The sequence below is a fragment of the Mycoplasma yeatsii GM274B genome (genome assembly GCF_000875755.1).
In the GTDB taxonomy this organism is placed as follows: Bacteria; Bacillota_I; Bacilli_A; order Mycoplasmatales; family Mycoplasmataceae; genus Mycoplasma; species Mycoplasma yeatsii.
Genome location: NZ_CP007520.1, coordinates 288,358 through 346,028, shown reverse-complemented (window position 1 = coordinate 346,028; position 57,671 = coordinate 288,358). Strand labels below are relative to the sequence as shown.

General features: G+C 24.7%; 61 protein-coding genes and 1 tRNA gene (2 of these 62 only partly in view). 21 read left to right on the top strand and 41 right to left on the bottom strand.

Going from position 1 to position 57,671, the window contains the following annotated elements; all coding sequences use genetic code 4:
* From MYE_RS01495 to MYE_RS01430, 14 genes are all read right to left on the bottom strand, one after another.
* Positions 1–550 carry the 5' portion of an MFS transporter gene (locus MYE_RS01495; protein WP_236681623.1) on the bottom strand. The gene continues 872 nt to the left of window position 1, outside the view, so the window shows 550 of its 1,422 coding nt (coding positions 1–550); it begins with the start codon at positions 548–550; its stop codon lies off the left edge, out of view.
* Positions 550–1,509 carry a DHH family phosphoesterase gene (locus MYE_RS01490; RefSeq protein WP_004427068.1) on the bottom strand — a complete coding sequence of 320 codons (960 nt, stop codon included), beginning with the start codon at positions 1,507–1,509 and terminating at the stop codon, positions 550–552. The genes MYE_RS01495 and MYE_RS01490 overlap by 1 nt, the downstream gene beginning before the upstream one ends.
* Positions 1,510–1,641: 132 nt before the next feature.
* Entirely contained in the window at positions 1,642–2,772 is a 1,131-nt protein-coding gene (gene dnaJ, locus MYE_RS01485) for a molecular chaperone DnaJ (RefSeq protein WP_042733243.1), read from the bottom strand.
* Between the two features lie 72 nt (positions 2,773–2,844).
* A complete protein-coding gene (gene dnaK / locus MYE_RS01480) occupies positions 2,845–4,614 on the bottom strand; it encodes a molecular chaperone DnaK (RefSeq protein ID WP_042733242.1) in 1,770 nt (589 codons plus the stop codon).
* A gap of 56 nt (positions 4,615–4,670) precedes the next feature.
* Positions 4,671–5,234 carry a nucleotide exchange factor GrpE gene (locus MYE_RS01475; RefSeq protein WP_004427080.1) on the bottom strand — a complete coding sequence of 188 codons (564 nt, stop codon included), beginning with the start codon at positions 5,232–5,234 and terminating at the stop codon, positions 4,671–4,673.
* Complete coding sequence (gene hrcA, locus MYE_RS01470; protein ID WP_042733241.1) at positions 5,221–6,258, bottom strand: heat-inducible transcriptional repressor HrcA; 1,038 nt, start codon at positions 6,256–6,258, stop codon at positions 5,221–5,223. Before hrcA ends, MYE_RS01475 begins: the two co-directional genes overlap by 14 nt.
* Positions 6,259–6,270: 12 nt before the next feature.
* Complete coding sequence (locus tag MYE_RS01465; RefSeq protein WP_052491394.1) at positions 6,271–8,409, bottom strand: ATP-dependent Clp protease ATP-binding subunit; 2,139 nt, start codon at positions 8,407–8,409, stop codon at positions 6,271–6,273.
* Between the two features lie 147 nt (positions 8,410–8,556).
* Positions 8,557–9,222 carry a LemA family protein gene (locus tag MYE_RS01460; protein ID WP_042733240.1) on the bottom strand — a complete coding sequence of 222 codons (666 nt, stop codon included), beginning with the start codon at positions 9,220–9,222 and terminating at the stop codon, positions 8,557–8,559.
* A gap of 42 nt (positions 9,223–9,264) precedes the next feature.
* Positions 9,265–11,001 (bottom strand): MAG1210 family protein, encoded by a 1,737-nt coding sequence (locus MYE_RS01455; RefSeq protein ID WP_042733239.1) that lies wholly within the window; start codon positions 10,999–11,001, stop codon positions 9,265–9,267.
* Positions 11,002–11,016: 15 nt separating this feature from the next.
* A complete protein-coding gene (locus MYE_RS01450; protein WP_042733238.1) occupies positions 11,017–11,868 on the bottom strand; it encodes a Cof-type HAD-IIB family hydrolase in 852 nt (283 codons plus the stop codon).
* A complete protein-coding gene (locus MYE_RS01445) occupies positions 11,868–12,416 on the bottom strand; it encodes a tRNA (cytidine(34)-2'-O)-methyltransferase (protein WP_042733237.1) in 549 nt (182 codons plus the stop codon). Before MYE_RS01445 ends, MYE_RS01450 begins: the two co-directional genes overlap by 1 nt.
* A 9-nt stretch (positions 12,417–12,425) precedes the next feature.
* Positions 12,426–13,025 (bottom strand): RdgB/HAM1 family non-canonical purine NTP pyrophosphatase, encoded by a 600-nt coding sequence (gene rdgB / locus MYE_RS01440; protein WP_042733236.1) that lies wholly within the window; start codon positions 13,023–13,025, stop codon positions 12,426–12,428.
* 153 nt (positions 13,026–13,178) lie between these two features.
* On the bottom strand, positions 13,179–14,462 hold the full coding sequence (locus MYE_RS01435; protein ID WP_042733235.1) for an ATP-binding protein: 1,284 nt from the start codon (positions 14,460–14,462) through the stop codon (positions 13,179–13,181).
* Between the two features lie 212 nt (positions 14,463–14,674).
* Positions 14,675–15,619, bottom strand: coding sequence for an ECF transporter S component (locus MYE_RS01430; protein WP_042733234.1), 945 nt, complete (start codon positions 15,617–15,619; stop codon positions 14,675–14,677).
* 163 nt (positions 15,620–15,782) lie between these two features.
* On the opposite strand from MYE_RS01430, the gene MYE_RS01425 reads away from it, so the two are divergent.
* The 10 genes from MYE_RS01425 to MYE_RS01380 all read left to right on the top strand — a co-directional run bounded on the left by MYE_RS01425 (position 15,783) and on the right by MYE_RS01380 (position 24,065).
* Complete coding sequence (locus MYE_RS01425; RefSeq protein ID WP_004427103.1) at positions 15,783–16,346, top strand: inorganic diphosphatase; 564 nt, start codon at positions 15,783–15,785, stop codon at positions 16,344–16,346.
* 108 nt (positions 16,347–16,454) lie between these two features.
* A complete protein-coding gene (locus MYE_RS01420) occupies positions 16,455–17,972 on the top strand; it encodes an MFS cation transporter (RefSeq protein WP_042733233.1) in 1,518 nt (505 codons plus the stop codon).
* A gap of 1 nt (position 17,973) precedes the next feature.
* On the top strand, positions 17,974–18,543 hold the full coding sequence (locus MYE_RS01415; protein ID WP_042733232.1) for a hypothetical protein: 570 nt from the start codon (positions 17,974–17,976) through the stop codon (positions 18,541–18,543).
* Positions 18,544–18,555: 12 nt separating this feature from the next.
* On the top strand, positions 18,556–19,395 hold the full coding sequence (locus MYE_RS01410) for a hypothetical protein (RefSeq protein WP_042733231.1): 840 nt from the start codon (positions 18,556–18,558) through the stop codon (positions 19,393–19,395).
* 13 nt (positions 19,396–19,408) lie between these two features.
* Positions 19,409–20,251 carry a segregation and condensation protein A gene (locus tag MYE_RS01405; protein WP_042733230.1) on the top strand — a complete coding sequence of 281 codons (843 nt, stop codon included), beginning with the start codon at positions 19,409–19,411 and terminating at the stop codon, positions 20,249–20,251.
* The gene (gene scpB / locus MYE_RS01400) at positions 20,241–20,855 is read left to right on the top strand and encodes an SMC-Scp complex subunit ScpB (RefSeq protein WP_042733229.1); all 615 of its coding nucleotides are present in this window, start codon (positions 20,241–20,243) and stop codon (positions 20,853–20,855) included. The genes MYE_RS01405 and scpB overlap by 11 nt, the downstream gene beginning before the upstream one ends.
* A gap of 78 nt (positions 20,856–20,933) precedes the next feature.
* Entirely contained in the window at positions 20,934–21,686 is a 753-nt protein-coding gene (locus MYE_RS01395; protein ID WP_004427112.1) for a pseudouridine synthase, read from the top strand.
* A 44-nt stretch (positions 21,687–21,730) separates the two neighbouring features.
* Positions 21,731–22,366, top strand: coding sequence for a deoxynucleoside kinase (locus tag MYE_RS01390; protein WP_042733228.1), 636 nt, complete (start codon positions 21,731–21,733; stop codon positions 22,364–22,366).
* A 2-nt stretch (positions 22,367–22,368) separates the two neighbouring features.
* Complete coding sequence (locus MYE_RS01385; protein ID WP_004427117.1) at positions 22,369–23,082, top strand: YebC/PmpR family DNA-binding transcriptional regulator; 714 nt, start codon at positions 22,369–22,371, stop codon at positions 23,080–23,082.
* A 155-nt stretch (positions 23,083–23,237) separates the two neighbouring features.
* Complete coding sequence (locus tag MYE_RS01380) at positions 23,238–24,065, top strand: hypothetical protein (protein WP_042733227.1); 828 nt, start codon at positions 23,238–23,240, stop codon at positions 24,063–24,065.
* A 26-nt stretch (positions 24,066–24,091) separates the two neighbouring features.
* Here MYE_RS01380 and udk read toward each other — a convergent pair whose 3' ends face one another.
* The 3 genes from udk to nagA all read right to left on the bottom strand — a co-directional run bounded on the left by udk (position 24,092) and on the right by nagA (position 26,677).
* Entirely contained in the window at positions 24,092–24,724 is a 633-nt protein-coding gene (udk, locus tag MYE_RS01375) for a uridine kinase (protein ID WP_004427120.1), read from the bottom strand.
* 128 nt (positions 24,725–24,852) lie between these two features.
* Positions 24,853–25,341: a hypothetical protein gene (locus MYE_RS01370; protein WP_042733226.1), complete on the bottom strand. Its 489-nt coding sequence runs from the start codon at positions 25,339–25,341 to the stop codon at positions 24,853–24,855.
* A 199-nt stretch (positions 25,342–25,540) separates the two neighbouring features.
* Positions 25,541–26,677, bottom strand: a complete 1,137-nt coding sequence (nagA, locus tag MYE_RS01365; protein ID WP_042733225.1) for an N-acetylglucosamine-6-phosphate deacetylase — start codon at positions 26,675–26,677, stop codon at positions 25,541–25,543.
* Between the two features lie 228 nt (positions 26,678–26,905).
* Here nagA and MYE_RS04245 point away from each other — a divergent pair, with 228 nt between their 5' ends.
* Complete coding sequence (locus MYE_RS04245; RefSeq protein ID WP_042733224.1) at positions 26,906–27,208, top strand: lipoprotein; 303 nt, start codon at positions 26,906–26,908, stop codon at positions 27,206–27,208.
* A gap of 361 nt (positions 27,209–27,569) precedes the next feature.
* Here the strand turns inward: MYE_RS04245 and MYE_RS01355 are convergent, their stop codons facing one another.
* From MYE_RS01355 to MYE_RS04355, 10 genes are all read right to left on the bottom strand, one after another.
* Positions 27,570–28,289, bottom strand: coding sequence for an SDR family oxidoreductase (locus MYE_RS01355; RefSeq protein ID WP_042733223.1), 720 nt, complete (start codon positions 28,287–28,289; stop codon positions 27,570–27,572).
* Positions 28,290–28,303: 14 nt separating this feature from the next.
* Positions 28,304–28,864 carry a nucleotidyl transferase family protein gene (locus tag MYE_RS01350; protein ID WP_042733222.1) on the bottom strand — a complete coding sequence of 187 codons (561 nt, stop codon included), beginning with the start codon at positions 28,862–28,864 and terminating at the stop codon, positions 28,304–28,306.
* Positions 28,864–29,733: a tRNA pseudouridine(55) synthase TruB gene (gene truB, locus MYE_RS01345; protein WP_042733221.1), complete on the bottom strand. Its 870-nt coding sequence runs from the start codon at positions 29,731–29,733 to the stop codon at positions 28,864–28,866. The genes MYE_RS01350 and truB overlap by 1 nt, the downstream gene beginning before the upstream one ends.
* A 53-nt stretch (positions 29,734–29,786) precedes the next feature.
* Positions 29,787–30,140 (bottom strand): 30S ribosome-binding factor RbfA, encoded by a 354-nt coding sequence (rbfA, locus tag MYE_RS01340; protein ID WP_004427559.1) that lies wholly within the window; start codon positions 30,138–30,140, stop codon positions 29,787–29,789.
* 180 nt (positions 30,141–30,320) lie between these two features.
* Positions 30,321–31,616, bottom strand: a complete 1,296-nt coding sequence (locus MYE_RS01335) for an ATP-binding protein (RefSeq protein ID WP_042733220.1) — start codon at positions 31,614–31,616, stop codon at positions 30,321–30,323.
* 250 nt (positions 31,617–31,866) lie between these two features.
* Entirely contained in the window at positions 31,867–33,669 is a 1,803-nt protein-coding gene (locus tag MYE_RS01330; RefSeq protein WP_052491393.1) for a DUF262 domain-containing protein, read from the bottom strand.
* 21 nt (positions 33,670–33,690) lie between these two features.
* Positions 33,691–34,293: a hypothetical protein gene (locus MYE_RS01325; RefSeq protein WP_144402411.1), complete on the bottom strand. Its 603-nt coding sequence runs from the start codon at positions 34,291–34,293 to the stop codon at positions 33,691–33,693.
* Between the two features lie 16 nt (positions 34,294–34,309).
* Entirely contained in the window at positions 34,310–34,813 is a 504-nt protein-coding gene (locus MYE_RS01320; RefSeq protein ID WP_407937418.1) for a cytosine methyltransferase, read from the bottom strand.
* A gap of 337 nt (positions 34,814–35,150) precedes the next feature.
* Positions 35,151–36,164, bottom strand: coding sequence for a BspA family leucine-rich repeat surface protein (locus MYE_RS04115; protein WP_082028300.1), 1,014 nt, complete (start codon positions 36,162–36,164; stop codon positions 35,151–35,153).
* Between the two features lie 406 nt (positions 36,165–36,570).
* Positions 36,571–37,815, bottom strand: coding sequence for a BspA family leucine-rich repeat surface protein (locus tag MYE_RS04355; RefSeq protein ID WP_082028299.1), 1,245 nt, complete (start codon positions 37,813–37,815; stop codon positions 36,571–36,573).
* Positions 37,816–38,044: 229 nt separating this feature from the next.
* Between MYE_RS04355 and MYE_RS01305 the strand changes: the two genes are divergently transcribed.
* The gene (locus MYE_RS01305) at positions 38,045–40,111 is read left to right on the top strand and encodes a ComEC/Rec2 family competence protein (RefSeq protein ID WP_042733218.1); all 2,067 of its coding nucleotides are present in this window, start codon (positions 38,045–38,047) and stop codon (positions 40,109–40,111) included.
* Between the two features lie 51 nt (positions 40,112–40,162).
* Here MYE_RS01305 and rpsT read toward each other — a convergent pair whose 3' ends face one another.
* Complete coding sequence (gene rpsT, locus MYE_RS01300) at positions 40,163–40,408, bottom strand: 30S ribosomal protein S20 (RefSeq protein ID WP_042733217.1); 246 nt, start codon at positions 40,406–40,408, stop codon at positions 40,163–40,165.
* 194 nt (positions 40,409–40,602) lie between these two features.
* On the opposite strand from rpsT, the gene holA reads away from it, so the two are divergent.
* The 5 genes from holA (at position 40,603) to coaE (ending at position 44,553) form a co-directional block, all read left to right on the top strand.
* On the top strand, positions 40,603–41,553 hold the full coding sequence (gene holA, locus MYE_RS01295; protein ID WP_042733216.1) for a DNA polymerase III subunit delta: 951 nt from the start codon (positions 40,603–40,605) through the stop codon (positions 41,551–41,553).
* A gap of 1 nt (position 41,554) precedes the next feature.
* Positions 41,555–43,000, top strand: coding sequence for a hypothetical protein (locus tag MYE_RS01290; RefSeq protein WP_042733215.1), 1,446 nt, complete (start codon positions 41,555–41,557; stop codon positions 42,998–43,000).
* Positions 43,001–43,082: 82 nt separating this feature from the next.
* On the top strand, positions 43,083–43,667 hold the full coding sequence (locus tag MYE_RS01285) for a hypothetical protein (protein ID WP_042733214.1): 585 nt from the start codon (positions 43,083–43,085) through the stop codon (positions 43,665–43,667).
* 44 nt (positions 43,668–43,711) lie between these two features.
* Entirely contained in the window at positions 43,712–43,996 is a 285-nt protein-coding gene (locus MYE_RS01280; protein WP_004427569.1) for a hypothetical protein, read from the top strand.
* Positions 43,990–44,553: a dephospho-CoA kinase gene (gene coaE / locus MYE_RS01275; RefSeq protein ID WP_042733213.1), complete on the top strand. Its 564-nt coding sequence runs from the start codon at positions 43,990–43,992 to the stop codon at positions 44,551–44,553. Before MYE_RS01280 ends, coaE begins: the two co-directional genes overlap by 7 nt.
* A gap of 63 nt (positions 44,554–44,616) precedes the next feature.
* On the opposite strand, the gene xseB is transcribed toward coaE, so the two are convergent.
* From xseB to MYE_RS01230, 9 genes are all read right to left on the bottom strand, one after another.
* On the bottom strand, positions 44,617–44,832 hold the full coding sequence (xseB, locus tag MYE_RS01270; RefSeq protein ID WP_004427571.1) for an exodeoxyribonuclease VII small subunit: 216 nt from the start codon (positions 44,830–44,832) through the stop codon (positions 44,617–44,619).
* A complete protein-coding gene (gene xseA / locus MYE_RS01265) occupies positions 44,825–46,231 on the bottom strand; it encodes an exodeoxyribonuclease VII large subunit (RefSeq protein WP_042733212.1) in 1,407 nt (468 codons plus the stop codon). The genes xseB and xseA overlap by 8 nt, the downstream gene beginning before the upstream one ends.
* A 1-nt stretch (position 46,232) precedes the next feature.
* A complete protein-coding gene (gene nusB, locus MYE_RS01260) occupies positions 46,233–46,634 on the bottom strand; it encodes a transcription antitermination factor NusB (RefSeq protein WP_042733211.1) in 402 nt (133 codons plus the stop codon).
* 26 nt (positions 46,635–46,660) lie between these two features.
* Positions 46,661–47,698 (bottom strand): hypothetical protein, encoded by a 1,038-nt coding sequence (locus MYE_RS01255; RefSeq protein WP_042733210.1) that lies wholly within the window; start codon positions 47,696–47,698, stop codon positions 46,661–46,663.
* Between the two features lie 50 nt (positions 47,699–47,748).
* Complete coding sequence (locus tag MYE_RS01250) at positions 47,749–48,621, bottom strand: deoxyribonuclease IV (RefSeq protein ID WP_042733209.1); 873 nt, start codon at positions 48,619–48,621, stop codon at positions 47,749–47,751.
* Entirely contained in the window at positions 48,614–49,363 is a 750-nt protein-coding gene (locus MYE_RS01245) for a riboflavin kinase (RefSeq protein WP_042733208.1), read from the bottom strand. The genes MYE_RS01250 and MYE_RS01245 overlap by 8 nt, the downstream gene beginning before the upstream one ends.
* A gap of 75 nt (positions 49,364–49,438) precedes the next feature.
* Positions 49,439–49,514, bottom strand: a tRNA-Lys gene (locus MYE_RS01240).
* A 54-nt stretch (positions 49,515–49,568) separates the two neighbouring features.
* Positions 49,569–49,871 (bottom strand): membrane protein, encoded by a 303-nt coding sequence (locus MYE_RS01235; RefSeq protein WP_042733207.1) that lies wholly within the window; start codon positions 49,869–49,871, stop codon positions 49,569–49,571.
* Positions 49,872–49,891: 20 nt separating this feature from the next.
* On the bottom strand, positions 49,892–50,563 hold the full coding sequence (locus MYE_RS01230; protein WP_042733206.1) for a hypothetical protein: 672 nt from the start codon (positions 50,561–50,563) through the stop codon (positions 49,892–49,894).
* 73 nt (positions 50,564–50,636) lie between these two features.
* Between MYE_RS01230 and plsY the strand changes: the two genes are divergently transcribed.
* The 3 genes from plsY (at position 50,637) to MYE_RS01215 (ending at position 52,170) form a co-directional block, all read left to right on the top strand.
* The gene (plsY, locus tag MYE_RS01225) at positions 50,637–51,395 is read left to right on the top strand and encodes a glycerol-3-phosphate 1-O-acyltransferase PlsY (protein WP_042733205.1); all 759 of its coding nucleotides are present in this window, start codon (positions 50,637–50,639) and stop codon (positions 51,393–51,395) included.
* Positions 51,396–51,678: 283 nt separating this feature from the next.
* On the top strand, positions 51,679–51,873 hold the full coding sequence (locus MYE_RS01220) for a hypothetical protein (protein ID WP_042733204.1): 195 nt from the start codon (positions 51,679–51,681) through the stop codon (positions 51,871–51,873).
* 30 nt (positions 51,874–51,903) lie between these two features.
* Positions 51,904–52,170, top strand: a complete 267-nt coding sequence (locus MYE_RS01215) for a hypothetical protein (protein WP_042733203.1) — start codon at positions 51,904–51,906, stop codon at positions 52,168–52,170.
* A gap of 374 nt (positions 52,171–52,544) precedes the next feature.
* On the opposite strand, the gene MYE_RS01210 is transcribed toward MYE_RS01215, so the two are convergent.
* Positions 52,545–53,042, bottom strand: coding sequence for a hypothetical protein (locus MYE_RS01210; protein WP_042733202.1), 498 nt, complete (start codon positions 53,040–53,042; stop codon positions 52,545–52,547).
* 69 nt (positions 53,043–53,111) lie between these two features.
* Positions 53,112–54,464, bottom strand: coding sequence for a head-tail connector protein (locus MYE_RS01205; protein WP_144402410.1), 1,353 nt, complete (start codon positions 54,462–54,464; stop codon positions 53,112–53,114).
* A 240-nt stretch (positions 54,465–54,704) separates the two neighbouring features.
* Here MYE_RS01205 and MYE_RS01200 point away from each other — a divergent pair, with 240 nt between their 5' ends.
* Complete coding sequence (locus tag MYE_RS01200) at positions 54,705–55,985, top strand: IS3 family transposase (RefSeq protein WP_042733154.1); 1,281 nt, start codon at positions 54,705–54,707, stop codon at positions 55,983–55,985.
* A 30-nt stretch (positions 55,986–56,015) separates the two neighbouring features.
* On the opposite strand, the gene MYE_RS01195 is transcribed toward MYE_RS01200, so the two are convergent.
* A complete protein-coding gene (locus tag MYE_RS01195; RefSeq protein ID WP_330216772.1) occupies positions 56,016–56,261 on the bottom strand; it encodes a YneF family protein in 246 nt (81 codons plus the stop codon).
* Positions 56,262–56,288: 27 nt separating this feature from the next.
* Positions 56,289–57,671, bottom strand: partial view of a transketolase gene (gene tkt / locus MYE_RS01190; protein WP_042733199.1) — the 3' portion only. Its footprint extends 606 nt past the window's final position; the window shows 1,383 of its 1,989 coding nt (coding positions 607–1,989); its start codon lies off the right edge, out of view; its stop codon occupies positions 56,289–56,291.

Genomic DNA, 57,671 nt, shown 5'->3' with positions numbered 1-57,671 from the left:
CTCCTAAGTTATGAGAAACGTTTCAGAATACCATTCTGTTTCTTCGACTGTTGTGGTTGAATCATTTATATAATAAACGAATTGCTGGTGTTGCTCCAAGGCTGTGAAGATATCCCATTAACACCATTAAGATACATGCCCCTACAACTGAAGCAGTCATATTAGCTTTTGAACTAAAGCTAACTCCGATTAAAATATTAACAATTCCTGCACCAACTAGTCCTAATCCTAATAATCAACGATTTGATTTAGTATCAGAAAGTGGTGAAGTTATGAACTTACATAATCCATATGCAATACCAAATGCTAATCCAACTATAGCAAATTGATCTTTAGTTATTATGTTATCTGCTTGAGCAATACTTCCTCAAATAGTTCATTGTTTTCTTGTGAAGTAATAAACCATGTAACCTAAAAAGGTCATAAGGAATGTCATGTTTTGATTATATGAATAATCTCTTTTAATCATAAAGTCATACATGTTTTCTTTAGTGATAGGTTCAGAGTGTTTTTCATTTAATCAATTGAACATATTTTTAAACTTGTTCACTATTTATCCTCCTTTTCTAAAATAGCATCTAAATCTTGAACAACTTGATCAGCAATATCAAAACTACTAATTTTAATTCCAGCAGCAGTTTTGTGTCCACCACCACCGTGTTTTTCAGCAACTTGATTGATTTGAATGTTTTGAGAACGTAGTTCAACTCTTATTAATCCATTTTCATATTCACAGAAGAATGCTCAAATTGGTCTGTCTTTAATATTACTTAATAAGTTAACATACTCATAAGCAACATAATCAGTGTCTAAACCGAGCTCTTTTAATTGTGAATATTTTAGATATAAATAACTAACTCCGTTCTTAGTTGTTTTATAGTTTGAATAAACATAACTAGTTAATTTCAAATCAGTTTCAGTTTTTTGATACATAGTTTGATATAGTTCACTTAAATCAAAACCTTGTTCTAATAAGAAACCTGCTAATCTAAATGTTCTTGGTTTTGGATAACGTAACATAAATCTATTAGAATCAGTTACTATTCCATGATAAATTATTCTTGCAGTGTCAGCATCAATTTTTAATTCTGGATTTTGATAAATAATATCAGCTAACATTTCTGAAGTTGCACAATAATCAGGATCAACTCACATTACATCACCATAAACATCTCTATTTGGGTGGTGATCAATTTTAACAATTGTTTTTCCTAAGTGTCAACGTGGTTCATCAATTCTTGGTCTATTGGCTGTATCACCAATAATCACTAAGCTATTTTTAAACTCCTCATCGCTAACTTCGTCAAAATCACTACCAATAAAATCTAAATATTTAGTAGGATTTCCTGTAATTTTTACTGTTTTTTCTGGTCAATTTAACTTAATAAGATTTCTTAAACCAAATTGAAATCCATAAGCATCTCCATCAGCAGTAACGTGTCTTAAAAGTATAATTGAATCATTTTCTTTAATTAGATCCAATATTTTTTTTACAGCTATTTTATCCATAGATTTTCTCCTTATATCCAATCTTTTTTAATATCGATCAATATTTTTTTTAGATTCTATATATTAGCTATCCTTTGTTATTATATTTTAAAAAGAAAAACATGTAAACTAGTTTTTGTTTACATGTTCATTTTATTCAACTATGTTTTTAGGTTCAAAGTTTGAATTTTCAGATAATGCTTGAATTAACTCTTTTTCTTTATTAGATAGATTTCTAGGAACGGCAATATTTATTTCAATAAATAGATCTCCTCTTTTATCTCTATTAACTTGTTTATATAAACCTTTATTTGAAATCTTAATTGTTTCTTTTGAACTAATTCCTTTTGGTAATTTAACTTTAACATCACCATCTAAAGTTTTAATAGTAATTTCATTTCCTAAAATAGCATCGATATAAGATACATTTCAAATCATTTTAAGATCATAATCATTTATAATTTCATAAACTTTAGATTCTTTTAATAATAGATCGATATATATATCTCCATTAGGTCCACCATTTAATGAAGCGTGAGCTTTGTTAGCCATTTTGATTTGTTGACCAGGCATCACACCTTTAGGGATATTAACTTCAATTTTTTGTTTAGCAAAATAATGACCTTTACCGCGACAATCTTTACATTTATTTTTAATGATTTTACCAACACCATCACAATCAGGACAAACTGCACTTTGTTGGAATTGAATCATTCCTAAATTTCTTTGAATGTTAACATGACCTGTTCCAAAACATTTACTACATTTAGTTATATCATCTTTTGATTTAGCTCCAGTTGCATCACATGTTTTACAACTAGTTAATAATTGAGCTTCAATAATTTTTTCTGCACCAAATAATAATTCTTTAAAAGTTAAAAAGATATTAACTTTTATGCTTTCACCTTTTGTTACTCTTTGTGAATTTGAGCGAGAATTTGATCCGAAAAAGTCACCAAATATATCTCCAAAAAATGATGAACCTCCAGTTGATGAACGCATTTGACTAAAGATATCTTCAAATCCACCAAAACCACCGAATCCACCAAATCCAGAATTTTGATCAAAAGCAGCATGACCGAATTGATCATATCTAGCACGTTTATCTTTATCAGTTAAAACTTCAGCTGCTTCATTAATTTCTTTGAATTTTTCTTCAGCATCAGGTGATTTATTAAGATCAGGGTGATATTTTTTAGCAAGCTTACGGTAAGCTTTTTTAATTTCATCTTCACTTGCAGTTTTTGAAACACCTAAAACTTCATAGTAATCTCTTTTTGCCATATTTTCTCTCTTTCTGATTTATGCAATAAAACAAACTAACACATGTTAGTTTGTCATATTTAAAATTTATAATTATTGATTTTGGTTTGGATCTTGGTTTGTATCTTGACCTTGTTGTTTTGCAAATTCAGCAGCAGCTGCCATTGCTTGTTCTAATTCAGTCATTTTTTGTTCTAAAGCAGCGTAATCTTCATTTTTAACTAATTCTTTAATTTCTGCAACCATTTTTTCTGATTGTTCTTTTTGTTCTGGTGAAACTTTATCTCCAGCTTCTTTAATTGAAGATTCAATTACATTAATATAACTTTCTGCTTTGTGTTTTAATTCGATGTTTTTCTTTTTAATTTCATCAGTTGCTGCATTTTCTTCAGCTTCTTTTACCATTCTGTTGATTTCTTCATCACTTAAGTTTCCTGAGTTTGAAATTGTAATAGATTTTTCTTCATTTGTTTGTTTATCTTTTGCTGATACACTTACAATACCATTAGCATCTATTTTAAATGTAACTTCAATTTGAGGAACACCTTTTGGTGCTGGTTGAATTCCTGTTAATTGGAATTGTCCTAGTGATTTGTTATCTGCAGCCATTGGTCTTTCACCTTGTAAAATGTTAATGTCAACAGCTGGTTGGTTATCTACTGCAGTTGAGAAAATTTGTGATTTTTCAGTTGGAATTGTAGTGTTTCTGTCAATTAATTTAGTCATAATTCCACCCATTGTTTCAATACCTAATGATAATGGAGTAACGTCTAATAATAACACATCAGTAACATCACCAGCTAACACAGCTCCTTGAATAGCAGCACCCATTGCAACAACTTCATCTGGATTAATTGTTCTGTTTGGTTCTTTATTTAATAAACTTTTTACTAAATCTTGAACAGCTGGAATTCTTGTTGATCCACCAACTAATAACACTTCATCAATATCTTTTGCAGTTAATTTAGCTTCACGTAAAGCATCTTGAACTGGTTGAGAAGTCATATCAACTAAATGTTTAGTAATTTTGTTAAATTCATTTCTTGTTAAACTTGTAGCAAATGAAATTGGTCCATTTTCATTCATTGCGATAAATGGTAAGTTAATTTCAACTTCTAATTGACTTGATAAGTTAATTTTTGCTTTTTCTGCTTCATCTTTTAATCTTTGACGAGCCATTTTATCATTTGATAAATCAACTGAGTGTTCAGCTTTAATTTTTTCTAATAATCAATTAATAATAGCTTCATCAAAATTATCTCCACCTAGTTTGTTGTTTCCACTAGTTGATAAAACTTCAAAAGTACCGTCAGCAATTTCTAGAATAGAAACGTCAAATGTTCCTCCTCCTAAGTCATAAACTAAAACTTTTTCTTCTTTATCTGCTTTATCTAAACCATAAGCTAAAGCTGCAGCAGTTGGTTCGTTAATAATTCTTTCAACTTCTAATCCTGCAATTTTACCTGCGTCTTTTGTAGCTTTTCTTTGAGCATCATTAAAGTATGCTGGAACAGTAATAACTGCTTTTGTAACTTTTTGTCCTAATTTAGCTTCAGCATAATTTTTCATGTATCTTAAGATTTCAGCTGAAATTTGTTCTGGAGTATAATCTTTATTTTCTAAGTTAATTTTTGAGTTTGTTCCCATTTTTGATTTAACTGATTGAACAACGTTTGGGTTAGTAATAGCTTGACGTTTAGCAGCTCCACCAACAATAATATCTGAATTTTTAAATGCAACTACACTAGCAGTAGTTCTTTGTCCTTCAGGGTTTTCTAAAATAATAGGTTGTCCACCTTCTAAAACTGAAACAACAGAGTTAGTTGTTCCTAAATCAATACCAATAATTTTTTCTTTAGCCATAATTTTCATATCTCCTTAATGTTTTTAGTGTTTTTTATCTTTAATGTTTTAATTTATTATTTAGCTACTTTAACAAGTGCGTAACTTAACACTCTATCATGAATCATATATCCTTCACTTAAAACAGCAACAATTCTATTTGATTCAAATTCAGTATTTTCTACTACTTCAGTTGCTTCTTGTTTTGTTGAATCAAACATTTCTCCAACTTGAGTATTCATTGGTTTAATATTATTTGATTCAAGTGATTGAACTAATTGATTTGAAATCATTTCAAATCCCATAACATACGGTTTAACAGCATCATTATTAATTGGTGAATTAATAACTTTTTTTAATAATTCAATTGGTTGAATCATATCTTTAGCTAATTTTGATGCACCATATTTTTTAATTTCTAATTCTTTTTGATTATATTTTTTAGTTAGATTTGCAATATCAGCAACATTTAGTTGTTTTGTATAATCTATTTCTTCTTTTAGTTTTTTATTTTCTTCAACTAATTCATCATTTTTAGATTTAATACTTTTGATGTATTCATTAACTTTATCAGCTTGTTCTTTAGTTAGAGAATCTAATATTTTTAATATTTCATCATTTTTAGATTTATGTTTTGCCATAATCCAAATCCTTTCCTTCTAAAATCTCAATGATTAAATTCATCAACCTGTTAACTTGAGAATAATCAATTCTTTTTGGTCCTATCAAAGTTAGTACAGTAGAATTTTCTCCTACTTTTAACTCAGTTCCTACCATAGCAATATCATCAATATTTTCATTAATTTCATTACCTATTTTTGTTGAAATTTTATTTAAACTTTTATTTGATTCATATGCTATATCAAATCATTGAAATGGAGTAATCTCTTCCATTAATTTTACAGCTTTTTTTAGTTTTTCAGTATCACTAAATTCAGGATTTTCTAACATGTATCTCATTCCATGAATTTCTTTTTGATCTGTTTTAGAATCTAAAATTGTACTTATAAATGTATTTAAAACATAATCATATTGTTTAATACTTAATGCAAGTTGTTCTTTTAATTTATCAATATGTTCATTTAATTGATCTAAACTAACTTCTAATAAAGAATCTGAAAATAATTTAATAGCAATTTGAAGATCTTCTAAACTAATATCATTTAAATTAAATACTTTATTTTGAACTGATCCATCAGAAAATATAAATACAACATTAGCAATTTGATCTGAAATAATAATTAGATCTATTTTTTTAAGTTTAATATCTTTAAAATTAGTTTTTTTAACAACAACTGCAGTCATTTTAGTAATTTCACTAATTATTTCGCTGGCATAATTTATAGTTTTATCTACATTATAATTACGAAGTTCAAATATTTGTTGAAGATATTTTTTTAAATCCTTATCTTCATTGTTATTAAATTTCATAATATTATCTACATAAAATCTATAACCTTTAGTAGAAGGGGTTCTTCCACTTGAAGTGTGTTGTTTTTCTAAATATCCTAATTCTTCTAAAACAACTGATTCACTTCTAATTGTTGCTGATGAAACTTTGATATCTAATAATTCTAAGATTCTTTTTGATCCAACGGGTTGATTAGTTTTAATGAATTCTTTGACAATCGCTTCTAATATTTTTATTTGTCTTTCTTTTAACATAACTGATCCTAACTAATTTATTTGTTGTTTTTCTAAAACAAATTCATTTTCTTTAACATCAATTGTATATCTTATATTTTCTTGGATTGTCTGACTGATGATTGCATGAGCTAATAAAGTTTCAACATTTTTTTCTATATATCTTTTAATAGGACGTGCACCAAATTGTCTGTCATAACCTTCTCTTATAATCTTATCTTTAGCAGCTTCTGAAAAATTAATGTAATAGCTTTGATCTTTTATTAATCTTTCTGATAATTCATTTAAAACTTTGTCTACAATTTCACTAATTGTATTTTCTGATAATGCATTGAAAAATATTATATTATCAATTCTGTTTAAAAATTCAGGTTTAAAGTTTTTGTTTAATTCATCTTGAATTGTTGTAAATGTTGCTGGTTCTAAATTTGTTGCAGCTAGTATTTGTTCGCTACCGATATTTGAAGTCATTACAATAATTGTGTTTTTAAAATCAATAGTTTTTCCTAGTGAATCAGTCAATCTTCCATCATCTAAAATTTGAAGTAATATGTTAAATACATCAGGATGAGCTTTTTCAATTTCATCAAATAGAATTATTGAATAAGGATTTCTTCTAACTTGTTCAGTTAATCTTCCACCTTCTTCATAACCAACATAACCAGGAGGAGCACCGATTAATTTAGCAACTGAATGTTTTTCCATATATTCACTCATATCAAGTCTAATCATTTTTTTAGGTGAGTTGAATAGAATTTCAGCAAGACTTCTTGCAACTTCTGTTTTTCCTACTCCAGTTGGTCCTAAAAATAGAAAGCTTCCAATTGGTTTTTCAGGATCTTTGATTCCACTTCTGCTTCTTATAATTGCATTAGTTACAGCTTTAATAGCTTCATCTTGACCTTTAACTCTAACTTTTAATAATTTATCTAAATTTAATAATTTTTCTTTTTCTGATGAAATCAATCTATCAACTGGAATACCTGTTGATTTTGCAACAACTTGAGCAATATCTTTTTCACTTACTTCTTCAGATATTATTCTGTCAGATGAATCGTTTTCATAACTTGATAATTGTTTTTCAAGTGATGGTAGTAGTGAGTATTGAATTTCTCCTGCACGTTGATAATTTCCATCACTTTGAACTCTTTCTAGTTCTTGTTTTAAACTTTCAATAGTTGATTTTAAAGAATTAATTTTATTTAGATATTCTTTTTCTTTTAATCATTTTTCATTTAAAGAGGTTTGTTGTTTTTTAAGAGATTCAAGTTCTTTAACTGCTTCAGCTAATCTTTCTTTTGATTTATCATCTTTTTCTTTTTCTAACGCAGATTTTTCAATTTCAAGTTGCATAACTTTTCTATTAACTTGATCTAGTTCAATTGGAACACTTGCTAGTTCGGTTTTAATTGAAGCAGAAGCTTCATCAACTAAATCAATTGCTTTATCTGGTAAGAATCTATCAGTTACATATCTACTTGATAATTTAGTAGCAGCTACTAGTGCATTATCGTGAATTCTAACTCCATGATATGTTTCAAATCTTTCTTTTAGTCCACGTAATATAGAAATTGTTTCATCAATAGTTGGTTCATTTACTAAAACTCTTTGAAATCTTCTTTCTAAAGCAGCATCTTTTTCAATGTATTCTCTATATTCATTTAAAGTAGTTGCTCCAATCGCTCTTAATTCACCTCTAGCTAGTGCTGGTTTTAATAAGTTAGAAACATCCATTCCACCACCAGATCCAGTTCTTCCGGCTCCAACGATTAAATGTAATTCATCTATAAATAAAATAATTTCACCATTAGATTTTTCAATTTCTTTAACAATGGCTTTAACACGTGATTCATAATCACCCATATACATTGCTCCGGCCATTAAACTTCCCATATCTAATTCTAAAATTCTTTTATTTTTTAATAGATCAGGTACATCTTGTTTTACAATACGTTGAGCCAATCCTTCAACAACAGCAGTTTTACCAACTCCTGGTTCACCGATTAAAACTGGATTATTTTTTGTTTTACGAGAAAGAATTTGAATAAGTCTTGATATTTCTTCTTCTCGCCCAATAACGGGATCTAATTTTCCATCCTTAGCATTTTTAGTTAAATCTCTAGTATATTTTTTTAAAGCATCAGTTACAGTTCCTTTTTCTTGAAATTCCATAAAACTACACCCCTTTTTTAAATACAAATTATTCAACTACAATTATTGTATCACTATTTTTAGCAATTCAACAATGAGAGTGCTAATTTTTAAAAAACTTGTGTTTGGGTGAAAAATAAAAAAGTTGAACTTTTAAGTTCAACTTAATTAAACAAAGAAATCTTGTTTTGCTTGTTGTTTAATTTCGCTTGTTGTAGCAAAAGGAATTTTTGTTGTATATCCTAATTTAGCAGCAACCATTTGTTTTGCAGGTCATTCATTAATTGCTCTATTTCATTGATTAATTGAATCATTATATATGTCGCGAGTTGCAGTAATTTCTTTTTGTAAATATATATTTTGTTGCATAGCTTCTCTAACTGATTTGTGAGATTGTAGTTCAGGATAATTTTCAAATTGAAGTTGTAATCCTCTAATAGTACGATCTACATCTTGTAAAACTTCAGTTCTTGATTGTTTAGATAAATCAATTCCGCTTCTATAAGCAGCAACTGATTTCATAATGTCTTTATCTAGATCGATTGATTTAGATAATAAACTTGCTAAGTTTTTCATAACTTGAACTCTTTGTTCTAAATAGTTATCAACTTGTGAAGCGTTTGCTTGAATTTTTTGTTCTAATTGTGCTAAATAATTTCTAGCTTTAACTTTTCTATATTGGAAAATTAAACCAGGAATAATTAATATTCATAATAAAATTTCAAATATTTTTGATCCAACTCCAATTGTGATAGGAAGTTGTTTATTAATAACATTAATTTCACGTCCACCTTCAAAAACAGGACCATTAATTTCATCTAATTGATTTGCCATTTGTTTATCTCCTTTTTAATATCCTTTTATAAATATTATACTTTAATCTACAAATTCAACAATTGCTAGATCAGTTATAGTTTGACGTTCATTTAATTTTGAACCAACATTTTCATATCAATCTTGATCGATACTAAATTCTTTGAATGGAGTTATTTTTACATGATTTAAATTGTTGTATTCAACATATTCATCTCAAGGAACTGGAACGCTATGTAAATTACCATCTCTTCCTCATACTGGAACAAAATCGACTCTTTGAACTATGTCATATCCTTTTGATACAACTTGTGCGATTTTAGTTTTTTCATCAAATGATTGAACATATAGTAATGAAGTTGTTTTAACTTGTTTATGTTCAAATAAAGAGCTAGGTAACATTGATAATTGTGCTTCAATTTCAGGTTTACTTAATACTGTTTTTACTGATTCTTTTTTATTTTCACTATCAATGCTATTTAAAGTTGGTATAGCAAAATATGGAGCAAAAATTGAATACATGTTTAAGAAATATCATTTATTAGTTTGAATAAAATGTTCTTTAATTTCATCATAACTATATGATTCAATGCTTGGATAAATATCATTCATTTCAAATTCTATTAATTCATTTGAAGTTATTGAAAGACTCTTGTTTTGTTTTATCATATCAAAATTATCTCCAAAACTAGCTTTATTATCTTCAATTAAACGAACAAGATTTTCTTGAGCAAGTGGGGTGAATAATAAACGGAATTCTCTATCATCATTTCTATCAAATGCTCCAAAATAAGCTTCAAATTTTGTATTTGTTAATGGAGAGAAGTTAAGGTTTTTCTCAGCATATTTATATAGACTTTTTTCAATCTTTTTAGCATATTTTTCTTTTTGTTTTTGACTACATTGATTTAATCCAGCACCAGTTCTTGTGAAGTTTAAGTTAGGTGCAAGTTCAATACCAAATGTTAAATAAGATGAATCATGTCTTACAGGAAGAGGTTTTACAACACTAGCAACTAAAGTTTGAGTTTTAGTAACTGTTTTATCACCTTGAGTTTCTTGTCAAGAAATTGTTAGAGTTCCAAAATATTCTTTAGGTTCTATTACAAATTTAGAACTACTAGATAAAATAAACGGATTATTGTAAACTGATCCTGATTTTAAAGCTGTACACGATAATTCTTTATCATAATAATAATTAATAGGTTTGTATTTCTTTTTAAAGTTATCTAATGCTTTTTGTCCTAAAAATCTATTAAATTTAATTAAAGGCATAGTTTCTGAAAAGATTTTTTCTTTAGTACCATGACTAATTAAACTTATAAGATTTCGTGTTTGATCATAACCTTTTTTTAATTCTTTTTTAAATGTTTTATTAGCATTAGAAACAATGCTATCAATTTCTTTTCTCTTTTTTCTAGTTCATAAAACTTGTATTAATAGAAATGCTGTTGCAATTATACTTGATATAACCGTACAAATTATTGCAGTTGGTTTTTCATTGTTTTTCATTTCTTGTGAACTAGTTAAAGCTCAAATGAAAAATGCAAATATTAAAGTAGAAACCACTATAACTATTATGTTAATTATTGATCATATTTTTACTCTTTTTAAAACTTTATTTGATCTATCTAATTTGTGTTTAGCTTCGTTAATCTTTTTAACTTGGCTACGATTTTTTTCAATATTAATTTCTGATTGTTCTGTAAATTCTTGAAAATATTTTTCAATGATTTCTTCGTTTTTATGTAAATAACTTTCAAATTCTTGAACCGGATCTAAAATCATGTCATTATTCATTTTTTATTTCCTTTCTTAGCTATTTAATATATTTTCAAGCTCTTTTCCTACACCGTTGTTTTCAACTGTATCACAAACTTTATAAGCTACTTGTTTTAATTTATCAACACCATTAGCTGTTGCATAACCTCTATCGACACCACTAACCATTTCAATATCATTATGATTATCACCAAAAGTAATTACTTTTTTATAATCTATATTATTTAATTCTGATCATTTTTGTAAACCAGTTAGTTTGTTAACACCTTTTTTCATAATGTTAAACATTGTTGGAAGTGATTGAACTAAATCAAATTTATCTAAATATTTATCAAATAATTTAATTTTATCTTGAACTTGATCACCTTCAACTCCAGACACATTAACTAACAATTGCACAACTTTAATTTCTTCAGATCTAATTTTTTCTGATAGTTCTAATAATGTATCGAATTTTTTAATTGTTCAACGATATTTTTTTCTAATGTTTAACATATATTTTTCTCAAACTTTAATTCTTTTAGATTGATCAGTTCCTAACATCATACCAGGAGCATAACAAGCAACATCAATTTGATTTTCATGACACAATTTAATAATATCTGCTGTTAATGAGCTATCTAAATACTCGGCAAATAAAACTTCATTAGTTTTTAAATTAGTAATTAAAGCACCATTACAAGCAATAATTGGTAATTTTACTTTTAATTGTTTTGCTATTTTTTTATTACATACATCTAATCGACCAGTACAAAAACTGAACTTATTATTTGTTTTCTTTTGATATTTTTTAATTGATTTAATTGTAGCTTTAGAGATATTTAAATTTTTATCAGAAATAGTTCCATCTAAATCACTTAAAACGTAAAAATAATTTTTTTCCATTAATCTTCAATTCCCTTTCATGCATCAGACATAATATAGTCTTTTCCTTTTTGAACTTCATGCTTAACTAAATCTAAATAATCTCATTGTCTTAAAACTTCATAACTTGCAATACCAACAGTATTTGCTATATTAATACTTCTAGCTTCAGCAACCATAGGAATTCTAAAAGTAGTATCAAAATTATCTTTAATAATTTGTTTTGAAATTCCAGTTGATTCTCTACCAAACATTAAAAATACATCATCATTAACTTTTGTAAAATCAAAATCTGAAATTGGTTTTTGACCATATCTAGATAAACAATATAGTTTAATACCAGGATTTTTAGTTTTAAAATCTTGTCAGTCATCATATCTAGTACAATCAACAAATTTAAACTCGTTTGCACTAGGACGTGATAAATGTCTTTCATCAAAAATAAATCCTAAAGGTTCGATTATATGTAATTTAGCGTTAATAGCAACACAAGTTCTCATAATTGCTCCAACATTTTGAGCAATTTCTGGTTCGTATAAAACAATGTTTAACTTTCTTTTATCTGTCATAATTTCTCCTTAATACTTATTTATAAAATCACTAAATTGATTAATAGCTTGTCTTCTTGCTGAGTTTTGATTCTTTTCTTCACTTGTCATTTGTGAATAAGTTTTGTTGCTATTTTTAGGAACAAATACATAATCATATCCAAATCCAAATTCTGTAATTCTTACATCATCTGAAATATAACCATCAACAATTCCTTTAAATACAACTTGTTTATCATTAACTGCATCATAAAAACCGATTGTAGTTATCATTTTTGCTTTTCTTTGATCTTGAGTTTTATAATCTTTTAATTTATCTAATAACATATGACAAATTTGACTATATTCAGTTACAGGATAAGCTCATCTTTTTGAATAAATTCCAGGAAAATTATCTAATATATTAACACATATTCCAGAATCATCACCAATTGCAATTCCATTAATATATTTAGCTAAATCTTTTGCTTTTATTAATGCATTTTCTTCAAATGTAGTTCCGTTTTCTTCAATGTCATTATATTCTGGTAAATCTAATAAAGTTTTAACAGTTCAATCTTTTAAAATTGCTTGATATTCTCTTGCTTTATTTTTATTATTTGTTGCAACTCATATTATTTTTTTATCCATAATTCTCCCTTGTTTATAAATATATACAAATATATTTTAAACAAAAATCACACTTAACTATATAACTTTTTTAACTACATTAAAAATATTTAATACTCAAGATAAAATACCATAAAAACACTAAATAAAAAGAGTGATAATCACTCTTAATGTTTAATCTTTTAAAGCGTTAATTGGTACTATTACAATTCCATCTTCTCTTTTATAAACAGCATTTCCAATACCTACTATAATACATTTTAAAATTGGAGGTTTATTGTTATTTTCTTCGATCTTTTTAACTGCTTTATTTAATGATTTTGCAGCTTGTTCAATTTGAGCTGATGATAGTTTAATTTCAATTGCACATCAATTTCCATTATCAAGTTCAATCACAGCATCAATTTCATTATTATCATAATCTCTGTAGTGAAACACTTTAGCTTGTAGCGCTTGAGCATAAACTCTTAAATCTCTTATAACTAATGATTCAAATAAAAGACCAAATAGTCTAATATCATTTACCAATTTTTCAACTGTAACATTTAATAAAGCACAAGCTAGAGAAGGATCGCAAAAACGTTTCTTTTCTGAAATCATCACTCTTTTTGATGATCTTAAATTAGTTGCATAAGGTTCTTGATTATTAAAAATAAACATTCTATTTAAAACATCAATATATTTATTAATTGTTGGGCGAGAAATTGTTTCACTGTCATTTGCTGAAATGTCTTTTATAATAGTTTCTTCTGATACAAGTGTTGCTTCATTTCTTGCGAGAGATTTTAAAATTAATTTGATTTTTAATGGATCATATCTTGAATTGTCTATTTCTTTAATTGATTCATTTAAAATAGTTTCAATATATGAGTTAGGTAATAAATGACAATCAGAAACTGGTGTTTCAATATTTTTGGGTCATCCACCTCTAACTATTAAATAAGCTAATTGTTCAAAAGTTAAAGGTTCAACTAACTGTTCATTTACTTTTTGATCACATAAATCCTTTAATGAAACTATTCCTAATGATTCTTGTGATTCATATAAAGACATTGTTTCCATTCTAACTTTTACAATTCGTCCAGCTCCAGAGTGTAATACTCCTTTATACTTTGGAGTTGATGAGCCAGTTAAAATAAACAATCCATTTTTATTTTTTCAATCAACTTCTCATCTAACTGCATCTCAAATTGAAGGAACTTCTTGTCATTCATCAATAAGTCTTGGATATTGTCCATTTAAAATAATTTTCGGATTAACTAAAGCAAGTTGTCTATTAGAAAAATTATCAGAAGGATCTCCTACAAAAAAAGCGCTTTTTGATAAATAATATGAGGTTGAAGTTTTACCACATCATTTAGGTCCTTCGATACAAATTGCACCAGCTACATTAAGATATTTGTCTATTACTTTTTCGATGATTCTTGATTTATAGTTCTCAAATAATTTATTGTTCATATTAAACCTCTTTTAAACAAAAATATTCCTATTTATAAAAATTTTACAATATTTAAGGAAATTTTTTTACAATTTTTAAGAAAAAAACTTTACAATATTTAGTAAATTTTTTTTACAATATTTCGTAATGATTAATAAATCGTTTTTTAACTATTCTATTATTTTGCTTAGAAATAGACATAAAAAAAATGAAAAATGCCAGTGGCATTTTTCTATCTATATCTATGATTAATTGGTCTCATTCTTCATTCAATAACTGCAAATAATGACATTGAAATAGTATATCTTAAACAGTTTCACCCAAATACAGCTAGAGAAGTATATAAGTTTAATTTATCATAATTTAATTTATTTTCATCATCATGATCATGACCAGCATGTCCTAAAATAAATTGAGTTGTTGAGCTTAAAATTTGAGCATGTTTATGATCGTGATTATGTCCAGCGGGTGGTAGTCATCCTGAGTTTGGATTAATTGCCAAAACTTTAGCTTGAATGTATAATGCTAAAACAAATCCTAAAGTAACTATTGTTGCAAAAATAACAATCATAATTGGAATAGGAGTTCAACGTTTAAAGTTTGCTAGTTTAATATTTTCATCACGGTGAATTGGTGAATTTCTAAAAATTAAATTAAAAATTATAAATACTAATCAAACTATAATTACATATTCAATTGATTGAATTGGAGGTTGTATTCAACCGTGTTCTCCTCCGTGAATTGCATTATGCATAATTGGAGCAATAAAACCTATTACTGAAGAAAATAACGGTCCTAAAACAGCAATTGAAATCATTACAACTGTAATATCTAAAAATCTTGTTTCAATTCAAACTTGATCTCCATTAACTGGTATATGAATAGATTCAGCTAAAATATCTAAACCACTAACTGCTGCAGTTAAAGCTAAAAATACTCCTGTTAATACTATTTTAAAAATTAAATTCTTTTTAGTAAGTCTAAATACACTTTTTAGTTCAAAATCAGCTGAAGTTACATCATCATGATTTCCATACTCATCAAAGTGATGAATTCCGTGATAGTGATCTTTATCTTGATTTTCGTGTTGCTCGTGATAGAAATGATCATCTAATACAGCTTCAGCTTTATTAACTAACTCATCTATTTGTTGGTTTTCTGATTTTTTCTGAGCCATAATTATCCCTTCTCTATATTATTTATAAAAATTATAAAATAATTATACACGTTTTTTCTTTTTTTATAAAAATTATAAATATTTCAAATAAATAAAAATAGATAATGCTTAAGATATAATTTAATATAAAATTATAAATAGAATTAAACAAGGAGAATATTATATGTCAAAAAATAACGTTATTGATATGGTTGTTGAAATTCCTAAAGGTTCATCAAATAAATATGAAGTTGATGAAAAAACTGGAAGAATTAAATTAGACAGAGTATTATATGGAGCTAACTTCTATCCAGGTGAATATGGAATGATCGAAAACACTTTAGATTGAGATGGAGATCCATTAGATGTTATTAGTTTATGTACTTATCCAACATTACCAGGTGTTGAAGTAAGTGTTAGAATTTTAGGATCAATTAAAATGATTGATGCTGGAGAAATTGATACTAAATTATTTGGTGTATTTAATGATGATCCAAGATTTAAAGAATATCAAACATTAAACGATGTTCCTAAACATTATCGTGATGAAATCGAAAACTTCTTCTTACAATACAAAGCTTTACAAAACAAAACTGTAAAAATCAATGGTTGAGGAAGTTTAGAAGAAGCTTTAGAAGAAGTAAAAGAATGTCAAGAAAGATACGAAGAATACAAAGATCGTTTAGCTAAAGGGCAAAAAGATGAAATTTTAGCTGAATGAAAAGAAAAAGGTCTAGGACAAGCTTAATAAAAAATGAGTTTAGTATTAACTAGACTCATTTTTAATTAGTAATGCTAAAAATGATAAATAAAATTATTTATAATAATATATAGTAAGTAGAATTTGGTGAGAATCATGACTAACTTAAGATGAGATTTATACATCGTTAATCCAATAATTATCATTATAGGTTTAGTTTTAGCACAATTAATATCTCATAAAAATAAAACATCTAGAAAAAAGAGATTGTTTTTTATTGAAATGGGTTTATTTTGAGTTGCTATTACTTTTTTAATAAAAATAAATTCAGATGCTTTTAATGCGTTAAATAATTCAGCTTCAGCTTTACCTACTTCAGTTTTAGTATTATTTGCTTTTATTGGAAGTTATATTTTATTTGCTGCATTACTTAATCCAGTTGCAGTTAGATGAACTTTTTGATTAAGACAAAGAAGAATTTGAATATGAATTTCTAATGCAGCTTGTTTTTTTGCTACTTTAACAGGTTTTTTAATCTCAACTCCAAATCCTTTTAATGTTATTATTCTTTCTATTTTAGTAGGAGTTGCAATATCATCTAAAACAATTTACTTTTTATTTTGTAATGAACAATATCATGAAAGATTATTTCCAATAATTACTTCAATAAAATGTGGTATGGTAATTACTTTTGCTTCATTTATTGGAACTGAAATTTATTCATTAATCATAGCTAAAACAAATACTTTTAATGCTTATGGAACAACTTCATTATTTATAATTGGTTTAATTTGTATAATTTTATCTTTTGCTATTTCATTAATGTTAAAAGAAAGAAGACAAAATGTTCAAAAACACGATGATGAAATATTAGAATCAGTTCAAAAAGTAAATAAAAAAGTTATTATTTGATTAATGATAATTTCATTTTTAATCGGTATTATTAGTGCTTTAATTAAAACACCTTTATTTGAAATGTATATTGTTGCAGTCACCAAACTAGAATATAAAGATAATGCTAATTCATTAATCTTTTTAAAAACTTATAATTTATTCTTTCTTTTAGGTCAGATTGTTTTAGCTTATATTTTCTACAAGTTCATAATTATAAAAATAGGTATTATTAAATCAATTTCATTGTTAACTGCATTTTTAATGATAGGAGTAGTTTTAATTACTTTTGTTCATAATATTTATTTAATTCTTTCTTTAACTTTCTTATTTGGATTAATGTTATTTGTAACTTTTTATATTTGATTTGGAATTGCTTTAATGTGAAACTATCGTGTAAAAAGATCTCCTATTATAGGAATTTATACAAGTTTAGAAGCAATAGGATTTTTAATTCCTTATATTATTGTTAATATTTTAAAAACTTATAACGTAGGATTATTTCAACTTTTTAAAGATTATGAAAGTATTTTTAAAGCAGATATCACTCAAGAAAAAATATTAAATAATCTTCAATCATTTTTATCACTTATAAATAATGCTTATTATGTTAACTGTTCATTATTATTTGTTTTTATGGGAATCTATTTAGTAATTGTAATTTGAATAGGTCCTAAAATAATTGCTGAATATAATGATTTAGATGGATTTAAAGTTAAGCTATTAACTATTACAAGAAAAAATACTGAATATAAAATGAATACTAGATTGGTAAGAGAATAATATGAAATTATTAAAACATCAAAATTTATTAAATATAGAAACTGAAAATATTAATTTTAAAATAGCTAAAGATTTTATTAATTATTGAAACAATAATCATCAGTTAAATTTAACAAATGATGAAATTGATTTTTTAATTCAAATTATTAAAGCAACAGCTAGTTTAAATAATAGAATCAGTGTTGATCAATCAGATTTATTTAGTATTTTACATACCAATATAAATGAACAATTCAAAACTAGTTTTTATCAAGCAATGGATTTTACAATGTTTAGAGAACTTAATTATTATTTAGAAGAAACTCAAATGTATAAAGAAAATATTGAACAATTATATTTAAAAAATGCTATTACAAATAATGAACTTGATCATTGTAATAAATTAATAAATTGAATAGATAAAAAAGTTGTAGAATTACAAAATTCAATTAATATAGTTTTAAATAATCAAAAATTAAAAGATTCAATTAACTATAATTTATTAACTGAGTTTTATGAAACTCAAATAGATGAAAAAATCAGAAGATTTAGATGATATCAAAACACTTTTATGATTGTTGTTGATTGTTAATGGAGAGTAAATATGACTAATCAAGATTTAGATTTAAACATTATTAAATTAAATAAATTAATTCAAATAGGAAAACAAGTAGTTGTAAGTGATCATCAATTAGAAGATATAACAAATTACACAATTAATCTAATTGATAAATTTTTATTAGAAAACGATCAAATAACTTATTATTTGAATAAAGATTTAAAAAATCAAAACCATCAATTAGATATCACTTTTTCTGATGAACAAAACAAATTAGATATTAATAAAATATATCAATTTATCTATTTATTAAAAAGTTTATTATCAATTTTATTGGCAAAAGACGCTTTTTGTAATTTAAATATTTTTACTCAAATTAAAGCTAATTTATTATTTTATATAAAACAAAGTTTAGAAAATAATTTGTATGATGCTAAAAGTGATTATTTTGATATTTGAGATAAAGAATATCACCAACAAATAACTATGTTTAATCATTTATATTCAAACTTTAATAAAATGATATTTAATGTTTTACACTTAAATTTAAAATATAATTTAAAACCAATTAATAAATTTCAAACCGATTATAATTTTAGTAAAGATTTTGTAAATTTAAGTTATGTTTTTTATAAAACACGTGGAACTATGAATAGAAGTAATGAGTTTTTTGATCTATTAGATAAATCACATATTTTTATTCTTTTAGATAAACTTAAAAATAACTTAGATAAATTTTATTCAACTAAACAACAAAGTTTAAATATTAGTATTCAAATACAAACTTTATTTATCATTATATGTAGAGTTATGTTACAAATTGAATTTGATTTTAAAGATAATGAAGAAATTAACAGATTAATAGAATTAAATGCTAATACTTAATTAGGAGGTTTATATGAAACGCTGAGATCAAGTTACTATAGATCAATTTTCAGGACCAATTGAGTTATTATGAACAATGATTAAAGATAAAAAAATCAGTATTGTTAAACTAAGTTTATTAGAAATAGTAGATCAATATTTAGATTATATTAAACAACAAAAAGAATTAGATATTGAAATAGCTAGTGAATATTTAACAATTGCAGCTCAATTAATTGAAATGAAATCACGTAAATTAATACCTGTAGTTGATGATGAACAAATTAGTCAAGATCATGATTTTGATGATTTAGTTGAACGTATTGAACAATATAATCAAATTAAAATAGCTACTGATTTTTTTATTCAAAGTCAAAATCAATATTTTGAAACATTATCTAAAAAAAGATCAAAACAAAACTTTGCAAAAGAAATCCAATTTCAATCAGATGAACTTTTATTAGATCCCTTAGATATTGATTTAGATAAATTTACTGAAATATTTAAATCAGTTATTAGTAAATCAAAAATAAATGAATATAATGAAGATTTTGATTTTGAAAATGAAATATATCAAACATTAACTACTCAAACAATATCACCTCAACAAATAGCATTAACAATTATTAATAAAATGAAAGCTAATAAAGTTAAAGAATGAACTTTATTTGAATTATTAGATGGTATTGGATTAAATATTAAAAATTTAGTTGCTTGTTTTTTAGCAGTTTTAGATTTAACAAGATATCAAATAATGAATATAAACCAACGTGATAATAATATTTTTGTAGAATTTAAAAGAGAAGTTATTGAAGATGAAACTATTATCAATAAACAACTAGAGCAATGAGAAAGTGAGAATAATCATGAATACTAATATTAAAGCTATTATTGAAGGATTATTATTTATATATGGTGATGATGGAATTTCTTTACTTGAAATTCAAGATGTATTAGACACAATAAAACCAAATGATATTAAACAAGCTATTATTGATTTAAATAAAAAATACCAAGCTGATGAGTCTTGTGCTTTATCAATTCAAGTATTTGGAAATAATAAATATCGTATGCAAACAAAACCTGAATTACACCAATATTTTGCTAAATTAGAAAAGCAAGAAAACAATAGAAAATTATCTCAATCAACAATTGAAGTTTTATCTATTATTGCATATAAAGGTCCAATTTCGAAATCTCAAATTGATTTTTTAAGAAATAGTGATTCAGCTTATCAAATGTATAAATTAAGAGAAAAGAAATTAATTAGAGTTGCTAAAAAAGATGAGCACACTCGTGCTAATTTATATACTATTACTGATAATTTCTTTAAAATCTTTAATCTACAAGGTGGAGTTGAAAGTTTACCAACTATTAGTGATGAAGAAATTGATAAATTAATTGAACAACAAGAAGTTGAACAAAAACAAGAAAATCAACATTTGTTTGATCAAGTTGAAGATTTTGATATTGAAGAGTAACTGATTATAAAATATAATAAATAAATTGATTACTGACAATTCAATAAGCTGAATTATTAGTTTAATAATGGAGGGAATATGAAAGAAAGATTACAAAAAGTAATTGCTTCTAGAGGTTATGCATCAAGACGAGCAGCTGAAAAACTAATAACTCAAGGAAGAGTTAAAGTTGATGGAATTGTTGTAACTGAATTAGGAACTAAAGTTGAACCTAATGCTAAAATAGAAATTAATAATAAAGAAGTTATTTCAGATTCAAATAATCAAAAATACTATTATTTATTTTATAAACCAAGACTTGTTTTAACTACAATGTATGATCCTAAAAAAAGAAAAACAGTTGCTGATTATTTTAAAGACTTAAATCATAGAGTTTATCCAATTGGAAGATTAGATTATGATGTTAGTGGTCTATTAATTATGACTAATGATGGAGAGATGTCTAATTTCATAATGCATCCAAGATATGAATTTTTTAAAACTTATCAAGGAATGTGTTCAGGTCAAGTTTCAAAAAAACAAGTTGCTCAACTAGTTAAAGGAGTAACTATTGATGAAAATTACTTCACTAAAGCAATTGATGCTAAATTATTAAAATACGATAAAGAAAAAAATATTTCTATTGTTGAATTAACAATTGCTGAAGGAAGAAAACATCACGTTAAAAAAATGTTTGAAGCTGGTGAAATGAATTTAGTTAAACTTATGAGAACTAAAATTGAGTTTTTAGAGATCGGTGATCTAAAACCAGGTGAGTATAGAGAGTTAAAACCTAATGAAGTTAAAAAACTTTATGGAGTTTATAAGTCAATTAAACAAAAAGATCGCTAATTAATCTATTACAATATAATTAATAACAACTTAGGAGGAAGACAATGAGAATAGCTATTTTTGGTACAGTTGGTGCTGGTAAATCTACAGTTTCAGCTGAAATTAGTAAAAGATTAGGATATGAAATCTTTCCAGAACCAATTGAAGAAAATCCTTATTTTGATGACTATTATAAAGATCTAAAAGCTACAGTTTTTAAAATGCAAATTTATATGTTAACTGCTAGATCAAAACAACTAAAACAAGCACATCAATTAAAAGATATAATTTTTGATAGAACTATTTTAGAAGATCCTATCTTTATGAAAGTTAACTATGATTTAGGTAATGTTAATGAAACTGATTATAAAACTTATATCGATTTTTATGACAATGTTGTTTTAGAAAATTTAAAACTTCCAGATGAAAGAGTAAAATTTGATATAGTAATTTATTTAAGAGTTTCAACTGAAACAGCAATAAGAAGAATTGCTCAAAGAGGAAGACCACAAGAGCTTTTAATTGATAATTCTTATTGAGAATTACTAAATAGAGATTATGAAGAATTCTATAATAAAAATGTTTATGATTTTCCTTTCTTTGTAGTTGATGCTGATGAAGAAGATATTAATAAAAAAATGGATATAATCATGGCTAAATTAGAAGAAGTGGAAAAAGAATTAAAAAGTAAAGGAAAATAATAATGGGAAGAGCACACGAAGTTAGAGCGGCCTCTATGGCAAAAACAGCTGCTAAAAAATCTGCAGCAAATGGACGTGCAGCAAAAGAAATTTACATGGCTGCAAAACAAGGTGGAACTGATCCTAATTCAAACTTAACATTACGTTCAGTTATTGATAAAGCTAAAGCAAATCAAATTCCAAGAGATGTAATTGAAAGAGCTATAAAAAGAGCAGCTGGTGGAGATGCAGAAAACTATGTTGCAAACAGATATGAAGGAATGGGTCCTGGTAATGTTGCAATTATTGTTGATGCATTAACAAGTAACGTTAACCGTGCTGCAGCTTCAATTAGAGAAGTATTTAACAAAAATAACGGAAATCCTGAAGGAAAGGTGAGTTTCTTATTTGAAGATGCTTCAATCTTTATGTTTAAAAATAAAACTGTTGAAGAAGTATTAGAAGGATTAATGCTAGCTGAAGTTGATGTTAATGATGTTGTAAGTGAAGATGGTGATGTTGTTGTTTATGCTCCATTTAAATCATTTGCAAGCGTTAAAAAGGCTTTAGATGAACTAGGTGTTGAAGAATATATTGTTGCTGAAACTAGAATGATTCCAACTGATGAAAGAATTGTTATTAGTGATGAAGAAATCAAAAAACAATTACAAACACTTTTAGATAAATTAGATGATTTAGAAGACGTTCAAAACGTTTATCATAATGCAGAATTATAATTTCAACCGAGATTAAAACTCGGTTTTTTATTATCTTTTAATAGAAATATTTTCACGTTAAACAAATATTATTTTTTAATAGTATAAATGGTTTAAAATTATAGATATAACAAACTATAAACACAAGTACATTTAATTAGTAAAGGAGTATGGATATGGAATATAATTTATTAAATTTAGTATTACTAATAATAAACATATTTTTATTAGGTTCTATATTAATGTTGTATTTATTCTATACAAAAACTTATATAAATCATCGAGTGCCTTATATTAATAGTTCTAATAATAACATTACTTCAACTGAGATAAATAATATAATTTTAAATTTTAAAATCATGTTCAATTTAAAAGATTATGAAGTTATTTATACTGATACTGAAAAAATGATAAAAATTTTTAGAAATGTAAACAAATCTAAAAAACAAATCATTATTAGTAAACGCATTTTTGAATCTACAGGTTATGAAATAGATTATTTAATTTCAAGATTGTGAATTTCAGCAAAACAAATTCAAAAAGATAATAAACTTACTTTTTATAAAACATTAATTTATATAATACCTTATACACTATTGTCATTAATTATTATTAGTTTTACATTTTCATTATTTTTATATCTTTACAATCAAATAACAAATGAGTTTAATCAAATGCATTCATCAAGTGCAATTGTATCTAGTTCTGAATATACATTAGCTTGATTTTGAATTAATCCTGTGTCTGGATATTTATGCTTTGCTTTTGTTTTATGTTTATTTATAAATTACTACATATCAATGAGATATAAAAATAGATTAGAAATCTATTATAATGAAGAAGTAACTAAATTAGTTAAATCAGCTATAAATGAATATGAATTTGATTTTAAAGCTGCAAGAACTTATGCTCAATCAATTAAATTAACTTATATTCCAGTTATGAAAATATTTAACTTTTGAAATAATCATTATAAATGAACTGGTCCATTTACTATTGTTTAAAAAAACCTGGTACTCCAGGTTTTTTATTATTCATTTAATAAATCTTTTATTTTTGTAGTTACAATATCAATTGCTACTTCATTTCCTTCTTTATAAGGAATAATTAGATCAGCATGATCAATTGTAGGTTCAATAAAAATATCATGCATTGGTTTTACTTCTGTTAAGTATTGGTGAATAACACTTTCAATACTTCTTGCACGTTCTTTAGTATCACGTTCTAATCTTCTAATAAAACGTAAATCATCAGCTGTTTTAATAAATAATTTTATATCACCTAGTTCACGTAATTTTTCAAAGTATAAAGCAAATATACCATCTAAAATGATTACATCACTTGACTTAATTACTTTTGTTTGTTCTGTTCTTGTTGATTTTACAAAATCATAGATTGGAACAGTGATATTTTGTCTTTCTTTTAATTTAATTAAATCTTGCACTAATAAATCAATATCAATTGAGTTGGGGTGATCGAAGTTAATCTGTTTTCTTTTATCAATTGACATTTCACTAAAATCTTTATAGTAATCATCCATTGAAATATGAGAAACTGACTTATCTTTTAAAATCTTATTAGCTATTCTATCAGCTACTGTACTTTTACCACTAGCACTTCCACCTGCAACTAAAATAATACTTACTTTTTTATTCTTGCTCATAAACTCTCCTAATTTAAATATTATTGTTATTTTAGCATTGCTCTTTTTTATAATAAAGACTTTATTAAATTAAATTTAAAAAAATAGAGCTTAAGTAGCAAAACAAAAAGCGTTTCTACTTATTAACTCTATTTTTTATCTTTTTCTTCTTTATCTTTTTCTTCTTTATCTTTTTTGTGTGAACAATCTTTTGAGCATTCTTTATTTTCTAAGATAATTTTTAAGTGAGTTGGTAAAGCATAAGATAAACCAACTAGATATAAAATTATAATTCCTAATCCTGGAGCAACCGCTTTAAATCCTAATGCTGCAATAAAGAAAGGAACAGCAATGATTAACAACATTGTAGCTAAAATTAATATTGATATATTGATTATGATTAATAATTTTTCATGTTTTTTAATTTTTTTAGATTTTATAAAAGTTAATAAAAACGGTATTATTAAACAAAGTCCTGAAAACACAAAACCTGTAACAGCTAACGCATAAGGAGTTGTTTGTTTCCCTAATACGTGTAGGTGTTGATTATTTCCATAACCAAAAGATTCATTAGCAATTATAACAAGTATGAACATAAAAAATGTTGATAAAAAGTTTAATAGATGCTTCTTTTTCATTTTTCTTGCCTCCTTTAATTTTATTTTACATTAATAGTTAACTTGTACAAAAAATCAGTAAGTTAGATATCAATTCTAAACACTTACATTGTATTTTTAACACATAAAAACGATACTTTGTCTTTTTTACATAGAATTGTGAAGTTTGCATTAAATTCTATTTAAAAGTCAATTAGTAAGTGTGTTACAACTAAGATTTTTAGACTGTTTTTTCAAATACTATCTTTCCTTCAACTATTGTTTTTAAAACATTTAAGTCTTTATCTAAAACAACAAAATCAGCATACTTATTAACTTCAATACTTCCTGTATAACTATAAATATTTAATTGTTTAGCAATATTTATTGATGTTGTTTTTATTAAATCAGTTAATGATATATTAGTTATATTTTTAAAGTTTTTAACTACACTATCATAAGTTGCAACTGAACCTGCTAGTGCATTATTTGATACTAGTCTTGCTTGATTGTTAGATTTGTTGACTTTTAAATTACCTAATTGATAAATTCCATCATCTAAAGCTTTACAACTAATCGAATCAGTTATTAAACAAATGTTGTCAGCTGTTTTATGATCATAAACTAGTTTTATAATTTCAGGTTTTAAATGAATGTTATCAGCAATTATTTCACACAAAATATCTTTATGATTCAAAGCACTAACAGCTAGTCCTGGGTTGTGATGATCAACTGTACTCATTGCATTAAATAAATGAGTTATATGTTTTACTCCTAATTTGTAGTATGGTTCAAATTCGTCAGCTTTTATATTAGAATGACCTGCACTTGGTATTATATTATTTTCTAGTAAATATTTTGTAAAATCAGTGTTATCTAATTCACATGCATAAGTAATTATTTTGATATTATTATTTGAAATTTCATTTCATTTTTTAACTAGTTTAATATCAGGATCTTTTATTAAATCTTCTTGATGAGCTCCCTTTTTAAATTTACTTATAAATGGTCCTTCTAAATGAACTCCAATACATTTAGCTTTAGCATTATTAAGCTTCATAAATTCTTTTAAAATAGTTTCAGTTTTTTGATCGTTATTAGTAACTGTTGACTGAACATATCTTGTGATTCCTTCTTTAACTATATTATCAGCAAATGTTTTAAATCTATTTTGATCACCTTGTTCAAAATCAACACCATAACCACCATGAGTATGACAATCAATAAAACCTGGTAGTAAAAAATTATTTTCTAAATCAATCGCATCATTTAATTTGTAATCTGAGCCAATCTCAACTATTTTCTTATCTTTAATAATTACATATCCATTCTTAATAATTTCATTTTCTAATACAATTTGAGCGTTTTTTAATATCATAAATCCTCCGTTAGTTTAATTTTATAATGATTAGTTTTAAAACTTATCTATCTATTAAATAATTAATTATTATAAAAAATATGCTAATGTCATCTAATTATGTAAAACGCTTGATCAAAAAAAAAAAAAAATAGAATAAAGGCAACCACTAAAAAAGTGAAAACTATGGTTTAGTTGTACTTAATTTAAATTCGAAATATATTTTAGATTTATGAAAGGTACAAACAAATGAAAAAATTATTAACAATTTTAGGATCAGTTGCAATGGTTGCTACAACTGGGGCTGTTGCTGTTGCATGTAAAACTGAAGCTAAAAAACCAGCTGAAGACGCTAAAACTCCAGATGGAAGCCAAGGTGGAGGAGATAAAAAAGAAGACGAAGGTAAAGACGAGAAAAAAGAAGAAGAATCTGGAGGAGGAGCTGTTAAACCAGGTGGAGAAGCATCTGAAGGGGGAACTGTTCAGCCAGGTGGAGAAACTGTTCAACCAGGTAGTGGTGGATCAACTGAAGAAATGAAGCCTTCTGCTTAGAATAAACAATAATTAATATAACAAACAAGTCTTTAGACTTGTTTTTTTATATTCATAGTTAAAATAAAAAATCTCAACCGATTATGATTGAGAATTTTTATTGCACTTATTCAAAATTAACAATAACTTCACCAATAAATTTGAAAGTTACAAAAAACTGAAAGTAGTATCAACCTTTCAAACTCTTAATTTAATAATGCCCCTTGAAAATTAAAATTACTTTTAACTTATACTTTTATTATAAAACTAGATGTCTTGCTTGTTCTTTTAATGAAACGTTTTTCACCTAAATTTTTAGCTTTGTTTCATAGTCTAATAATTTGTTTTAAATATAAAAAAGACACCATAGGTGTCTTTGAAATTAAACTGCTTGATTTGTGTGTGAGATCATTAATTCTTTAATTGATACATCTTGAGGTAGTTGATAAACATATAGAATAGTTTGTGCAATTTGATCAGCTGATAATCCACCATTAAGTTTATCTTTTCTTTTCATATGGTTTTCTAAAACTTCTTTATTAGTTGTTGTTGATAATAAATTAGTGTCAACTATTGCTGGTTCAATTAAACAAAATCTAATGTTAGTGTCAGATAATTCTCTTCTTGCTTGTTCAGTAATTGCATTAACTGCAAATTTAGACCCATTATAAACTGCATGATCAACTGAAGTATATCTACCTGAAACACTAGAAATATTGATAATAGTTCCGTGATTTAGTTTTCTCATAGTTGGTAAAACTGCATCCATTCCATTAATTACACCTTTAATATTAATATCTAAAGTATCATATTTTTCTTGTAAATCTTGATCTGCATATTTATCCATTGGCATAATTCCAGCATTATTAATCATTAGATCAACTGGACCAAATTTCTCTTCAGCTAATTTAATTGCATTTTTAATTTGATCAATATCTCTAACATCAACACGTGCTGTAACACAATTATCTAAGTTTAAACTATCTAAAATTTCTTTTCTTCTAGCCATAATTAAAACAGGATAACCTTTTTCTGAAAATAATTTAGCACAAGCTAGTCCAATACCACTACTTGCTCCAGTAATTGCTACTAATTTTTTCATATTCTCACTTCCTTTTAATCAAAATCAATTCCTAATAATTCTTTAGCTTCTTGGATTTTATTTTCTTTTATTAGTTTTTTAATATTTGATGAAGAAATATTATTATCTCTTTTTTCAACAATAACATTATCAGTTCCAAATTCAACAATTAAATAATTAATATCACCTTTAGCTTGTCAACCGAATTTAAAATCTTCACCTTCAACAATTTTGATAACGTTTAATTTAGTTTTTAAATCATTTATAAATTGTTCTCTAGTTGTTAAAGTTAGTTTTTTATTAACTTTAATATCATAAAAATAATCTAATTCTTTTAAGTTTTTATTTATATAATTTAATTTTTGTTCTTTTGTTGCTATTTTTTGATAACTTTTAGATTCAACAAAGTTTTTAATTTTTTTATCAAAACTAATAACTATACTATTTAAGTTTTCTTTTTTAGCTATATCAATAACTTGATTAATTATTTTTTGATGATAGATGTGAAAACCATCAAAATTACCAATAGTTATAATGGATTTTTTATTATTTTTAATTGGTTCTATTTTACTAAACGCTTGATTGAAGTATTGCATTAATTGTCCAATCCTCCTCTTTTAGTTTTAAAAATATCATCATTTGATCTTTCATAACAACTAATTAAATTATTATCTTTATCACTTATAAAAACTAAATCTGGATTAACATCTAATTTTATTTTTTTACCTTGTTTAACACTTAAAATATCATCATAATTAATTATTTTATAATCAGATAATTTAATAGCATCATACATAGTTATTAGATTATCTCAATTGATTTGATCGATAGTTTGTGCTTTAGTTATATCAAAAGATCCTGATTTAGTTCTTCTTAATTCTTTTACATAACTAATAGTGTTTAGATCTTTAGCAATATCAACTGCTAAACTTCTTATATAAGTTCCTTTAGAACAATAAACATCTAAAGTTATTTCATGATTTTTATTATCATAATTTAAAAATTTAGTTTCATATATTGTGATTGTTCTTGATTTGATATCAACTGTTTTGTTTTCTAAAGCATATTCATATAATTTTTTACCATCAACTTTAATAGCTGAATAAATTGGAGGAGTTTGATCATAAGTATAATTATTGTATTTATTTATAACATTATTTAAAGTAGTTTGATCAATTTCAAAACTAGGTTCAGTTTTAATAATTTCAGTTTCAGCATCATAACTACTAGTTTGAGCAAATAATTTTAAAGTAACAATATATCTTTTATCATTATTTAATAAATAATCACTTATTTTAGTTGCATTATTAACTAAACAAATTACAACTCCAGTTGCTAGTGGATCTAAAGTTCCGCAATGTCCTACTTTTTTAATATTTAACTTCTTTTTAACTTGTTGAATAAGATTATTAGTGCTTATGCTTTTAGGTTTATCTAGTATTAAAATTCCTGATTTTTGATTCATATTTTATTCTTTCTAACTTAAAAAAACCAAGTTTAAACTTGGTAATTTTATTTTTATTTTGAATTTTGTTCAGCTAAAATTTCATTAATGTGATTTGCACGATCTAAACTTTCATCATATTCAAAATTTAAGTTTGGAACACTTCTTCAATCTAGTTTAGAAGCTAAAATCATTCTAATTTCTTTTAATCCTTCTTCAATTTCTTTACCAACATTTTCTTTTGAAATTTCTTCATTGATTGGTAAGAATGAGTAGAAAATTTTAGCATGAGATCCATCAGCTGAAAGTCTTACTTCAGCTACTGAAACTGTATTTAAAACTGGGTTTTGTAATTCTCTTTGTAATATTAAATTTAGCTCTCTTAACATTTGTGATTCTTTTTTCTTTTGAGCTTTTAAGTTTGACATAAATAAACCCTCCAATTTTTGTATATGTTTATTATATCATTATTATTAACTTATAAATTTAATATACTGTGTTGTTTCTTAACTAGTTTTTGTTTGTTATACCAGAAAATATTGAAGTAATAATTTTAGTTCTATTTTCAATTATTTCATAATTTCTTTATTGCAATTTAATAAAAACGACTATACGTTAAATACATCATTATCTAATAAGAATTCTTTTAAACCTACATATAAAATTCCATTTGCATCATAATGTTTAAAAATATCATCATAAACAATAACAATTTTTTTATAGTTATCTTTTACTTGTAACAATGGTCTTATTTCTTGTTCTTTTTTATCTGGTTCATCAAGATTTAAAGCAACTTGAATATAATATTTTGTATCAATTAAATTTGCAATAAAATCTATTTCTAAATTATAAACATTACGTGATTTGTCTGTTTTTTGATCATATGTTACATATCCAACATCAACGTTGAACCCTCTAGCTTTTAACTCATTATAAACTATATTTTCCATAATATGACTACGATCTAAATCACTAAAATTTAGTCATGCATTTCTTAAACCGATATCAGTAAAATAATATTTTAAAGGAGTTGAAAAATATTTAGCACCTTTTACATCATATCGTTTAGCTTTAGAAATAATATATGCTTCTTTAAAATATTCAATATATTTTGAAACAGTATTAGCATTAATTTTAATTTTACTTTCAGATAGAAATCTATTTGATAATTTATTAGGATTTGTTAATGAACCAATATTAGAAGAAATGAAATTTAACAACGTTTCTAATATTAAATGTTCATTATTAATTTTGTATCTATCTAAAATATCGCGAATATAAGTTGTAGTAAATAAGTTTTGTAAATATTTTGCTTTTTCAGTATTAGATTCTATTTTATAAACAAAAGGCATTCCACCATAAATAAAATATGTTTTTAAATCAAAATTATCAACTTGTTTACTATTATAAATTTCTTTAAATGTAAGAGGATTTACTTTAATTTCATCTCCTCGGTCTCTAAATTCAGTAACAATTTCACTTGAAAGCATTTTAGAATTGCTTCCAGTTACATAAATATCAACATTTTCATGTAGCATTAAACCAATTAAAACACCTGTGAAATTAATTAGTTGATCATCTTGTTCAACATAAGGATTTTTAATTGATTTACAATTTTGGATTTCATCAATAAAAACATAATATTGAATATCTTTGTTAGAAATCTTATCTAAAAAATATTTATACAATTCAATAGGATTGTGATATTTAACATTTGCTATATCATCTAGATTCATTGTTAGTATTTGAGTTTGATCAACACCATTTTCTATTAAATGATTTTTAAATAAATTAAATAATAAATATGATTTACCACAACGTCTTATTCCTGTAATTATTTTTACTCTACCGTTGTGTTTTTTAGAAATTAATTTATCTAGATATTCATTTCTTATTATATTCATAAAGCACCTTTTTGACTTTCTGTTAAATTTATTTTAGCACCAATATTTTTACTATTAATAGAAACAGGAACAAAAAACATGGAATTCCATAGTTTTTGTTCCTGAAATTAGCATTTTTTAGAATTTAACAAATAATTTATATGGATTTCCATATTTTTTGTTCGTAAAAGTTTATTTATGTTATTTTTAAACCCATCAGGTGTAATTATTTATTGATTAATTAAAAAATGATTTTGAATAATTTATTTAATTAGTCTGTATTCATTATGTCAAAAACTGTTGAAGCAATAATTTTAGTTCTGTTTTCAATTATTTCATAGTTTCATTCATCACAATTAACAATAGCAGGTACATCATTTTCTAGATATTTTAACTCTTTTATGATTAATGGTGAATTTGATTTTTCATATAAATTCTTTTTCTTTTCTGAAAAAGATTTATTACCTATTGAACTATTTTTACTTCCATCTACAAAAACTAAGTTTCCAGGTTGCTCTAAAAATCTAACGTATTTGGTTTGTGATTCTGGGTTATTTTCATCATATCCAACCATATTTTTTCATGTAGAATTATGTTTTTGTGGCATTATATGTTCTAGTGTTTTTCCTGCATTATACTCTATTTTTTCATTTGATCCACTAAGAATACTATCTTCATAGATATCAATTATACTTTTATAAATTCACTTTGTTTGTCTTTTTGGGAATAAACAAGCTTGGACAAATTCTTCTTTACTGTGATTTGATAGTAATAGGTTGTTTTCTTGAGTTGATTCATTTAAGATTTTTCTGATTTCATTTGGAGATTTTTGTTTTTCTATAGTCAATTCATTAATTGCTTCTATAAATTTTGATAATGATTGACCTGTCCCTTCAACAGCCATATATTTTATAAGATGTGCTGAAAGAACTTTTAAATATTTTAAAATCGTTTCATTATCATTTCATTTTTCCTTATTTTTATCAAATAATGAAAATTTATCAAATAAAGCAAATATATATGGAATATGAACGTCTTTTTGATCTATTACTCTAAGTCATAATTTATTTCCAACTTCTTTTTCTAGTGGAAATTCAATACCTAAAAATAATATTGCAAACTTTTGTAATTCGTCTAACATATTTGTAAATGATTCATCGTCTGATATATTCAAATCTTTTAGATAATTTTTGAAATTTTTATACAATTTGTAATGAGAGAATTTAGCATTATATTTTTTTCAAGTTAAAAAGTGTTTTATAAAAATTTCAACTTGCTTGTGAACGTCACTTTTCTTAATTCCTCTATGATCATTGTTAAAAATTTTGATTATTTTTAAATTGAAATCACTAATTTTAGTTTTTGCATCCTTATTTGTTTTTTGAGAAATAATTAAATTCTTAATTAAGTCAAATTCTCTTAAAGGGGTTCCTTTTGAGTTTAGGTTTTCAAATATTTCCATTTCATATGATGGATTTTTATTTGTTTCAAACTCTGAAATACAAAAAATAAAATTATTTAAAAAAGTGTCAAGATAATCATTAAAGTTTATGTTTTTATCTTTGAAAAATTCTTTAATTATTCTATATGTGTTTTTTATATTGTTGCTACTAATTTTTTCATATACTTTACTAGAATCATTCTCTTTAACAAGTATATTCATACTTTCACTTAAATCATTTTCGTATTCATATTCAAATTTAATCTCGTGACCAAATTGTTGTTTTAGTGGGTTTAATAAACTTTTATCTGAACAAATAGATTTTAAATAATGTATTAATATTAAAGAAGTTGTTAACCTTTGTTGTCCATCAATAATTCTTTTTTTACGAGTGTATATATCTTCTTTGATCTCAGTAGTTGTTATCATTCCAAAATAATGTTCTTTTTTATCTTCAACTCTTAATTTTAAATCTTCAAGAAGTGTTAATACATTTTCTTCTTCTCAACAATATTCACGTTGATATAAAGGAATTTGAATTATGTTTTTTGGATCTGTATAATTTTTGAAAAAATTACTAATTGAAGATCTTGTAAAATTTATTGAACTATTAGTTTCTTGATTTTGTTGCATAAAATAATTCCTTTCTCTTTTTTATTTAATAAAATCATGCCCTAAGACTTTTGAAATGATATAGTTTTTTGTTTTTTCTGATAAGCAAATTTCTTTTTCTCATCGACCTATTTCATATTGCTTAAATTTGTTAATATCAAATTCTGATGTTTTTTTTAATTTCTTTAATTGTAAAGAATTTACATTATTTTCATCAATGATTTTTAGCTCTATTAAAAAAGATATGATTTTGCTTTGACGATAAATATTTATTCAATCTTTATAGTATTGATTATTTCCTTTATCGTATTTTGAAAAAATCAAATCTATAATTTCTTCTACTGAACGTTCTTGTAAAATAGGTATGTAATCTCCATTTAAATTAATATCTAAAAAACCAAGACCAACAAGAGTTTTAAAGCATTGTTCAAATGCTGAATCACTATTAAAATTATCCACATATTCATTATTTTCATTAAATACTTTCATTCTTTTGCCTTCTGGGTAGTAACTAATTTTTTCATGATTTTTATAAATTTGATCAAAGCGCTTTTTATATGCATCAAAACAAATTGCAACCATTCTAATTCTTGAACCTTTAACTTTTTCTAAAATAATATTTTTTTCTTCATTACTAATTAACATATTTTCTCCATTAATTTTAATTTTCAAAGTCTAGATAATTGATTATATTTTCAATTAGATCTTTTACTAGTTCTGATGGTATTGAGCTTCTTTTAGAATAACTTCCTCTAGCCATATGATCATTATTTCCTTTTACTCGGCTTGTTAAAAGGTTAAGTTTTATATTACTTTTAAAGATAGTAGGTTTTAAAGAAAATTCACTATCATAAGATGAATAATAAGTTTTGTTTTCAAAATAACCTGTGTGAAAATCTCAATGCTCTTTTTGAAATTCTCAAGTTTTACTAGTTGCTGGATTTTCAATTACTCAAACTTTAGGATTGAATGTTTCGATAATATTAATAGTTGCTCCAATTGTTGCTACTCCAAGTATTCTTCCTATTTCTTTTTGTAAGAATTGTCTTCTTTTTACAGGGTGGCAAGTTTTATTATAGTTTTGATAAAATTTTCTATTTTTTACTTCTCAAATTGAAGTTGAATTTTCTTGGTCATTTGAAGTTGAAGTTATTTTTGTGAACATTTTAGCTCCACAATCAGCTCCACTTCAACTCTCACAAGGTGGTGAAGCTAAGATTATATCTGGATGCTCTAATTCGCTTAATTGTTTTATTAAATTTAAAATTGGTTAAAGATAAATCTATTTGTTTGTATTTATAATATTTTGAATTCTTAAATTTTATATTTTTAGGATCATTTATCCCTATTGAATAAACTATAAATTTTTTATCAAAATATTTTTTAATAGCTTCTTTTTTCACGTACATCATCTCTTTTTAACTCTAAAGATAATGATATATATATATATATGCAAGCGTTTTATAAAAAATGAGCAGAAAAAAACCCACAAAACTTGTGAGTTAATTTTTAATTTTAAAAGTAGGTCTTTTAGATTCAGTTCATTCTGGGTGATTCGATTCTGGGAAATCATGGGAAAAATCTTCAAATTCAGTAACATTATCAACATTTCAATTAGATATATCTTGGTTGAAGGATGGAGCTTTTTGAAACATAGCTGTCATATCAGTAACATTTGATGTATCTCAATTAGATATGTCTTGGTTAAATGATTTTGCACCATCAAACATTAAACGCATATTAGTTACTTTTGAAGTATTTCAGTTGTTTAAAGGTTGGTTGAAGGACTTAGCACCAGAAAACATAGCGAACATATTAGTTACATTTGAGGTGTTTCAGTCGTTTAAAGGTTGGTTGAAGGATAAAGCTCTTTCAAACATAAAGCTCATAACAGTTATATTTGAAGTATCTCATTTTTCAATCCCTTCGATTCTTTCGTTTTTATTTTCACTAAATAAACCTACTAAACTTGTTATAAATCATGGTAATTCTTCTGGAACTTTACTTGTATTTATATCAAATTGCTTTACCATTCAGTTCCCATCTTGATTTATAGAATAACCAATTTTTTTACAGATTGATTTATCTTCATTATACACGGCAGTTCTGCGATTATTACTTCCATTTCCATCAACGGGTATAAATCTAACTTCAACTTCACCAGAAAATTTTAGATCTTTTGTTGTAGATTTAATTACTGCACTAAATTCAGAAATTTCAACTGACAGACTTGATAAGTCTCTATCTTTAATTTCAACATTTAATTCTTTTAGTTTATTTAATATGGTTTTTTTATTTAAATTTTGTTCTTCAATTGTTCCTAAGACTTTTTTGGTTAAGTCTGATAAATTTATTTTTTGATTTTCATTATCTTGATTCGGATTTTTATTTTCTTCATCAGTTTTATTTTGAGTATTTGAATTCGGTTTCTTAGCAACAGCAACTCCAATTCCAGTACCAATTAAAGCTAATAATATTAAAATTGGAGCTATAATTCATAATAATTTCTTTTTCATATCTATTCCTACTTTTTTGCAATATAACTTGATTCTATTTTTTTTTTTTTTTTAGAATCAAGTACTAAATTACAAAAAACAAGAATTAATATCCAAGTATTTTATAAGAACTAAGCAAAAAAACTCACAAAAGTTTGTGAGTTAAATTATATTTATTAAATTTATAATTGAATTGAAATAGTATATCCAACAACAATTTCACATTTGAATTTAGTATTGTTAGATTTTGCTTTGATTTTTACTTCTAATTTTTGATCTATTTTTTGTGCTTCAAATTTTTCTTTGCTAATAGATTCTAATTTTGATGCATTTTTAATAAATCAAGCATCGACACTGTTTAATTCTTTTTTAGCTTGTTCATTTTCAATGATTAAAGTTCTACTTTTGTTTTATTAACAGGGATATGTTATTTTCTAAATTTTTCTGGGATATGTTTTTCTTCTAATTTTGAGTTTGCAGCAAAATCAGAAAAATCATTAACATTATTAACATCTCAGTTAGAAATGTTTTGGTTGAAAGATTCTGCATTACGGAACATTTCTCTCATATTTGTTACATTTGAAGTGTTTCAGTTGTTTAGAGGTTGGTTGAAGATTTTTGTTTGTTCAAACATACCTCACATATTTGTTACATTTGAAGTGTTTCAGTTTCCTACTGGTTGATTGAAAGATTTAGCACCAACGAACATTAAAATCATATTAGTTACATTTGAAGTGTTTCATTTAGATATGTCTTGGTTGAAAGATTCTGCATCACGGAACATAGCACCCATATTAGTTACATTTGAAGTGTTTCAGCTAGATATATCTTGGTTGAATTTTGAAGCACCATCAAACATACTATGCATATTAGTTACATTTGAAGTGTTTCAATTAGATATGTCTTGGTTGAAAGATTGAGCTTTTTCGAAGATGCTACTCATATCAGTTACTTTAGAAGTATCTCACCTTGATATATCTTGGTTGAAGTTTTCAGTATCAACAAACATGTAACCCATATCTGTTACGTTTGAAGTATCTCACTTATCCAAACCTTTTATAATTGTACTCATATTTTCTTGGAAAACCGTATTTAAACTTGTTATAAATCATGGTAATTCTTCGGGTACGCTATTTGTAGATGGAAGCATCACATCAAGACTTCAGTTTCCTGCATTATCTTTCCTATACCCAAATTCTTCACAAACTCTCCCATCTTGGCTATAAACAGTATATTTACCTCCAAACTTGTCAATAGGTATAAATCTAACTTCAACTTCTTCTTTAAATGTTGAATCTTCTGATCTGACTTTAATTTTTGCTGTGTATTTAAGTTTTTCTACTATTAGATTTGATGTATCTTTATCTTTAAAATCAGAATTTAATTCTTTAACTTTTATCAATACATTTGCATCATTTATATTATTTTCCAAAAAAGTTCCTAAATCTCTTTTAGTTATTATTTCTGATAAATCAATTTTTTGATTTTCTTCATTAGGTGTTGAATTTACATTATTATTTTCATTATCTTGATTTGGAATTTTATTTTCTTCATCAGTTCTATTTTGCGTATTTGAATTCGGTTTCTTAACAACAGCAACTCCAATTCCAGTACCAATTAAAGCTAGTAATATTAAAATTGGAGTTATAATTCATAATAATTTCTTTTTCATATCTATTCCTACTTTTTTGCAATATAACTTGATTCTATTTTTTTTTTTTTTTAGAATCAAGTACTAAATTAGAGAATCTTCATTAAAAATATGCTATTTATTAATAAAGTTTAAATAATATAAAAAACCTCATATGCTTTGTGTGTGGTATTTACAAAAATTCAATAATATTTGTTGTTTTAAAAGGTTATATTTTTAAATTTCTTTCTAATACATTATTGGTGAGAGAATGGATAAGTTAAAACTATTTAGTATAGATTTTTATCGATATTTAGTTAATAAACATTTCTTTTTAATGTTTTTATTATTATCGTGTTGTTTTTGTTGTAATTTAATTAATAGTTTTGATTTGAAATATTTAATTTTAACTATTTTATTTTTAAGTATTTCAATTAGTTTAAATTATAAAAATTTTCATTTAATATTAATAATTTTTATAGTGATCTGTTTAGTTTTTTTAGGTTATAAATTATGGTTTAAACATGATGATTTAAGTTTTTTAAATAATAAAGAATTACAAGCTAAAGTTGTAAGTAAACATAATAATTATGCAATTTTAAAATATAAAAATATTAAGTTTTATGTATCTGATTTTGATAACAAATTTCTTTTAGATCAAAAAATAAATATTATTGGAACATTTAAAAAGTTAGAATCAAATACTAATTATTATCAATTTGATTTTTTTGATTATTTAAATAAACAATTTGTAACTCATCAATTAGATAAATATAAAATTAATGATATTTCTAATGGAATTAGATCAAGTGAGTGATTAAGTAAAAATATTTATTCAAATAATTTAGTTAGTATGTTTTTATTAGACAAAAATAATAAATCTTCAGATTTAAATAAAGTTTTATCAGATTTAAATTTAGAGTTTTTACTTGTTTTAAGTAGTTTTAATATTCATTTATTTACTAGATTTTTTTACAAATTAAACTATAAGTATAAATGAACTATTAGTTTAAAATATCTTTTTTATGTAATTGTATTTTTAATATCTTATTTAACAAATTTTAGTTATGCTTCACTACGTATTGTTGTTTATTTTTTAGTAAGTGAGTATTTTATTTTTTCAAAGAAAAAAGCACCATTAATTTTTAAAAGATTTGCATGTTTAATAATTTGTTTTTTACTAACACCAAGTTTTTTAACTTCTAGTTCAGTGTTGTTTGTGATTTTAGCTTTTTTATTTGTTTATGAAAATATGTTTAGAAATAAGTTTTTAAACTATATAACTAGATCAAGTTTATTTACTTTTTATTTTATTCCACTGCAAATTTATACATTCTACAGTTTTAGTATTGTTACTCAAATTAGTTTAATTTTTTTAAGACCATTATTTGCTTTAATTTATTTTACAATTCCAATTTGATTATTAATAAATACTAGTTTATTAACTAATAGCTTATATAAAATATTGACTTGAATAAAAAAGATTAATTTTAATATTAATTTAGGTTATTTTAATGTTATGTTTTTATTAGTTGTTTATTTAATTGTTTTAATTGTTATGATGTATGAGTTTAGAAATTATAAAACTTGAATATTACTATTTTTTGTTTTACTAGTTTGTTATTTAGTTAATTGATTATTAAAACCTGGTGTGTTTTTATCAATGTTAAATGTTGGAAATGCAAATACTTTTATTTTTCACGATAAATATAAAAATATTACTATTATTAATGATTGTGGAACTGGTGCAGGATTTTCAAAACAAATACCATATGAATTTTTAAAATATTATGGAATTAATAAAGTTGATTTAATTATAATTTCGCATTATCATGCTGATCATTTTAATGGATTAGAAACTATTCAAAAACATATAAGAGTTGATCAAGTAATTGATTATAATAATTTTGAACATATTAAATCTTTTAAAGGAGTTAATCTTTACTTTTTTTGAAATAATTTAAAATCAGAAAATAATAGATCTTTGGTTCATATTTTAGAATATAGAGATGTTAGAATTTTATTTACAGGTGATATTGAAAAAGAAGCTGAACTTAATTTAGTTAATAATGCGTATTTTAGGTATGTATTAAGTTTAAAACCAATTGATATATTACAAATTCCTCATCACGGATCAAAATCAAGTTCAACAGAAGAATTTATCAAATTAATAAACCCTAAATATGGACTAATTTCAGCTAATTTGAGAACTTATAATTTTCCAAATATAGAAACTTTAACTACATTATTTAAATACAATATTACTTATTTTGAAACTGAAAAAATTGGAAATTGCTTTTTTGATTATAGTTCTTATAGATTTTGATTTAAAAAATAAAAAAGACCACCGAAAGGTGGTCAAATTATTTATCTAATGAATTGAAAAATATTAAGCGCTCATTAAGCGTGATTTTTCTCTAGCAGCCTTGTTTTCTTTAAAGATTCCTTTTTTAAGACCTTTATCAACTAGACTAACAGCAGCTTTAACTAATTGCTCTTTATTAGCGTCATCAGCTTTTTTAGCAGCTAAAGCTTTTTTAATAGCAGTTTTGATTTCTGATTTAAAAGCTCTGTTAGCTAATCTTGATTTTTCGTTAGTTAAAACACGTTTTTTCTGAGATTTAATGTTTGCCATTTCTTTTTCAACTCCTTTTATAAAATTATAGATTTTTGAAATACATATACAAGTATAACAAATTTTAAAATAAAGTTAAATATAAAAATAATATATTTTAATCACTTATTACTTTATTATCTAAATAAATATTAATTATTTGATTATTATAGCAATTAAAATTGTAAAATATATAAATGAATAGAGTGATAGATATGTATTTTGTTTATTCTGAAGACTTCTTTTTAATGAATCAAAAAATTGATGAAATTATAAAAAAGAATCAAAATAAAGATAATTGTGAAATAAAGACTTTTTCTTTAACTGAAGATGATTTTAATGATATTTATGATAATGTAACTAATTTTAGTTTTTTTAGTGATCAAACAATTATAGTAATTACTGAAGCTTATTTTGTAAATGAAAGTAAAACTAGTTTTAATAAAAACTTTTCACTAACTAAACTAACTGAAATGATTAAAAATAAAAATCCAAATAATATAGTTATTTTTGCAATGAATTCTAATAAGTTTTCTAAAAAATTAAAAATAGCTAAATTTATTGAACAACATTGTAATGTGATTTATTTAAAACCTTATGATCAAAATCAAACTATTGATTATATTATTAAATATCTAAATTCTAAAAATAAAAAAATTGATAATAAACTAGCAAATGAAATTTATAATTATTTACCAAATGATCTACAAACTATTACTAATGAATTAAATAAATTAGCTAGTTTAACTTCTCAAATCAATTTAGATATTATAAAAAATGTTTTTGCTAAATATCATCAAGATGATGTATTTATGTTAGTTGATGCTTTTATAAGTAATGATATTTCTAAATTTATAAAACTTTACCGAGATTATGTTTCAATTAATGATGATATTATCGCTTTAATTAGCTTGTTAGAAACTAATTTAACTTTTTATAGAGATGTATTAATTTTAAAACAACAATTTTTATCTCAACAAGAAATATCATCAATGTTAAATTCTCATCCTTATCGTGTAAAACTAGCAATGAATAATAAATATAATATTAAACAACTAAATGATAAAATTAAAATAGTCTATAAAATATTTAAAGGTATTATTTCATCTGAAATGGATAAAAACATTATTGTAGAATATGAACTTATAAAGAATATGGGAGGATAAAATGCAAGAATTATATTTACAAACTATATATTTAGCTAGAAATATATTAAAAACTGAAAAGTTAAGATATTTTATTTATAAAGATAATCAATTTAAAAATAAATTTTTAACATTAATAAATAATATTTTCACTCTAGAAGCTAATTATGATCAAAATATTGATGGAGAAACTTTTGCTAAACAATTCGCTAAAGCATTTATTTTAATAACTAATCAAAAAGAAAAGCAAAGATTTGAAACATTTGATAATAAAACCGAAGAAGAAATGTTTTCTGATATTGATACAATTATTAAATCAATAATCAAAGACTTTAAAGTAGCTAAAACTAAATTAGTTGATCAAACTGAAAAAATAACTTCTAGTGAAATTCAAACTTTATCTGTTTTAAGTGAAGAAATTATTAGTAAATGAGATCAAAAACTTCAACAAGAAGATAAACCAAAACAACAAGAAAATATTAAAACTCAAAATGAACAAGAAAATGTTGAAGTTGATCAAAACAATCAAACAGTTCAACAACAAGATATGAATGAAATTTTTAAACAATTTAATCAAAACATGTTTGAAAATTTAAAAAATAAAGAGCTTCCAGTTCTTCCTATACAAGATCCTAGGTTTTATCCATATAATTCAAGACCTAAGTTTATGCCGATATTTAAAATAATTTTATCTATTCTTTCTATTATTTCTACTATATTAGCAATTTCAACTTTACTGTTTTTATCATTAAACGTTTTAGATATAAGTTCAAATGAATATGTAGAAAAATTAAAAGCAAATGCTTGAACACATTTTATGGATAGCAATAGAGCTCAAATTTTAAAAAAAATTCCTTTAGGTGGGTTAAAACTTATAGGTGTACAAGGGATTTCATTAGCACTTCTACATATTCTTCCTGCTGTGTTAATTTGTTCTTACACATTCAAATCAAATCAAAATAATAGAGAAAAATATAGAATGAAATTAATGCCTGTAATTCTATTTGTAGTTATGTTTGGGATGATGCTTGGAACATTATTTAATTTTATTTCATCAAAAAATATTGAAGCTAGTTGAAAAAGAGATTTACTTGATCTAATTCAAAATAATAAAGAACAATTTAAAAATCATTTTAATGGCTTTTGAACATTAGTTACAAAAAATTATGGTTCAAAAATTAATATAGCAACAATTTTATCTGCAGTTTGTCTTTCTATAACAATATTTACTTTAATTGTTGCTGTTATATTATTAGTTGTTAATCCAAAACTAGATAAAGAAAGAATTATAAAAGCTAATATAGAACATCAAAAAGCAGTTATGGCAATCATGAGTGGTGAATCATACGAAATAGATCTTTCATTATATGACACTGAAGAAATAGAAATTAAAGAACCAAATAAGTTGCAATTATTTATAATGAAACTTAAAAATAAAAAATCAAATAAGAGTAAAAAAGATGAATAAATTTCATCTTTTTTTATCAAAAAGAACAATTTTTCAATTTTTTTCCTAATACATTAATGAATAGAAATAAGGAGAAAATTATATGAAAAGAATAGATTACTTTTTGAAAAAAGATTTCAGGTATCTGACAGAATCTGAAAAGATAGAACTTTTTCAAATACTAGAACCACCGATAAACTTTGCTATTAAAAAAGCGTTGTCAAAATTTTATAAGGTTCCTTTAGAATTTCAAGATATGCAAAGTTATGCCTGGATGGCTTTTGATGATTTATTAAAGAAATATCAATCAAAAAATATTAAGAAGAAGTTTGTTTCGTCAGTGATTGATGCTGTAACGTGAAAATGCACTGATGCTTGTGTTAAATATATAAATAACAAACATAAAGTTCTTAATAACGTCGTTTATAAAACAGGAAAGAAAGATTTAAAAGAAGATAATGTTAAAGAAATGAGTTATTCTGAATCTACAATGGGTTGAGAAGATCTCGTTGAAAAATATTTTCAAACAACAGAAGAACCTTTAGCAAGAGAAATCTTTTACATGTATGCAAATGAAGTAAGTAAAACAAGAATTTGTGAAACATTAGATATATCAAGAAATAAATTTACAAGAATACTTAGAAAAACTATATCAGACTTACAAGAATTAGCAACACCGTTATTATAATTCTACGTATTATTAATTATAATAGTATGTAGAGGGTGAATTTTATGAGTTACTATTATAGACATAATTTTTCTTTTAGTTACCATGGATTACAAAGAGCAAAAGAACGCTTGAAACTTAAAGATAAAAAAGATTATGAAGTAAAAGAAATATGTTTAAATCATATTAGAAATTCTACAAAAAGTTTTCAAGACAGCAGGCACGTTTACATATCAGCTTCGAATACAAATATATACTTTGTAGTTGAAAAAAATAATAATCTGATAATTACTGTGACTGAGATTTCTGCTGAAAAACAATGAAAAATGTATGGAGGTAGTTCATGATAATAGGTATATTTGGAAAAATAGGTTCAGGAAAAACTACAATTTCTAGTAAATTTACTAACTTTCACCCAAACTTTAAAATAATTAATGCTGATATTGTGGCTAAGAAATGTTTAGAGCAAGAAGAAGTTAAAAATAAATTGAAAAAGATAGATGAAAACATTTTAGATAATGACAATAATATTGATAGAAAATATCTAAGAGAAAAAATATTTTCAAATAAAGAATTTGGACAAAAGATAGATGACTTATTATGGCCAATAATTAGTGATGAGATAAATAAAGAAATTTCTTTTGATCCTGCTGCAAATTATATTATTGAAGCAGCACTATTAAATAAATTAAAGATTCCTAATATTGATTTTAAAGTTAAAGTAAAATCTAACTTATTTAAAATTGCATATAGAGTTAAAAAAAGAGATGGTGTGAGTCTTTTTAACATTTTTAAAATTTGGTTAAAACAAACTAAATTATTAAAGAAAGTTAAAAGTGATATTACCATCAAATATTTTTATGAACTAGAACTTTATATACAAAAAAATAAAATTATTGTTGATTAAAATTATGAAAATAGAGTTGTTTTTATAAAAATCCCTCACATAAAAGTTGTGAGGGATTTTGGTTTATTGGTTAAATTCTTCTAATTCACCATCGTTTAATACTTTTGTTATTTTTCCTTTGTACTCAGTTAATTTTTCTTTAGCTATTTTAATCTTTTGAATGCTTTCTTCAAAAATTTTCATTGCTTCTTCTAAAGAAATATCATTGCTACTTATTTTCTTTGTATCTTCTTGGATTTCTTGCATTAATTCGTCATATGATTTTTGTTCGTTATTCATTTGCGATCACCTCTTCTAAATTTGCTACTAATTTACCATCTATTAAGAAAACTTTTATTTTCTCATTTGTTTTAACGTCCTTATATGAAGTTATTTTGATTCCGTTTTCATTTGTAACTATACCATATCCATTTTCTAAAGGTTTTTTAGGATTTAGTAAGTTCAACTTATTAGCCATTGATTCAAATCTTAATTCTTCAATTTTCATTTTTTGTGAAATTAATGATTTAAAGTTTGAAGTCATAAAATTAAAATTATTTTTATATTGTTCTAATTTATAAACACTTTTATTTTTCAACACATTAGTAGATTCAATTATTTTAATATTTTGATTATTAAAAGCTATTTGGATATTTTGTAGTAGTAGTTCTTTAATTTTAGAAACATCTTTATATGAATTATTTATTTTAGTTTTTATACTTTCTGGAATACTATATTCTAGTTGTTCTATTAAAATCTCTTTACTTGAAATAGCAAATTCTACTGCTTTATTTTGTTGAGATTTTAAATGTAATAAATCTTTTGATTCTAATTCATACCTATTTTCAATTTGTAAACGTAGTTTATCTAAATGATATTTCAATTGTTTTTTTAACTCTTGAATATCTCTACTTACTAATTCACCAGCAGCAGTTGGAGTTGCAGCACGTACATCGGCTACATAATCAGCTAACGTTACATCAGGTTCATGACCTACAGCACTAACAATTGGAATATCACTGTCTTTAATTGCTTGAAGTAATTCCATTTCATTAAATGATCAAAGATCTTCATAACTTCCACCACCACGTCCAACAATTAATACATCAAGTTTTGTCGCAAAACTATTTGCTTGTTTTATCTTTTCAGCAACATCATGAGCTGATTGATTTCCTTGAACTTGAGCAGGGAATAAAAATATGTTTGTTGAAGGCATTCTTCTATGAATTGTTGTTACTAAATCGTGGATTGCAGCTCCAGAATCAGCAGTAATTATTCCAACATTCTGAACAATATTTGGAAGTCTTTTTTTAATACTTTGATCGAATCAACCGGCTTGTTTTAGTTTTACAAATCTTTCTTCATATATTTTTTGAAGTTCACCAATTCCTTCAATTTGAACATCTCTAACTTCAAAATTTACTTTTCCACCAACTACATAATACGTGATTCTTCCTGCACAAGTTATTTGCATACCCTCTTTAGGATTTAGTTGTGTAAGTTTATGTGCATTATTTTTTCATATCATACAACTTATAGTTGCATTTTCATCTTTTATTGAGAAATATACATGACCTGATTTATTTAATGTTAAATTGCTAATTTCACCTTTAACATATATTAATTTAAAATAATCAATGTTTTCTAAATAGTTTTTTAAGTTTTGATTTAACTCTTGGACTGTTAAAACTTTTTGCATATTATTTTTCTTCTATTTTATCTAAAATGGCATTAACAAATTTAAAGTCAAAATCAGGTACATAAGATTTTGTATATTCAACCATTTCATTAATTGTTACAGCTTTTGGAGTATCTGTATATTTTATTTCATAAACTCCAACAATTAATATAGATCTAATAACTGATGGGATTCTTTCTCATTTTCATTTTGTTGATAAATGAGGTTTAATTGATTCAATAATATCATCAGTGTTAGTTGCTATTTTTTCTATTTCATTATAAACTTCTTGGTCTTTGATATCTTGAGCATCATCTAAAATATCTTGTTTAATATAGTTTAAATTAGCATCTAATAATTGATATTTATAAAATGCTTGAATTAATATTTTTCTTTTTGCAGTAGCACTAATTTTTGATGTCATATTTAATTTTCCTATCCATTATTTCTTTAATCTTTAGTTTTAATTGTAGTTAATATTTCTTTTTTATTATTTTCAGATTTATCAGAGTTATCATCAAAAACAAAACCATCTAAAATATCAATATAGTTAATTTGATTTTTTTCTTTAAATAACATTTGTTTTAAGATTTCAAAAACTTTATTTTTTTGATTTGTTTGTAAGAATTTTAAAATGTGATCTCTTCTAGGTCTGTATGAAAATTCTTTTTTCTCAATATCAAATTTAATTATTCCTGATTCAGAATTTACTAATTTAACTACATCAGATAAGTATGATGCAATTGATTTTAATAAGTTGTTAAATTTTGATGATTCTTTGATTTCTTTTTCTAAATCTTTAATATCATCAACTTTATTTACACCTTTGCTTCATAAAAAACCAACTATTGATGGTGTGTGTCTATCAAAGATATTAACAATACTTTTATCAAGTCATTTTCGTAATGATGAATCAGTTTCTACATTGTGAAGTTTTAAATTAGAACCTTCTTTAAATTTTTTAATTTGTTCAGTTGTAAATTTTGGTAAAGTTCTTAGATCTAATTTTGCACTTACTTGTTTATCTTTTTCTTTTGTTTTTTCAAATTCAAATTTTATAAATCTAAGATCTACATCTGAACCTTCTTTAAAATCATCTTCTGTAATTTTTGAATATCCTAATGGATTAACAATTGAAACTGGAACTTGTTTGTAAAAATTTAATTTAACATCTTGAAGATCATTTCAACATTCAAACTTATTTTGCGTAAAATTATCTGCAGCTAAAGCTTTTAATCTTGATATTGCATATTCTTTTTTATTATTATCCTGATCAACATTTTCACTATTACTTGAAGAAACAATAACTTTTAATTCTTCTAAACTTACAAAAGGTTGAGAAGAACGTCAAATTCTTTCGTTTTTAATTGAAGTTAAACCTTCATATTTACTAATAGTTACTTGATTTACTGGATTACAACTTATAGTAGCAATACTAGTAGTTGTTAATAAACCAATAGCACTTAACATACCTAACATTTTTTTCATATCTACACCTCATTTTTTATTAACTATATAAATTTTAATTTAATTATATTTTATAGTCTATCTGTAAATTTTTTATTAACTAAATCTTCAATTTCAATTTTATATGGAGCGAACTTGTCATCTACATATGGAGTTTCTAAAATTTTTGGAACATTTTTAAAATCTTCATCTCAAACAACGTTGCATAAAGCGTCAAATCCAATATAACCATATCCAATATTTTCATGTCTGTCTTTATGTGATGATAAAGCATTTTTTGAATCATTTAAATGTATACATAAAACTTTATCTAAACTCATATGTTTAGTTAGTTCTTTTTTTACTTCATCTCATTTTTTAATATCATATCCAGCATCATTCATATGACATGTATCTAGACATATTCCGATTTTGTCTGGATTTTTAACATTTTCAAATATGTATTTAAAATCATCAAATTTATAACAAACTTCAGTACCTTTACCTGACATTGTTTCTAATGCGATTTTAACATTCATTTGATGATCGCTTACCATATCTAAAGCTCTTACAATTTGTCTTAAAGAGTTTTGATAACTTCCTGTTGTATAAGATCCTGGATGTAAAACTAAAATATCAATTCCAATTTGTTCACAACGTTGAACTTCTTTTATAAGCATTTCAACACCAAAATTTCATGTTTTATCATTAACACTATTTGCAATATTAATAATATAAGCACCATGAACAACCAAATATTTTGAATTAATATTATTTTTTCTCAATAAATTATGCATTTGATCAATATTTAATAAATTAGTATCAACTCTATTGCTGTTTTGTGGTGGTCCAGTAAAAATCATAAAAGTATTAGCATTATATGATAAAGCTTCTTCAACACTTCCGATTAGATATTTACCAGCTTTTGTCATTTTAACGTGACTTCCTAAAAGTGGTTTATTCATAATTATCCTCCAATAGCTTTAAGCAAGTAGATCTATCATTTTCTAATAATTCTACAAGTTCATCTAAGCTATTAATCTTTTTGTTTTCTCTAATATATTTTAATATTTCAAAAGTTATTTTTTTAGAATAAATGTCTTTATCAAAATCAAAAATATTAGCTTCGAACACCATTAAATTATTTCTATTAATTCAATTATCTCCCATACCGTATTTAACAATATGATCATCAATTATACATTTAACTAAATAAACTCCACTTTTTATTTTAAGTGTTGGATTAGTTAAAATATTTGCTGTTGGAAAATTGATTGTTCTTCCTAGTTGATTACATAATGTAACAATTCCTGAAAAAGTATAATTAAATCCTGTAAGTTTTTTAAATTCGACACTATTAGCATTAATTAAGAATTCTTTTGATTTAGCTATTAAATCAAGATCATCTTCTATTATAGTATTAGGAAAAACTTCAACTAATTTATCTAATTTTGAAAAACTTTTTAAAGAATAAATTTCAGTTACATTAAATTGATCAACTAGTGATTTAAAATCTTTTTTATCATCTATTTCAACAATCTGATAACCATCATTTTTAAATAAGTTTAATTGGTGATTTGAACAAATATAATCAAAATTATCATTATTTTGATTATATGTAAAAATAATTAATTCATTTTTATTAAACTTATCTAAGAAATGTTTAGTTAGATATTTAGAATCAGCAAATAAACAAACTTTATTCATATTCTCACCTCATGATATTTTGATTAATAAAAATAAAAAGACTTTTTTATAAGTCTTTTGTTGTCCTATAAAAAATGGTGCCTGATGTGGGAGTTGAACCCACAACCCACTGATTAAGAGTCAGTTGCTCTGCCAATTGCGCTAATCAGACATATTTTTATTTTACAACTTTAGAACTATATATTTTGTTTTTTACAATTTTGTTTTAATTATTTAATTTATCATCAATTATTTTGTCTAAATAAATTATTTGTAATTCAATATTTGCTATTTCTACTTTAATTTTGACTAATTGATTAGAATATTTTTCTTGACTAAGTCTATTGTGATAAAAACTAAAATAAATAAACATTCCAATAATAGGAACAAATCATCATAATCATAATTTACCTTTAATTTGTTTATTAACTTGTTTTAGTTTTTGATTAAGTTGAACAAGTTGATCATTTAATTGTTTTTTTTCTAAATTTAGTTGTTCTAAATTCATTTGTTTATAATCTTTTTTCATATTTTTTACCTACGTTATTTTTAAATAAATCTTCTTGCAAAAGTATCCATAACACTTCTTATTGCATGAAAAGTAGTATTTAACATTAGTCATTCATCAAGAAAATCTAATATATTAATACCCATATTATTAAACTTTTCTACTTCTTGATCTGATATGTCACCTGCATAATCTATTAATTCTTCTATTTTATTTAAAAAATCTATTTTGTCTCTTAGAATAACTGCATCTAAAAAACCATTCATAGCTCTTACGATCTTATTGTTAAAACCTCTTCTTGCAAATGAAAACTTAAATTCTTTTAGTAATTTTTTACATTCTAAAACGATATCTTCTAATCTAATAAGTAAAAATGATAAAAACTTGTGAGATATAAGTTCAGTTAAATTTTTATCTGTTTTTATTTCTCCAAATTCTTCACTAAATTTAGCTAAATCTCTTTTTAATCCTATTAAAATTCCAAATTTTAGAGCTGCAGCTTTAAAGCATAATGAAATTTCTTCATATTCTTCATAAGGAAAAGTGAATATGTATTTTTTTAAGTCATCTAATATGTTTTCTGCTATTTGAATATCATTATATTGTCTAACTTGCTTTACTTGTGGATAATATGAACAAAGCATATCAAGTTCATTTTGATACACTTCACATATTAAAGAATCTATTTGGATACAATCATATAAATTATTCATTTTTTATCCTCTATATTTTTTATTGCTATAATTTATTTTATAATTTTATTAAGTTTAATGAAAGGGAAAATCTATGCATTATTTAGGAATAATTATCGCTAGTATAATTGGTTATTTTATAGGTTCAATATCTTGATCAATTATTATAGTTAAAAAAGTTGCAAATATTGATATTAGAACAGTTGGATCTAAAAACCCAGGGGCTACAAATACAGTTAGAGTTTTAGGAAAAAGATGAGGATTATTAGTAACTTTTTTAGATGGATCAAAAGTAGTTTTAACTGCTATTGTTGCAATTTTATTATCAATGATAAATCATAATTTATTTAGTCAAACTAGTTATTTTATCCCTTGTATTTTTGCTTTAATTGGTCATTGCTATCCTGTTTACTACAAATTCAAAGGTGGAAAAGCTGTAAGTTGTTTTTTAGGATTATTACTTGTTGTAAATATTTTATATTTAATTATATTTTTAATAGTTTGATTTATATTTGCAGCTATTTCAAGAAAAGTAAGTGTTGCTTCAATTTTATCTACTTTAGCTATATTAATAGTTATGTGAATGCCTTGATTTAGTGGATTAAATATCTTTATATGACAATGAAATGGATTAGAATACTTTAAATTAGCTTGAGATAAATATATTTTATTTTCATTATTTAACTCATTTCATTATTGATTAAATAATTCTTGAGCAAGTGGAATGTTAGAAGCAAATATCGTAATTTTAATTTCAGGATTAATTTTAGCTTGAAGACATTTTCCGAATATGAAAAGATTAAAAAACAGAACTGAACCTGATACTTTTCCAAGAAAAGTTAAAAATAAATAGTTACAGAATCACCTTTAGGTGATTTTTTTATCTAGAATTTGCATTCCAGCCTTTAACTAATAAAGGAGTATTTAGAACTATTGCTGATGGTAATGTTGTTTTAGGTAATGTTAAATCTTCACCAACTGTAAAAGCAGTTGAACAAATTAAAGATGTAATTACAGAACAATTAAGTAATATTTATGATCCAAAAACAGCTTTAATTATCGCTTCAACTTTAGAATTTGGAATTGCCGCTTTAGAAGCACTTTTTTAGCTACAACATGAGTTGTAACAACTCCAATTGATAAATTTTATCAGTGGACTTGTTGGTATTCTATCGGCTGGTTTAGGAACTTTTGCAACAGTAAGTGCTGTAAACTTTACAAATACTATTAACAAAGTTGAAAACTTAGTTGATAAAGATACTTCTGAAATTAATGATTTTAAAAATTACAAAAGACAAATCTTAAGAGAAATGGCAAATGCTCAATTCTAAGTAACATTATCAAGAGACTTCCTAAGTGGAATGGCCGCTTCTCTTACAGGTGGAGGAGTTCTTAACCAAATTTTCAAAAGATATACAAAACTTCCTTCAGTAGGAGTTGCACTTGAAACTGCAGCTGAAACTACAGATAAAGTAAGTCAATTAAGATCGTTTGCTTCATTTGTTGCTAAAGTTAATTTAGAATTATTTGCAGCAAGTTCTATTGCTATTGCAGGAAGACTTGTAAAAGCATCAAGCTCTTTCAATTCAGCAATTGAAGCAATTCAAAAAGTTAATTTAGAAGAATAAGAAAAAAGAAATCTAATTTAGATTTCTTTTTTATACTTATTGTTTATGTGGTTTTGTTATAAAAATTGTACCTATTAGTTCTTTGCTTTCTACTGTTATTTTTGAACTACCATCAGATGAAGTTAAATAACTTCATTCTGCGTTATTTAGGTTTATTCCATTAAATTTTTCTTTATTTTCTGCAATAATTTTATCAACTCATCTAAGATTAGAATATTCCTGATCAAAAAACTTTTTAGAATCTGTAATAAAATCTAAATTTAAATTTAAATCAGAAATATCTGTTACTTTGTCTAATCTTAATTTTAATGTTCCTTTAAATCAATTTTGATATTTTATTTCAACTTCTGCAGAATCTTCATTAAAAGATTTAACTATAACATCTTTTTTTCAAAACCTGATGCATAACCTCGGTAATATCCAAAGAATTCATCATTATATTTAAAGAACAAATTAGAGTATTGTTCTTCAAATCTCTCTTGTATATTTTCTTTTGTAACTTCTTTATTTTTATTTAGTCTTAAACTTTTAATTTTTAAAGTGTTTATATCAATTCTATTAAATTTGTAATATACACTAAAATTACCGTAATAATCTATATCACCATCTAAGATAACATTTGCATAAGAACCACCATAAAGTATATATTCAACTCTAATATTTTCTTTAGATATTTTTAAGTCATTTAAAGTTCTCTTGTTTAGTTCATAAAACGATTCTACTATATTTTCTTTGAAAGGTTTTTTGTCTTTAAGATCGATATTTCTATTGACTTTTTTAAACCCATCTTCATCTAAAATATTTTTACCTTCTTTATAGATAACTTTAATTTTACCTTTATAATATTTCGATTCTTTTACTTCTATAGTCACATGAATTTCAGAACCTTTAAATTCTTGCTCTACGATATCAAGTTTTGTTAATGAAAATAATTCTAATTTTTAATAATTTGCTTCTTTAAAAATATCTATATTAAACTTTGTATCTTTAGTAATTGTTTGCGTTGTGAAAATTGTAGTTAAATTTTTAGAACCAATATCTATTCTATCATTAAGATTAGCTTTTATCTCTCCAGTATAATGATCAGAATTGATAACACTAATGGTTATAGTTCTTTGATTTCGTTTTATAACTCTGAAATTACCTTCATGTAGTGGTGATATTTTTTCTTTATTACGTTCGAAAAAGAATCACGCTAGATATCAATTTGAAGGATTTGCATCATATCCATATAGTTCAGTATTTAAATCTTTAATAGTATTAATATCTTTTCTTATTCAGTATGTTATTTCTGTTTCTAATTTAAAATCAGTTAGATCACTTTTAATTGTTGCTGATTTTATATCGTCAGAAGTTGAAGATTTATTAACAACTTTTAAATCATTTATAGTTAAACCTTTTAATACATCTTTATTTATTTCTATAAATTTATTTAAAATGTCATTATCACTATCTTTATCAATTCCTAATGCAGTTTTTAATTCTTCATTAATATTTTTTACATTCTTATCTATATTAAAGTTAATTGTGATTTGACCTTGGAATTTATCGCTATTTTTTATTTTAACTGTTAGCGAATCATCATTTGAACTAATGATTTCAAAATTATCTTTGTTTAAAACTGTAAGTTTATTAGCATTCTTTTTAATAAATGAGTTAATTATTTCTTCATCATTTTTAATTAGGAAAAAACCTGCATTTAGATTAAGATCCATTTCATTAATTTTTGTTCTAATTGTAAAGTTAATTGTGATTTGACCTTGTAAATTGAAAACATTTTTCACTTCTATTGTTAGTGAGTTATTTGTTGAATTAATCAAATCAAAATTATCTACAGTTACTCCTTGTAGTTTATCACTATTTTTTTGAATAAATGTTTGGATAATTTCTTGTTGATTTAATTCATTAAAACTACCTAGTTCTGTATTAAGGTTCATATCACTAAGTTTAGTTCTAATATTAAAAAGAACTTTTAATTCACCTTTATAGTCTTTGTTATTATCATCAACTTTAACCAGTATTGAATTACTATCTTCATTTAAAACGTTAAAATTATCTACAGTTAAATTATCTAAATTATCTCTGTTATTATTGATAAATCTTTGAATAATTTCATTATTATCTTTTATATTTAGATAACCAACATTGTTTCTAAGTTCTAAATTAGCAATATCTTTCTTATTGTTTGTTACTTTACTAACTGTTACTCCAATTGTTGTAGAACCAACTGCAGTAAATAAAACTGAACCTGATGATATTAATATCTTTTTAGTTAAAAGATTTTTAAGTTTCATTTTATTTTCACCCATTTCTCATAAAAATGATTTTTTATTAATATATCTTCTTACTTATTACTATGCTCTCCATATAGCGGTTGTTGAACCAAAAAGTGAATGATGTTTCATTCTAATTACATACCTATTTTTTAATAATAAAAGCACAACATAAAGTTGTGGAGAGTAGGACAAAGTTATTAGACTCCCTAAGGGATAGACCCCCTAGGGGGTCTATTTTTTTTCAAAAAAGGAGTATTTATGAAAAGAGGAAAGCAACTAAGTGTAAGTGAGTGGTTAGAAGTATTTAAGCACTACAAAGAATATTTATCTCAAAATATTACTAAAAAAGAATTTTGTTATATTTATAGCAAAATTAGAAATTCTGAAAATTATTTACTTTCAGAAGAAGCCTTCTGATATTTATCTAGAAAATATAAAGATTATAATTTAGGTATGGAACTAAAAGAATCACAAACAGGAAAAGCACCTAAAAAAGGTAAAGGATCAGGTAGACCTAGAAAGAACAAAGAAGAATATGATAAACAAAGAAACGAAGTGATTAAAGAGATTGATCGCGAAGTTTTAGAATGGTTAATAACAGACCTTTTTAAAGAAGATATTTTAAAGAAAAATAAGGTTGACAATCTAGATGAACTGATAGAAAAAATTAAGAAAAAATTTGGAGAAAATATTTCTAACAAGGAAATAATGAAAATTCTTGGAATACCTAAATCAACTTTTTACTACAAAATCAAGAAACAATCAAAAGATAAGAAAGAAGCTGTTATAGAACACGCAGAAATAATTAGAGAAGCTTTTGCAAAACAAAACGGAAGATATGGTAGAGAAAGGCTATCAGCATATATTTTCAAGACATATGGCATTATTATTAACCCTAGAACACTAGGAAGAGCAATGAATAAATTAGGTCTTTTCTGTCACGTAAGAACAACGTGCAAGAAAAAGCGTGAATCAAAAAATACTAACGTGTATTATCCAAATATTGCTAATAGAGATTATAATGGACTACAAAACGATATTTATGCAAGTGATGTTAGTTACATTCCTGCTCCAATAGATGTAGAAGGAAGACATGTTTATTTATCTATCGTAATTCATCACAAAACAAAGAAAATTGTTAGTTATAATTTATCCATATATAATGACACTAATTTAATTATGACTCACATTAGAAAAACAAAATTTCCTAAAAACTTTATTATTCACACAGACCATGGTGTAACATATTCATCGAATGAATATCTTGAGTATATAAAGCAACGAGGTGGAGTGGTGTCAATGTCAAGAATAGGTAACTCTCTAGACAATAGAGAAGCTGAATATTTCTTTTCAATTTTAAAATCAGAAATGTTTTATAACTTTGAAAAGAAAGTAAAAGAAATGACTTTTAGTGAACTAAAAGAATGTATTAAAAATTTCATTGAGTGATATAACAATGAAAGAATATTAAAAAAATTCAAATGAAAAACACCTCAAGAACTATGAGGTGTGTATAATAAACATAACTATTTAGTCTAATAATTTTGTCCCGGTTTCGTGCTTGTTGTATTATTTTGCTTTTTTCATAGCATTCATTGTTTTTCTAATATCAGATTCTGATGGTTTTCTACCCATGCTCATATACATTGCTCTAATTTGTTTTTCTGATATAGGAGGATTGTTTTTTAATTGTTTTTTAACTAATGTTCTAGTTATAATAAACCCTATTATTAAACCCCCTACAAGAGAAAGTAGAACTGCAGCTACTATAATACCTGCAAAAGAACCTGTTGAATAAGTTACATTTGCTAATAACATTTTATTTTCCTTTCTATAATTAAACTATTTTAAATTTTTTAAAATTGATTCAGTGATGTTTTCTTTATTGAATCCAAATTTTGAAATCACAGTATTTGCTGGTGCTGATTCTCCAAATCTATCGATTCCAAAAATCATTCCATTATCACCAACATATTTGTGTCATGGCATTGAACTAGCCATTTCAATAGCGATTCTAATTGTATTTTTATCAATTACAGAATCTTTATATTCTTTTGATTGTTTATCAAATAAGTTAGTTGAAGGCATTGATACAACTTTACTTGCTATATTATGTTTTTCTAATTCTTTTTGCACATCTAATGCTAGTGCAACTTCACTACCTGAGGCAATTAAAGTAATTTTTGCATCTTTATTATCGCTTATAATATATGCTCCGTGACTTACTTTTTTAAATATGTCGCATGTTTTATCAGTTGATTTGCAGTAAGAAATTTGTCTTAAGTTTTGTCTTGTTAAAACAATTGAAGTAGGTGTTTTATCTAAATCAGTTAATGCAATTTTATAAGCAGCTACTGTTTCAGCGTAATCTGCAGGTCTAATAACTACGTGATTTGGAATTGAACGTAACATTGCTAATTGTTCAATAGGTTCATGAGTAGGGCCATCTTCTCCAACTGCAATTGAGTCATGAGTAAATACATATAATTGTTGTAAGTTCATAATTGAAGCTAATCTCATTGCTGGTTTCATGTAATCTGAAAATACAAAGAATCCACTTGCTACAGGTAATAATCCGCCGTGAGCTGCAATACCGTTGTTAATTGCTCCCATTCCAAACTCTCTTACACCATACATAATATTTCTTCCAGTTTTGTTAGTGTGACTAAACACTCCATCAGCACCTTTAATTCTTGTTGATGAAGCTAAGTCAGCACTTCCACCAATGATCATTTTTTCTTCTTTTGCAATTTGATCAAAAATATTTCCCGAACTTACACGAGTTGCTTCATCTGATGTTGGAATGTTATTTAATAATGAAGCAAAATCGAATGTGATTTTTTTATTAATTGCATTTTCAAGTGTTTGAGCTTCATTTGCATATTCTTTTTTATATGAATCAAACATTTTATTTCATTCATCTTCTTTTTGTTTTCCTTTTTCAGCATTAATTTGTCAGTGTTCGTAAACTGAACTAGGGATTTCAAAGTCACCATAATTTCAATCGAATGCTTTTTTAACTGCTTCAATATCATCTCCTAAAGGTGATCCGTGAACTGAATGAGTTCCTTGTTTTGTTGCTCCTAAACCGATAATTGTTTTAACTTCAATATAAGTTGGTTTGTCAGATTTTTGTGCTTGTAAAATAGCGTTTTCGATTGCTTGTAAATCTTCACCATCTTCAACTTTTAAAGTATTTCATCCTGCTGCTTCAAAACGTTTTTT